Annotated in this window: 53 protein-coding genes and 1 riboswitch (2 of these 54 cut by a window edge); of the genes, 31 read left to right on the plus strand and 22 right to left on the minus strand. The window is 71.9% G+C overall.

Annotation, left to right across the window (positions count from 1 at the left end; all coding sequences use genetic code 11):
* The 4 genes from ACFYWG_RS21515 to ACFYWG_RS21530 all read left to right on the plus strand — a co-directional run.
* Positions 1-221, plus strand: partial view of a M16 family metallopeptidase gene (locus ACFYWG_RS21515; protein ID WP_376327528.1) — the 3' end only. The gene continues 1150 nt to the left of window position 1, outside the view; 221 of the gene's 1371 nt are visible here — the last part of the coding sequence; its start codon lies off the left edge, out of view; the stop codon is at positions 219-221.
* Positions 218-1606 (plus strand): M16 family metallopeptidase, encoded by a 1389-nt coding sequence (locus ACFYWG_RS21520; protein WP_383506403.1) that lies wholly within the window; start codon positions 218-220, stop codon positions 1604-1606. Before ACFYWG_RS21515 ends, ACFYWG_RS21520 begins: the two co-directional genes overlap by 4 nt.
* A 191-nt stretch (positions 1607-1797) precedes the next feature.
* Positions 1798-1958: riboswitch (cyclic di-AMP (ydaO/yuaA leader) on the plus strand.
* Positions 1959-1971: 13 nt separating this feature from the next.
* On the plus strand, positions 1972-2760 hold the full coding sequence (locus tag ACFYWG_RS21525) for a M23 family metallopeptidase (protein ID WP_389202896.1): 789 nt from the start codon (positions 1972-1974) through the stop codon (positions 2758-2760).
* A 190-nt stretch (positions 2761-2950) separates the two neighbouring features.
* Positions 2951-3646 carry a GntR family transcriptional regulator gene (locus ACFYWG_RS21530; protein WP_376327522.1) on the plus strand — a complete coding sequence of 232 codons (696 nt, stop codon included), beginning with the start codon at positions 2951-2953 and terminating at the stop codon, positions 3644-3646.
* A gap of 198 nt (positions 3647-3844) precedes the next feature.
* Here the strand turns inward: ACFYWG_RS21530 and ACFYWG_RS21535 are convergent, their stop codons facing one another.
* The gene (locus ACFYWG_RS21535) at positions 3845-4126 is read right to left on the minus strand and encodes an HPr family phosphocarrier protein (protein ID WP_019755624.1); all 282 of its coding nucleotides are present in this window, start codon (positions 4124-4126) and stop codon (positions 3845-3847) included.
* A gap of 180 nt (positions 4127-4306) precedes the next feature.
* On the opposite strand from ACFYWG_RS21535, the gene ACFYWG_RS21540 reads away from it, so the two are divergent.
* From ACFYWG_RS21540 to ACFYWG_RS21555, 4 genes are read left to right on the plus strand one after another with little or no spacing between them, the layout of a single operon-like run.
* A complete protein-coding gene (locus ACFYWG_RS21540) occupies positions 4307-7282 on the plus strand; it encodes a GNAT family N-acetyltransferase (protein ID WP_389202899.1) in 2976 nt (991 codons plus the stop codon).
* 51 nt (positions 7283-7333) lie between these two features.
* Positions 7334-7921, plus strand: coding sequence for a DUF5998 family protein (locus ACFYWG_RS21545; protein WP_283972847.1), 588 nt, complete (start codon positions 7334-7336; stop codon positions 7919-7921).
* Positions 7921-9117: an alkaline phosphatase family protein gene (locus tag ACFYWG_RS21550; RefSeq protein WP_383506395.1), complete on the plus strand. Its 1197-nt coding sequence runs from the start codon at positions 7921-7923 to the stop codon at positions 9115-9117. The genes ACFYWG_RS21545 and ACFYWG_RS21550 overlap by 1 nt, the downstream gene beginning before the upstream one ends.
* Before the next feature lie 58 nt (positions 9118-9175).
* Positions 9176-9826 (plus strand): thymidine kinase, encoded by a 651-nt coding sequence (locus ACFYWG_RS21555; RefSeq protein WP_333935644.1) that lies wholly within the window; start codon positions 9176-9178, stop codon positions 9824-9826.
* 171 nt (positions 9827-9997) lie between these two features.
* On the opposite strand, the gene ACFYWG_RS21560 is transcribed toward ACFYWG_RS21555, so the two are convergent.
* Positions 9998-10801, minus strand: a complete 804-nt coding sequence (locus ACFYWG_RS21560) for a VOC family protein (RefSeq protein ID WP_389202902.1) — start codon at positions 10799-10801, stop codon at positions 9998-10000.
* Positions 10802-11052: 251 nt separating this feature from the next.
* Here ACFYWG_RS21560 and ACFYWG_RS21565 point away from each other — a divergent pair, with 251 nt between their 5' ends.
* Positions 11053-11904, plus strand: coding sequence for a sulfurtransferase (locus tag ACFYWG_RS21565; protein WP_389202904.1), 852 nt, complete (start codon positions 11053-11055; stop codon positions 11902-11904).
* Between the two features lie 77 nt (positions 11905-11981).
* Here the strand turns inward: ACFYWG_RS21565 and sepH are convergent, their stop codons facing one another.
* A complete protein-coding gene (gene sepH / locus ACFYWG_RS21570) occupies positions 11982-13031 on the minus strand; it encodes a septation protein SepH (protein ID WP_385417798.1) in 1050 nt (349 codons plus the stop codon).
* Positions 13032-13503: 472 nt separating this feature from the next.
* On the opposite strand from sepH, the gene ACFYWG_RS21575 reads away from it, so the two are divergent.
* The gene (locus ACFYWG_RS21575; RefSeq protein ID WP_389202907.1) at positions 13504-14346 is read left to right on the plus strand and encodes a hypothetical protein; all 843 of its coding nucleotides are present in this window, start codon (positions 13504-13506) and stop codon (positions 14344-14346) included.
* Here ACFYWG_RS21575 and ACFYWG_RS21580 read toward each other — a convergent pair.
* Both ACFYWG_RS21580 and ACFYWG_RS21585 read right to left on the minus strand, forming a co-directional pair.
* Complete coding sequence (locus tag ACFYWG_RS21580; RefSeq protein WP_383506380.1) at positions 14270-15589, minus strand: D-arabinono-1,4-lactone oxidase; 1320 nt, start codon at positions 15587-15589, stop codon at positions 14270-14272. The two genes, ACFYWG_RS21575 and ACFYWG_RS21580, sit on opposite strands and share 77 nt — an antisense overlap.
* Positions 15549-16787, minus strand: a complete 1239-nt coding sequence (locus ACFYWG_RS21585) for an MFS transporter (protein ID WP_385417793.1) — start codon at positions 16785-16787, stop codon at positions 15549-15551. The genes ACFYWG_RS21580 and ACFYWG_RS21585 overlap by 41 nt, the downstream gene beginning before the upstream one ends.
* Positions 16788-17055: 268 nt before the next feature.
* Between ACFYWG_RS21585 and ACFYWG_RS21590 the strand changes: the two genes are divergently transcribed.
* Together ACFYWG_RS21590 and ACFYWG_RS21595 are read left to right on the plus strand one after the other, a co-directional pair.
* Positions 17056-18183 carry a ferrochelatase gene (locus tag ACFYWG_RS21590; RefSeq protein ID WP_389202910.1) on the plus strand — a complete coding sequence of 376 codons (1128 nt, stop codon included), beginning with the start codon at positions 17056-17058 and terminating at the stop codon, positions 18181-18183.
* An 8-nt stretch (positions 18184-18191) separates the two neighbouring features.
* Complete coding sequence (locus ACFYWG_RS21595) at positions 18192-19007, plus strand: inositol monophosphatase family protein (RefSeq protein ID WP_385417787.1); 816 nt, start codon at positions 18192-18194, stop codon at positions 19005-19007.
* A 146-nt stretch (positions 19008-19153) separates the two neighbouring features.
* Here the strand turns inward: ACFYWG_RS21595 and ACFYWG_RS21600 are convergent, their stop codons facing one another.
* Complete coding sequence (locus ACFYWG_RS21600) at positions 19154-19357, minus strand: hypothetical protein (RefSeq protein WP_389202912.1); 204 nt, start codon at positions 19355-19357, stop codon at positions 19154-19156.
* 404 nt (positions 19358-19761) lie between these two features.
* Between ACFYWG_RS21600 and ACFYWG_RS21605 the strand changes: the two genes are divergently transcribed.
* The 4 genes from ACFYWG_RS21605 (at position 19762) to ACFYWG_RS21620 (ending at position 23363) form a co-directional block, all read left to right on the plus strand.
* The gene (locus tag ACFYWG_RS21605; RefSeq protein WP_010353034.1) at positions 19762-20415 is read left to right on the plus strand and encodes a response regulator transcription factor; all 654 of its coding nucleotides are present in this window, start codon (positions 19762-19764) and stop codon (positions 20413-20415) included.
* A 6-nt stretch (positions 20416-20421) separates the two neighbouring features.
* Positions 20422-21669: a sensor histidine kinase gene (locus tag ACFYWG_RS21610; protein WP_383510734.1), complete on the plus strand. Its 1248-nt coding sequence runs from the start codon at positions 20422-20424 to the stop codon at positions 21667-21669.
* Between the two features lie 406 nt (positions 21670-22075).
* A complete protein-coding gene (locus ACFYWG_RS21615) occupies positions 22076-22372 on the plus strand; it encodes a DUF4193 domain-containing protein (RefSeq protein WP_003993510.1) in 297 nt (98 codons plus the stop codon).
* A 13-nt stretch (positions 22373-22385) separates the two neighbouring features.
* A complete protein-coding gene (locus tag ACFYWG_RS21620) occupies positions 22386-23363 on the plus strand; it encodes a hypothetical protein (RefSeq protein ID WP_383510736.1) in 978 nt (325 codons plus the stop codon).
* A 99-nt stretch (positions 23364-23462) separates the two neighbouring features.
* Here the strand turns inward: ACFYWG_RS21620 and ACFYWG_RS21625 are convergent, their stop codons facing one another.
* Positions 23463-23921 carry a DUF3093 domain-containing protein gene (locus ACFYWG_RS21625; RefSeq protein WP_383510738.1) on the minus strand — a complete coding sequence of 153 codons (459 nt, stop codon included), beginning with the start codon at positions 23919-23921 and terminating at the stop codon, positions 23463-23465.
* Positions 23922-23979: 58 nt separating this feature from the next.
* On the opposite strand from ACFYWG_RS21625, the gene ACFYWG_RS21630 reads away from it, so the two are divergent.
* The 8 genes from ACFYWG_RS21630 (at position 23980) to ACFYWG_RS21665 (ending at position 31888) form a co-directional block, all read left to right on the plus strand.
* Entirely contained in the window at positions 23980-24564 is a 585-nt protein-coding gene (locus tag ACFYWG_RS21630) for a PaaI family thioesterase (RefSeq protein WP_383510740.1), read from the plus strand.
* Positions 24565-24650: 86 nt separating this feature from the next.
* A complete protein-coding gene (gene dut, locus ACFYWG_RS21635; protein WP_376327671.1) occupies positions 24651-25202 on the plus strand; it encodes a dUTP diphosphatase in 552 nt (183 codons plus the stop codon).
* A 1-nt stretch (position 25203) separates the two neighbouring features.
* Entirely contained in the window at positions 25204-25956 is a 753-nt protein-coding gene (locus ACFYWG_RS21640; protein WP_383510742.1) for a DUF3710 domain-containing protein, read from the plus strand.
* A gap of 158 nt (positions 25957-26114) precedes the next feature.
* Positions 26115-27290 carry an alginate lyase family protein gene (locus ACFYWG_RS21645; RefSeq protein ID WP_389202917.1) on the plus strand — a complete coding sequence of 392 codons (1176 nt, stop codon included), beginning with the start codon at positions 26115-26117 and terminating at the stop codon, positions 27288-27290.
* A gap of 131 nt (positions 27291-27421) precedes the next feature.
* Positions 27422-29989: an ATP-binding protein gene (locus tag ACFYWG_RS21650; RefSeq protein WP_389202919.1), complete on the plus strand. Its 2568-nt coding sequence runs from the start codon at positions 27422-27424 to the stop codon at positions 29987-29989.
* The gene (locus ACFYWG_RS21655) at positions 29986-30669 is read left to right on the plus strand and encodes a response regulator (RefSeq protein ID WP_389202921.1); all 684 of its coding nucleotides are present in this window, start codon (positions 29986-29988) and stop codon (positions 30667-30669) included. Before ACFYWG_RS21650 ends, ACFYWG_RS21655 begins: the two co-directional genes overlap by 4 nt.
* Positions 30670-30754: 85 nt before the next feature.
* Positions 30755-31153, plus strand: coding sequence for an OB-fold nucleic acid binding domain-containing protein (locus ACFYWG_RS21660; protein ID WP_376327485.1), 399 nt, complete (start codon positions 30755-30757; stop codon positions 31151-31153).
* A gap of 3 nt (positions 31154-31156) precedes the next feature.
* Complete coding sequence (locus ACFYWG_RS21665) at positions 31157-31888, plus strand: DUF3159 domain-containing protein (protein ID WP_385417777.1); 732 nt, start codon at positions 31157-31159, stop codon at positions 31886-31888.
* A 71-nt stretch (positions 31889-31959) separates the two neighbouring features.
* Here ACFYWG_RS21665 and ACFYWG_RS21670 read toward each other — a convergent pair whose 3' ends face one another.
* Entirely contained in the window at positions 31960-32637 is a 678-nt protein-coding gene (locus ACFYWG_RS21670) for a potassium channel family protein (RefSeq protein WP_376327482.1), read from the minus strand.
* Positions 32637-33308, minus strand: coding sequence for a potassium channel family protein (locus ACFYWG_RS21675; RefSeq protein ID WP_376327481.1), 672 nt, complete (start codon positions 33306-33308; stop codon positions 32637-32639). Before ACFYWG_RS21675 ends, ACFYWG_RS21670 begins: the two co-directional genes overlap by 1 nt.
* A gap of 259 nt (positions 33309-33567) precedes the next feature.
* Here ACFYWG_RS21675 and ACFYWG_RS21680 point away from each other — a divergent pair, with 259 nt between their 5' ends.
* Positions 33568-34488, plus strand: coding sequence for an adenosine kinase (locus tag ACFYWG_RS21680; protein WP_389202924.1), 921 nt, complete (start codon positions 33568-33570; stop codon positions 34486-34488).
* A gap of 253 nt (positions 34489-34741) precedes the next feature.
* Here ACFYWG_RS21680 and ACFYWG_RS21685 read toward each other — a convergent pair whose 3' ends face one another.
* A complete protein-coding gene (locus tag ACFYWG_RS21685) occupies positions 34742-34876 on the minus strand; it encodes a hypothetical protein (RefSeq protein WP_389203537.1) in 135 nt (44 codons plus the stop codon).
* A gap of 182 nt (positions 34877-35058) precedes the next feature.
* Here ACFYWG_RS21685 and ACFYWG_RS21690 point away from each other — a divergent pair, with 182 nt between their 5' ends.
* Positions 35059-37110, plus strand: a complete 2052-nt coding sequence (locus ACFYWG_RS21690; RefSeq protein WP_383508211.1) for an APC family permease — start codon at positions 35059-35061, stop codon at positions 37108-37110.
* 110 nt (positions 37111-37220) lie between these two features.
* Positions 37221-38549: a class I SAM-dependent RNA methyltransferase gene (locus ACFYWG_RS21695; protein WP_385417771.1), complete on the plus strand. Its 1329-nt coding sequence runs from the start codon at positions 37221-37223 to the stop codon at positions 38547-38549.
* A 367-nt stretch (positions 38550-38916) separates the two neighbouring features.
* Here ACFYWG_RS21695 and ACFYWG_RS21700 read toward each other — a convergent pair whose 3' ends face one another.
* From ACFYWG_RS21700 to ACFYWG_RS21750, 11 genes are all read right to left on the minus strand, one after another.
* Complete coding sequence (locus ACFYWG_RS21700; protein ID WP_389202926.1) at positions 38917-40020, minus strand: ABC transporter permease; 1104 nt, start codon at positions 40018-40020, stop codon at positions 38917-38919.
* A 134-nt stretch (positions 40021-40154) separates the two neighbouring features.
* Positions 40155-40859: an ABC transporter ATP-binding protein gene (locus ACFYWG_RS21705; protein WP_385417765.1), complete on the minus strand. Its 705-nt coding sequence runs from the start codon at positions 40857-40859 to the stop codon at positions 40155-40157.
* Positions 40856-42058, minus strand: a complete 1203-nt coding sequence (locus tag ACFYWG_RS21710; RefSeq protein WP_385417763.1) for a peptidoglycan-binding protein — start codon at positions 42056-42058, stop codon at positions 40856-40858. Before ACFYWG_RS21710 ends, ACFYWG_RS21705 begins: the two co-directional genes overlap by 4 nt.
* Positions 42055-42627: a hypothetical protein gene (locus ACFYWG_RS21715; RefSeq protein WP_385417760.1), complete on the minus strand. Its 573-nt coding sequence runs from the start codon at positions 42625-42627 to the stop codon at positions 42055-42057. The genes ACFYWG_RS21710 and ACFYWG_RS21715 overlap by 4 nt, the downstream gene beginning before the upstream one ends.
* 396 nt (positions 42628-43023) lie before the next feature.
* Positions 43024-44037, minus strand: a complete 1014-nt coding sequence (locus ACFYWG_RS21720; RefSeq protein ID WP_385417757.1) for a sensor histidine kinase — start codon at positions 44035-44037, stop codon at positions 43024-43026.
* Positions 44038-44081: 44 nt separating this feature from the next.
* On the minus strand, positions 44082-44738 hold the full coding sequence (locus ACFYWG_RS21725) for a response regulator transcription factor (RefSeq protein WP_385417754.1): 657 nt from the start codon (positions 44736-44738) through the stop codon (positions 44082-44084).
* Between the two features lie 31 nt (positions 44739-44769).
* Positions 44770-45249: an ATP-binding protein gene (locus ACFYWG_RS21730; RefSeq protein ID WP_385417752.1), complete on the minus strand. Its 480-nt coding sequence runs from the start codon at positions 45247-45249 to the stop codon at positions 44770-44772.
* A gap of 185 nt (positions 45250-45434) precedes the next feature.
* On the minus strand, positions 45435-45815 hold the full coding sequence (locus tag ACFYWG_RS21735; protein ID WP_385417749.1) for a RidA family protein: 381 nt from the start codon (positions 45813-45815) through the stop codon (positions 45435-45437).
* A gap of 60 nt (positions 45816-45875) precedes the next feature.
* Positions 45876-47312, minus strand: coding sequence for a gamma-aminobutyraldehyde dehydrogenase (locus tag ACFYWG_RS21740; RefSeq protein ID WP_385417747.1), 1437 nt, complete (start codon positions 47310-47312; stop codon positions 45876-45878).
* Positions 47309-48958, minus strand: coding sequence for a thiamine pyrophosphate-binding protein (locus ACFYWG_RS21745; protein WP_385417744.1), 1650 nt, complete (start codon positions 48956-48958; stop codon positions 47309-47311). Before ACFYWG_RS21745 ends, ACFYWG_RS21740 begins: the two co-directional genes overlap by 4 nt.
* Positions 48955-50094: an aminotransferase class I/II-fold pyridoxal phosphate-dependent enzyme gene (locus ACFYWG_RS21750; RefSeq protein WP_385417742.1), complete on the minus strand. Its 1140-nt coding sequence runs from the start codon at positions 50092-50094 to the stop codon at positions 48955-48957. Before ACFYWG_RS21750 ends, ACFYWG_RS21745 begins: the two co-directional genes overlap by 4 nt.
* A gap of 480 nt (positions 50095-50574) precedes the next feature.
* On the opposite strand from ACFYWG_RS21750, the gene ACFYWG_RS21755 reads away from it, so the two are divergent.
* The 4 genes from ACFYWG_RS21755 to ACFYWG_RS21770 are packed head-to-tail and all read left to right on the plus strand — an operon-like array spanning position 50575 to position 54546.
* Positions 50575-51543 (plus strand): ABC transporter substrate-binding protein, encoded by a 969-nt coding sequence (locus ACFYWG_RS21755; protein WP_389202932.1) that lies wholly within the window; start codon positions 50575-50577, stop codon positions 51541-51543.
* Positions 51544-51548: 5 nt separating this feature from the next.
* Positions 51549-52460, plus strand: coding sequence for an amino acid ABC transporter permease (locus ACFYWG_RS21760; protein ID WP_385417736.1), 912 nt, complete (start codon positions 51549-51551; stop codon positions 52458-52460).
* Positions 52457-53221, plus strand: a complete 765-nt coding sequence (locus ACFYWG_RS21765; protein WP_385417733.1) for an amino acid ABC transporter ATP-binding protein — start codon at positions 52457-52459, stop codon at positions 53219-53221. Before ACFYWG_RS21760 ends, ACFYWG_RS21765 begins: the two co-directional genes overlap by 4 nt.
* Positions 53218-54546, plus strand: a complete 1329-nt coding sequence (locus tag ACFYWG_RS21770; RefSeq protein WP_385417730.1) for a M20/M25/M40 family metallo-hydrolase — start codon at positions 53218-53220, stop codon at positions 54544-54546. The genes ACFYWG_RS21765 and ACFYWG_RS21770 overlap by 4 nt, the downstream gene beginning before the upstream one ends.
* Before the next feature lie 87 nt (positions 54547-54633).
* On the opposite strand, the gene ACFYWG_RS21775 is transcribed toward ACFYWG_RS21770, so the two are convergent.
* Positions 54634-55453, minus strand: the 3' portion of a protein-coding gene (locus ACFYWG_RS21775) for an ornithine cyclodeaminase family protein (protein WP_385417728.1). The gene runs 92 nt beyond the window's last position; 820 of the gene's 912 nt are visible here — the last part of the coding sequence; the start codon falls outside the window, past its right edge; the stop codon is at positions 54634-54636.

The raw sequence follows: 55453 nt of genomic DNA on the forward strand, positions 1-55453 counted from the left end.
TGTGCCGCTACGCCGTGCTGTTCGGCGACCCGCAGCTCGCCCTGACCGCCGTCCAGCGGGTGCTGGAGGTGACGGCCGAGGAGGTCCAGGAGGTCGCCAAGGCCCGCCTGCGCCCCGACAACCGCGCGGTGCTCGTCTACGAGCCCGTCGCCGACGAGACCGACGATGCCGCCGGCGCCGCTGCCGCGGCCGGCGACGACAACGAGGAGGCGGCCAAGTGACCGAGCTCGCCACGATGGACTTCCACCCCCGGCCGCAGGCGGGCGAGGCCAAGCCGTGGGCCTTCCCGGCCCCGGAGCGCGGCACGCTCGGCAACGGCCTGACGGTCCTGCGCTGCCACCGCCCCGGTCAGCAGGTCGTCGCCGTGGAGGTGCTGCTGGACGCACCCCTGGAGGCCGAGCCCGCCGGCCTCGACGGCGTCGCCACGCTCATGGCGCGGGCCTTCTCCGAGGGCACCGACAAGCACTCCGCCGAGGAGTTCGCCGCCGAGCTGGAGCGCGCCGGCGCCACGCTCGACGCGCACGCCGACCACCCCGGGGTCCGCATCAGCCTGGAGGTCCCGGCCTCCCGGCTCGAGAAGGGCCTCGGCCTGCTGGCCGACGCGCTGAGGGCGCCCGCCTTCGCGGACAGCGAGATCGAGCGGCTGGTCCGCAACCGCCTCGACGAGATCCCGCACGAGCTGGCCAACCCCTCGCGCCGGGCCGCCAAGGAGCTGTCCCGGCAGCTGTTCCCGGCGGACTCGCGTATGTCGCGGCCCCGGCAGGGCACCGAGGAGACGGTCGCCGCGATCGACTCCGCCGCCGTGCGCGGCTTCTACGAGAAGCACGTCCGCCCCGCCACGGCCACCGCCGTCGTCGTCGGCGACCTCACCGGCGTCGACCTCGACGCCCTGCTGGGCGACACGCTGGGCGCCTGGACGGGCTCCCGGGCCGAGCCGCGGCCGGTGCCGCCGGTCACCGCCGACGACACCGGCCGGGTCGTCATCGTCGACCGCCCGGGCGCCGTCCAGACGCAGCTGCTCATCGGCCGCACCGGCCCGGACCGGCACGACCGCCTGTGGCCCGCGCAGGTGCTCGGCACGTACTGCCTCGGCGGCACCCTGACGTCCCGTCTGGACCGGGTGCTGCGCGAGGAGAAGGGCTACACCTACGGGGTGCGGGCGTTCGCCCAGGTGCTGCGGTCCGCCCCGGACGGCACCGGTGCCTCGATGCTCGCCATCAGCGGCTCGGTGGACACACCCAACACCGGCCCGGCCCTTGAGGACCTGTGGACGGTGCTGCGCACGCTGGCCGCCGAAGGCCTGACCGACGCCGAGCGGGACGTCGCCGTGCAGAACCTGGTCGGCGTCGCGCCGCTGAAGTACGAGACGGCGGCAGCCGTGGCCTCCACGCTGGCCGACCAGGTCGAGCAGCACCTGCCCGACGACTACCAGGCCACGCTGTACCGGCAGCTCGCCGCGACCGGCACCGTGGAGGCCACCGCGGCGGTCGTCAGCGCCTTCCCGGTGGACCGGCTGGTGACGGTCCTCGTCGGTGACGCGGCGCAGATCAAGGCACCCGTCGAGGCCCTCGGCATCGGCGAAGTCTCGGTCGTCACGGCCGAGTAGGAGCGCACGCGCGAGGAGCCCTGGTTGTCTTCCAAGGCACCAGGGCTCCCTTATGCCCGAATTGATACGGAGGTGGCCTGTCTGCCCTGTGGGATGCGCTACAAAAGCCGGGATCCGTTTGGGAATTGAAAGTGGCGCCGCTTAGCGTCGTCCGGGCTGTTCGTCAGGCAGTGCGCCGCACCCGCGGCACCGGACAGTCATCGCCGAGTCCCCGTACGGCGCGAGCCAGGGGAGCCGGGGACCCACAGTCCCTGGGGTGAATCGGACGCCCGCGCGCACCGCGAGGGGGCCCGTAGGAGACCTTCCTGCTCCGAACCCGTCAGCTAACCCGGTAGGCGAGAAGGAAGGAAAGGACCAGCCACTTCATGGCGTTCACCCGCGCCACCGGCAAGCACCGTCGTCCCAGCCGCCTCCAGCGCGGCACGGCCCGTGCGGCGGGCGTCGCGGCCCTCGCCACGACGGGCGTCATCGGCACCGTGGCCGCCCCGGCCGCCTTCGCCGCCGAGCCCGCTCCCGAGCAGACCGGTCTGACCCCCGTCGTCACCCTGGGCGACACCGTCGCGGAGCAGATCGACGCCCAGGCCGTCGCGCAGAAGCAGGCGGCCGAGGAGGCCGCCGCGAAGAAGAAGGCCGAGGAGGCCGCCCGCGAGCGGGCCGCCGAGGCGGCCGAGCAGGCCAAGGAAGCGGCCGAGAAGGCCCGCGAGGCCAAGGAGCGCGCCGCCCGTGAGGCCGAGCGCAAGCGCCTGAACACCTTCGTGTCCCCGATCTCCGGCTCGTACGTGTCCACCGGGTACCAGGCCAGCAGTGGCCTGTGGTCCTCCGGCAGCCACACCGGCGTCGACTTCCACGCCGCGACCGGCACCTCCGTCCACTCCGTCGGCATAGGCACGGTCGTCGAGGCCGGCTGGGGCGGCGCGTACGGCAACCAGGTCGTGATCAAGATGAACGACGGCACGTACACCCAGTACGGCCACCTGTCGTCCGTCGGCGTCTCCGTGGGCCAGAAGGTCACCCCCGGCCAGCAGATCGGCCTGTCCGGCGCGACCGGCAACGTCACCGGACCGCACCTGCACTTCGAGGCCCGTACGAGCCCCGAGTACGGCTCCGACATGGACCCCGTCGCTTACCTCCGCTCGCACGGCGTCAACCTCTGACGGCACCCGGCGATCGTGAAAGCCCCGGCTCCCGCCGGGGCTTTTTCGCGTCCTGGACGGCCCGGCGTCCAAAAAGTTTCCCCGGATTTACGCCCGCCGCCGGAAACTGCGGCACATTGCAATAGAGTCACATGCAATGAAGTCGCCGGCACACGTCGGCGTTTTCCGGGGAATCAGACGGAGGTCGGTCATGCGCATTCCCGCGCACTCGGTGTGCACGGCCATCCGCGACGACATCGTCGCCGGCGTCCACGCGCGGGGCACCCGGCTCACCGAGGAGCTGCTGGCGCGCCGCTACGGCGTCTCCCGCGTCCCCGTGCGCGAGGCCCTGCGCACCCTGGAGGCGGAGGGTTTCGTGGTGACGCGGCGGCACGCGGGCGCGTGCGTCGCCGAACCCACCGAGCAGGAGGCCGCCGACCTGCTGCAGATGCGCGCGCTGCTGGAGCCGCTCGGCGCCGCCCGGGCCGCCCAGCGCCGCACCGAGGCGCACCTCAAGGTCCTGCGCGGCCTGGTGCGGCTGGGCCAGGAGCGGGCCCGCCAGGGCGGCGGCGAGGACCTGCGCTCGCTGGACGGCTGGTTCCACGAGACGCTGGCCCAGGCGTGCGGCAGCCCCGCACTGACCTCGGTGCTGACCCAGCTGAGGCACAAGATCGCCTGGATGTACACGGTCGAGGCACCGGCCGGCCCGGTGGACAGCTGGAACGAGCACGGCGCGATCGTGGACGCCGTGGCGCGCGGTGACGGCGAGCGCGCGCGGGCGGCCGCGGCACTGCACATCGAGCGGGCGACCGGCGCCCACCGCCTGCGGACCGGCCCGGCGGGGGAGCGCGGCGGGCAGGTGAGGAACTCGCAACATCCCGTCAACACGCCGAGCCCGCGGAATTAACACGAGGGCCGTATACAAAGAGCGGGGAATGCCGGAGGTGCGGAAGTTTCCTTTTCCGCCGCCCGTTCCCCGGAATTCGCTGCGTCTCCGTGCGCGGATGAATTCGTCCGCGATCCCGGGAACGTGTTCCGGTAATGCCGAGGGCCCGCCCGGTCGAATCCGGACGGGCCCTTGTGCGCGCCGCTGGGGCGCTCCCGCTCAGACGGTCTCGGGCAGTTCCTCGAGACCCTCGGAGACCAGCTTGGCCAGCCGGTCCAGGGCGGCGTCCGCGCCCTCGGCGTCGGAGGCGAGGACGATCTCCTCGCCGCCCTGGGCGCCCAGGCCCAGGACGGCCAGCATCGAGGCCGCGTTGACGGGGTTGCCGTCAGCCTTGGCGATCGTCACCGGGACGCCTGTGGCCGTGGCGGCTCGGACGAAGATGGAGGCGGGGCGGGCGTGGAGGCCCTCGGCCCAGCCGACGTTGACGCGGCGCTCAGCCATGTGTTGCTGCCCTTCGGTGTTCAGGGTTGTCTAGACCAGTTTCCCACACGTGAAGACCACCGGGGAGCGGCTGTCTCGCCACCGCCCCGGGGCGGAAGTCGGATCGCGGCCTCGACCCGACTGACGCCCTCCACAGACTGCCTCGCGCCGCTGCCGGACGCGAGCCGTACTCTGGGGCCCATGCAGACCTCGCCGGACCGGCACGAGTACCCCGCCCACTGGGAGGCCGACGTGGTGCTGCGCGACGGGGGCACCGCGCGCGTCCGGCCCATCACCGTCGATGACGCCGATCGCCTCGTCAGCTTCTACGAGCAGGTCTCCGACGAGTCGAAGTACTACCGCTTCTTCGCGCCGTACCCTCGCCTGTCCGCCAAGGACGTCCACCGCTTCACGCACCACGACTTCGTGGACCGGGTGGGACTCGCGGCCACGGTCGGCGGCGAGTTCATCGCCACCGTACGCTACGACCGGATCGGCGCCGACGGAACGCCCGCGTCCGCGCCCGCCGACGAGGCCGAGGTCGCCTTCCTCGTCCAGGACGCCCACCAGGGCCGCGGGGTCGCCTCCGCCCTGCTGGAGCACATCGCGGCCGTCGCGCGCGAGCGCGGTATCCGCCGGTTCGCCGCCGAGGTGCTGCCCGCCAACACCAAGATGATCAAGGTGTTCACGGACGCCGGGTACACCCAGAAGCGCAGCTTCGAGGACGGCGTGGTCCGCCTGGAGTTCGACCTCGAACCCACCGACCGCTCCCTGGCCGTGCAGTACGCGCGCGAGCACCGCGCCGAGGCCCGCTCCGTGCAGCGGCTGCTCACGCCCGGCTCGGTCGCCGTCATCGGTGCGGGACGCACCCCCGGCGGCGTGGGCCGCAGCGTCCTCGGCAACATCCGCGACGCCGGCTTCACCGGCCGCCTGTTCGCCGTGAACAAGGCCCTGCCCGAGGAGCAGAAGGAGCTCGACGGGGTGCCGGCGCACCGTTCGGTGCGCGACATCGACGGCCCGGTCGACCTCGCGGTCGTCGCCGTGCCCGCCGAGCACGTGCCCGAGGTCGTCGCCGAGTGCGGCGAACACGGCGTGCAGGGACTCGTCGTGGTGTCCGCCGGCTACGCCGAGAGCGGCCTCGACGGGCGTGAGCGCCAGCGCGCGCTCGTCCGGCAGGCCCGCTCGTACGGCATGCGCATCATCGGGCCCAACGCCTTCGGCATCATCAACACCTCGCCCCGGGTACGGCTCAACGCCTCCCTCGCCCCCGAGGTGCCGCGCCCGGGCCGCATCGGTCTGTTCGCCCAGTCCGGCGCCATCGGCGTGGCCCTGCTCTCCCGGCTGCACCGGCGCGGAGGCGGCGTCACCGGCGTCACCGGCGTGTCCACGTTCGTCTCCTCGGGCAACCGCGCCGACGTCTCCGGCAACGACGTCCTGCAGTACTGGTACGAGGACCCCGACACCGACGTCGTCCTCATGTACCTGGAGTCCATCGGCAACCCCCGCAAGTTCACCCGCCTCGCCCGGCGCACCGCCGCCGCGAAGCCGCTGGTCGTCGTCCAGGGCGCCCGGCACGGCGCCGCCCCCCAGGGGCACGCCGTGCGGGCGACGCGCCTGCCGCACGCGACCGTCTCGGCCCTGCTGCGGCAGGCCGGGGTGATACGGGTCGACACCATCACCGACCTCGTGGACGCCGGCCTGCTGCTGGCGCGCCAGCCCCTGCCCGCCGGACCCCGGGTGGCGATCCTCGGCAACTCGGAGTCGCTCGGCCTGCTCACCTACGACGCGTGCCTCGCCGAGGGCCTGCGGCCCCACCCGCCGCAGGACCTGACCACGGCGGCGTCGGCGGCGGACTTCCACGCCGCCCTGTCCCGGGCGCTGGCCGACGACCGCTGCGACGCGGTCGTCGTCACCGCGATCCCGGCGGTGGGGGAGGGCTCCGTCGCCGACGCGGCCCTCGCGCAGGCGCTGCGCTCGGCCACGGCCGCGGCCCCGTCCAAGCCGGTCCTGGTGGTGCACGTGGAGCTCGGCGGGCTCGCCGAGGCCCTGTCGGCGGCGGCCGGCACGGCCCCGCGGCTCAAGCCGGACAGCGCGCCGCAGAACGCCCCGCAGCTCAGGCCGGACAGCGCGCCGCAGAACGCCCCGCAGCTCAGGCCGGACAGCGCGCCGCAGAACGCCCCGCAGCCGGCCGCTGACCGGCGACCGGGCCCCGCCGACCAGCCCCGCACCGCCGCGGGGGAGCACCCGGAAGCCCTCCACCCGCACCCGGCCGGCCCCGACCGGGCGCCGGCCGCCCCCGAGACGCCGGAGGGAGCGCACCTCATCCCCGCCTACCCGGCCGCGGAGCGGGCCGTCCGCGCCCTCGCCCAGGCCGTCGCCTACGCCCAGTGGCGGCGGGACGCGGCCGACCCCGGCAGGGTGCCCGAGTACGACGACATCGACGTCAAGGGCGCCGCCGCGCTGATCGACGGGCTGCTCGCGCGGGGGCAGGGCCCCGCCCTCGGCCCGGACGAGACCTGCGACCTCCTCGGCCACTACGGCATCGAGGTCCACCGCTCCCTGCCCGCCCCGACCCCCGACGCCGCCGCCGAGGCCGCCCGCGCCCTCGGGTACCCGGTGGCGCTGAAGGCCACCGCCCCGCACCTGCGGCACCGGGCCGACCTGGGCGGCGTACGCCTCGACCTCGCGGACGAGGAGCAACTGCGCCGCTCATACGCGGAGATGACCGAGATGTTCGGCACGGCCGAGGAGCTGCGCCCGGTCGTGCAGCGCATGGCACCGCGCGGCGTGGACGTCGTCGTACGGGCCGTGATCGACCCCGCCGCCGGAGCGGTGCTCTCCTTCGGGCTCGCCGGGGCCGCGTCCCAGCTGCTCGGGGACACCGCCCACCGGCTGATCCCGGTCACCGACCGCGAGGCGAACTCGCTGGTGCGGTCGATCCGCACCGCGCCCCTGCTGTTCGGCTGGCGCGGCTCCGCCCCGGCCGACACCCGCGCCCTGGAGGAGCTGCTGCTGCGCGTGTCCCGGCTGGTGGACGACCACCCCGAGGTCGTCGCGGTCACGCTGGAGCCGGTGGTCGTCGCCTCCCACGGCCTGAGCGTGCTGGGCGCCTCCCTGCGTCTCGCGCCGCCGCCCGCCCGCGACGACCTGGGCCCCAGGACGCTCCCCGCGTACTGACGGGGGGCGAGCGGTGCCTCGCAGTCAGTGGTCCCCCGTAGGATGGGCGTCATGGCCAAGACCAGTACGACGACCCAGGGGCTGCGGGCGGCGATCGAGCGCAGCGGCTACTACCCGGCCCTCGTGGCCGAGGCGGTGGAGGCCGCCGTGGGCGGCGAGCCCATCCGGTCGTACCTGGTCCACCAGGAGACCACGTTCGACCAGAACGAGGTGCGCCGGCACGTCACGGTGCTCGTCCTCACCGACAACCGCTTCATCGTCAGCCACACCGACGAGCAGGCCGCCGACAGCACCTCCCCGACGCCGTACGCGACGACGTCGACGGAGTCCGTGAAGATCGGCCGCATCTCGTCCATCGTGGTCAGCCGCGTGGTCGCCAACCCGGAGTCGTACAAGCCGGGGACCCTGCCGCGCGAGGTCGTCCTCACCATCGGCTGGGGCGCCGTCTCCCGGATCGACCTGGAGCCGGCCGCCTGCGGCGATCCCAACTGCGAGGCGGACCACGGCTACACCGGCAACTCGACGGCGGACGACCTCAGCCTGCGCGTGAGCGAGGCCGGGGACGGACCGGAGACCGTGCGCGAGGCCCTCGCCTTCGCGCAGGCCCTCTCCGAGGCGACCGCGGACACCACCCGCTGATGACCCATTCCAAGACGGCCTGGGACCCCCATCCCGAACCGCTCACCGTCGCCTCCGCCCCCGTCCCGGAGTACGGCAGCGGATCGCTCGCCGACCTCCTGCCCACCCTGGCCGCCGGCCTGGACGTGCCGGGCATGGCCGCCGCGATCCCCGAGCTGGCCCCGGCCGACCGGAACTGCGTGTTCCTGATCGACGGACTCGGCTGGGAGCAGCTGAAGGCGCACCCCGAGGACGCGCCGTTCATGACCTCGCTGCTCGCCACCTCGCGCGGAGGCACCGGACGTCCCCTGACCGCCGGCTACCCGGCGACGACGGCGACCTCCCTGGCCTCGGTCGGCACCGGCCTGCCGCCCGGCGCGCACGGCCTGCCCGGTTACACCGTGCGCAACCCGGACACCGGCGAGCTGATGAACCAGCTGCGCTGGCAGCCGTGGACCCCGCCCGCCCCCTGGCAGCCGTACCCGACGGTCTTCCAGCTGGCCCACCAGGCGGGTGTGCACGCGGCCCAGGTGTCGTCGCCGACCTTCGAGAACACCCCGCTGACCAAGGTCGCGCTCAGCGGCGGCAGGTTCCTCGGGCGGCTCTCCGGCGAGGACCGCGTCGACCTCGCGGCCGAGCAACTGGCCGCGGGCGACCGCTCCCTGGTCTACACGTACTTCGCCGAGGTCGACGGCGCCGGCCACCGCTTCGGCGTGGACTCCGACGCCTGGCGTGGCCAGCTCATGTACGCCGACCGCCTGGTCCAGCGCCTGGCCGAGCAACTGCCCCCGCGCAGCGCGCTCTACGTCACCGCCGACCACGGCATGATCGACGTGCCGTTCGACGAGCACCACCGCATCGACTTCGACGAAGACTGGGAGCTGAGCGCGGGCGTCGCCCTGCTCGGCGGCGAAGGCCGCGCCCGGCACGTCTACGCGGTCCCCGGCGCCGCGAACGACGTCCTGACCTGCTGGCGCGAGGTGCTCGGCGAGCAGTTCTGGGTCGCCTCGCGCGAGGAGGCGGTGGCGGCGGGCTGGTTCGGCCCGCGGATCGACGAACGGGTGTACGGCCGGCTCGGTGACGTGATCGCCGCCGCCCGTGACGACGTGCTGCTCATCGCCTCCGAGCGGGAGCCCAAGGAGTCGGCGATGGTCGGCAACCACGGTTCGATGACCCCCGCCGAGCAGCTGGTCCCCCTGCTCGAAGTACGCTCCTGACGTCCCGCCGCCGGATCCGTCCGGCCGGCCCCACCCGCCGAAAGGTGCTCGACCCGACATGCCCGAGCTGGTGTTCTTCTCCGGAACGATGGATTGCGGGAAGTCGACACTGGCTCTCCAGATCGAGCACAACCGCTCCGCCCGCGGCCTGCAGGGCATGATCTTCTCCCGGGACGACCGGGCCGGCGAGGGCAAGCTCTCCTCCCGCCTCGGCCTGGTCACCGACGCGGTGGAGGTCGAGGACGGCCAGGACCTGTACGCCTACCTCGTCGACCACCTCTCCCAGGGCGGCCGCGCCGACTACGTCATCGCCGACGAGGCGCAGTTCCTGTCGCCCGAGCAGATCGACCAACTCGCCCGCGTGGTGGACGACCTGAGCCTGGACGTCTACGCCTTCGGCATCACGACCGACTTCCGCTCCAAGCTGTTCCCCGGCTCGCAGCGGCTGGTGGAACTGGCCGACCGGGTCGAGGTGCTCCAGGTCGAGGCCCTGTGCTGGTGCGGGGCCCGGGCCACGCACAACGCCCGCACGATAGGCGGCGTCATGGTCGTGGAAGGCGCTCAGGTGGTCGTCGGTGACGTCACGCACTCCGCCGACGAGGTCGGCTACGAGGTCCTGTGCCGCCGCCACCACCGCCGCCGCATGACCGCGGCGTCGGCCCGAGCGGCGGCCCTGTCCCCGGACGTGCTGCCGGTCTCCTCCGCCTGACCGGGTACCGGCGAACGGGGCACCGGGCGAACGGGTGCCCGGACGGGACGGTGACCGGTCGGGGCCGGACCACGACAGGTCGGCGCACCGGGCTCACTGCCGGCCGCCGCGGCCGGCGCGGTCCGCGGCTCACCACGGCCCGACCGCGCCGCCGGCCGCACCCCCGCGCCGTCAGCCCCGAGGCTGCAGCAACGCGAAGCGCGCCCCTTCCGGATCCGCCACCGCCGCCACCCGCCCCTGCGCCGTGCCGTGCACCGGCTTGAGCACCTGCCCGCCCAGATGCACGACGTGGTCCGCGGCATCGTCCACGTCGTCCACCTGGAAGTACGTCACCCAGTGCGGTCCCCGGTCGCGGGGCACGGCCTGACCCAGGCCGTGGATGCCGGCGACCGGCCTGCCGCCCAGCTGCAGCGTCACGTAGTCGAAGTCGGCGGAGACCACCGGCTCCTCCTCGTGGCCGAACACCGTCCGGTAGAACTTGGCGACGGTCGCGGACTCGAAGGTCAGCAGCTCGTTCCAGGCGGGCGTGCCCGGAATACCGGAGACGGCCGTGCCCAGGTGCGCGGCGGCCTGCCAGACACCGAACACGGCGCCCGACGGGTCGGAGCCGATGGCCATGCGCCCGGCGTCGGCGGCGTCGAGGGGACCCACTCCGATCGTGCCGCCGCGGCTGCGCACGGTCTCGGCCGTCAGATCGACGTCGTCCGAGGCGAAGTAGGGCGTCCACGCGACCGGGAGGTGACGGTCCGGGGGCAGCCGCCCGATGCCGGCCACCTCGCGCCCGTCGAGCAGGGCCCTTACGTAGGGGCCGAGTTGCTGGGGTCCGGGCCGGAACTCCCAGCCGAACAACGCCCCGTAGAACTGCTCCGTCGCGTCAAGGCCGTGCACCATCAGGCTCACCCAGCAGGGTGCGCCGGGCGTGTGCCGATCGGGCGCTGCGCCGTTCCGGCGGGCGGACCCCCTTGCGTCGGTCATCGTCACTCTCTTCTCGGCCTCGCGGTGGCCGTGCTCTCCGCAGCCTGCGTGGGGCATGCCCTGTGGGGCGGCCCTGCCCGGGAGAATGCCCGAAGTGCGGGTCCCTGTCCCTCGCGGCGCGCTCGTCGGCACATGCGTTCAGCTGTACAGCATGTGCTTGTTCCCGTACGCGGTGTGATCGTCCGGGTCCGGCCGAGCAGAGTAGCCGGACACGGGCGGCTCGGCCACCCCCGTGCGCGAGGATGGGGCCCATGAACGCCATCATCTCCGCATCCGACCTCGCGACCGGGCTGGCGGGTCCGCGTCCTGTCGTCCTGCTCGACGTCCGCTGGCAGCTCACCGCGGCCAGAGCGGCCGGCGAACCGCCCTTCGACGGCCGGGCGGCCTACGAGGCCGGGCACCTGCCGGGCGCCGTCTACGTCGACCTGGACCGGGAGCTGGCCTCCGCGCCGGGCGAGGGCGGCCGTCACCCGCTGCCCGATCTCGCGGTCTACGGCGCCGCCATGCGCCGGGCGGGCGTGTCGGCCACGACGCCGGTGGTCGTCTACGACGGCGGCCAGGGCTGGGCCGCGGCCCGGGCCTGGTGGCTGCTGCGCTGGACGGGTCACCCGGACGTGCGAGTGCTCGACGGCGGGTTGCCGGCCTGGCCGGGTCCGCTGGAGACGTCCGTACCGGACCCGGTGGAGGGCGACTTCGAGCCCGTGCCGGGGGACAGCGGGCTGCTCGACGCCGACGCCGCGGCTTCCTTGGCACGGTCCGGGGTGCTCCTGGACGCGCGGGCGGGGGAGCGGTACCGGGGCGAGGTGGAACCGATCGACCCGGTGGCCGGGCACATCCCGGGCGCGGTGTCCGCCCCCACCACGGACAACGTGGGCGCGGACGGCCGGTTCCTGCCCGCCGAGGAACTGCGCGAACGCTTCAAGGGCCTGGGCGTGACCGGGAGTTCGCGGGTCGGCGTCTACTGCGGCTCCGGTGTCTCCGCCGCGCACGAGATCCTCGCCCTGGCCGTCGCGGGCATCCCGGCCGACCTGTACGCCGGGTCGTGGTCGCAGTGGTCCTCGGACCCGGGCCGGCCGGTCGCGACCGGGCCGGACCCCCAGTAGGACGGCATGAGCGGGGGCCGCGCCCGTACGGCGCGGCCCTCGTGTGCTCCTGCTGGCGGCCTCGTGGGGCCGGGCGGTCACTCCTGCTTCTTGCGCCGGGTCCCGAACACGATCTCGTCCCAGCTGGGGACGGCCGCGCGGCGGCCCGGGCGGACGCCGTCGGCCTCCGCCTGGCGGTCGGTGGCGCCGATGAGCCGGTCGCGGTGGCTGCCGACGGACCGCGGCATGAGGACGTCCGCGTAGGCGGAACCGGCCGAGGCGGCGGGGGCCGGGGGCTCCTCCACCTCGGCTTCGACGACAGGCTCGTCCTCGGGATCGGGCACCGGGCGCTCGGGCACCACGAGGTCGCCGCGGAAGCTCGGCACCGCCTCCAGCAGACTGGTCAGCGAGTCCCGTTCGGCCGAGGCGGTGAGGGCCGTGGCCTCCTCGTCCGGCTCGGTCACCGGCGCGGGCAGGCTCAGCCGCTCGCGGTCGCCGGAACGGTCCAGCGGCCTGTCGCGCGGCAGCCGGGCGATGCGCGGCACGAACGGGAAGCTCGGCTCGGGCGCGGCGAGGTCGTCGGACTCCCCGATCAGCGAGCGGGCCTCGTCGTCGACGGCCTGGACGAGCCGCCGGGGCGGGTCGTACGTCCAGCACGCCGAGTGCGGTTCGCCCGCGACGCGGTAGACCAGCAGGACCTCCCAGGTGCCGTCGTCGCGGCGCCACGAGTCCCACTGCACGGTGTCCTTGTCGGCGCCGCGCAGCAGCAGCCGCTCCTGCACGGCCTCGCCCAGCGGGGGGCCGGAGGTCTCACCGGGGCGGCGGACGGGGGTCTTGCGGGCCCGCTCGGCCATGAAGGCACGCTCGGCGAGCACGGGGCCCTCGAAGCGGCGCACCCGGTCGACGGGGATGCCTGCCATCTGCGCGACCTCTTCCGCGGTCGCGCCGGCACGTATACGCGCCTGGATGTCGCGGGGGCGGAGGTGGCTCTCCACCTCGATCTCGATCTGGCCGAGGCGGGGACGGTCGCCGCGCACGGCGGCGCGGAGCCGTTCGTCGATAGGAAGCGTGTACTCCGTGCTGTCCGCAGCCTTCAGCACCAGCCGTGTGCCGTCATTCGAGACGGCCACGACACGCAGTTCGGGCATGGGGACCTCCCGGGTGGTGCCTGCCGACGTCACGTGCGTCGCTGCTTCCGCTAGTCGAGTGTGGCCTGCCCGGGTGCAGCCTGCCACAACCTTGCCGAGTTGCCCGGCGTGTCGGGCACGGGCCCGGGATCGCCGTTATGGCACGGTTACCTATTCGCAACGCTAAGTGACGAACTCCGTCACCCTGTGCAACTAGCCCCCTCCCGGCGGTCCTTGACGGCTCCGGGCACCCTGACGGGAGACCGGACCCAGGGCTCGCCACAGTACTCCATTCGGGCCACGTGCGTGGATCGGCACGCCGCCCAACTTCTGGCAAGGACTGAGACTTGGCCTACTGGTGCCCGCGCTCCACGATCTTGAACGTGGGGAAGTTCACGTATCGGCCGGAACCGGAACTGGGCGTTTCGGTCGCTCGTCCCCCTTCTTGTGCAGTTGAACGGCCGTGTACGGGAAAGGGAGGCAAGGTCCGGGGATGCGTGAAAGGCCCGATGGTGACGGCGTGGTGGGCGAAACCGCGGTGAAGAAGGCGAAACGGATCGACCTGAACGTGCCCCAGGTCGCGGGCGCCGCCGTGGCGGCGGTCCTGGCCGCCAAGCTGGCCTCGTACTTCGGCGTGTACGGCACGATCCTCGGGGCCGGCGTGGTGAGCGTCGTCGCCACCTGCGGTGGCTCGCTCTTCCAGCACTTCTTCACGCGCACGGGTGAGCAGCTCCGCGGCGCGACGGCCGCGGCACCCCGGGTGGCGGCCGCCCCCGGGGCGCAGGACCCGCCGCTCCCGGGCCGGTTCACCGAGGGCACGGTGTACCGGGCCCGCGTCAGGGGCTGGAAACGGCCGGTGCTCGCGGCGGCCGTCGTCTTCGGCGTCACGATGGCCGGAATCACCTCCTACGAGCTGCTGTCCGGCCACAACCTCAGCGGCGGGCGCAGCACCACCGTCGGCGACGCCGTCACCGGCGGCCACAACTCCTCCCGGGCTCCCGGGGATTCCGTCGAGCCGGGCGAATCAGGCGAATCAGGTGAATCGGAAAAGTCGAACGTGCCGGAAACCGCCGGGAGTTCCGACGCGCATTCGGAGGGTGACACAGGAGCGACGGCCGACCCGTCCGCCGGTGCTTCCCGGGGCGGGGACGCCTCACCCGCACCCGGCGGGGACGACGGACCCGCGACCCCGAGTCCGACGCCCACGCCGACCGGCAGCGAGGACTCGGGGTCCGGGAGCAACGCCCCCGACGCGTCGCCTACGCCCCCAGGACCCGCCGCAAGTAGTCGTTCTGGAACCGGCGGTCAGGATCAAGGCGGTCCCGCAACGCGGTGAACTCGCCGAAGCGCGGATACACCGCGGAGAGGTACTCGGCGTCCCGCGTGTGGATCTTGCCCCAGTGCGGACGGCCCTCGTGAGCGGTGAAGATGCGCTCGGCGGCGGTGAAGTACCGCTGGTAGGGGGTCCCGCGGAACATGTGGACGGCGATGTACGCGCTGTCGCGGCCGGAGGCGGTGGACAGGGTGATGTCGTCGGCGGGGGCGGTCCGCACCTCGACGGGGAAGCTGACCCTGAGTCCCGAGCGGTCGACCAGCCGCCTCAACTCGCGCAGTGCGTCCGTCACGGCCGCGCGCGGGACGGCGTACTCCATCTCCACGAAGCGCACCCGGCGCGGGGAGGTGAAGACCTTGTACGGGATGTCGGTGTAGGTGCGGGCGGACAGGGCCTTGCTGGAGACCTGCGCGATGGCGGGGATCGCGGCGGGCACCGCCCGGCCGACCCAGTTGGCCACCTGGAAGACGCCGTTGGAGAGGAGCTCGTCCTCGATCCAGCCCTTGACCTGCGGCACGGGCCGTTCCGGACCGGCGCTGCGGTTATTGCGCTTGGTGGTGGTGCTGCCGGTGTGCGGGAACCAGTAGAACTCGAAGTGCTCGTTCTCCGCCCACAGCTCCTCGAAGTCCGCGAGCACCCGGTCGAACGGCATGGGCTCCTCGCGGGCCGTGAGGAGGAAGACCGGTTCGACGGCGAGGGTGATGGCCGTGACGATGCCCAGGGCCCCGAGGCCGATCCGCGCGGCGGCGAAGACCTCCGGGTTCTCCTTCTCGGAACAGGTGAGGACCGAGCCGTCGGCCGTGACCAGTTCCAGGCCCTTGATCTGGGCGGCGATCGAGGCGGAGTCGCGGCCGGTCCCGTGGGTGCCCGTGCTGGTGGCGCCGGAGACCGTCTGCTCCATGATGTCGCCCATGTTCGTCAGCGACAGGCCCTCACGGGCAAGCGCCACGTTGAGCCTCTTGAGCGGGGTGCCGGCCTCCACGGTGACCGTCATGGTCTCGCGGTCGATCCTGCGTATCCCGGTCAACAGTTGAGGGCGGATCAACACGCCGTCCGTCGCGGCTATGGACGTGAAGGAGTGCCCCGTACCGACGGCCTTCACCCGCAGACCGTCCTCGGCGGCCCGCCGCACGGCGGCGGCCAGCTCGTCGACGGAGGCCGGGGTGACCTCCCGGGCGGGGCGCGCCGAGACGTTGCCGCCCCAGTTACGCCACGTGCCGTTCTTTCCGTTCGCTGCGCTGCTCAACGGAGCCTCCCCGACCCGGTGCCGGTCGCTTGAGCCGGCGGAACCCGAGGAAACCCACCGCGACCGCGACGGCCCCGGACACCGCCGGAACCCCGTACCCGGCACGCGCCCCGGCCGCGTCGATCACCCAGCCGGCCGCGGAGGAGCCGAGCGCGACTCCCACCGCGAGCCCGGTGCTCACCCAGGTCATGCCCTCGGTGAGCTGCGCGCGTGGTACGTGCTCTTCGATGAGGGACATCGTCGTGATCATCGTCGGAGCGATGGACAGACCCGCAACGAACAGCGCCACGGCCAGAGACGGCAGGTTTCCGACCAGTAGGAGGGGGATCATACTCACGGCCATGGCGCACACGCCCAGCAGCCACCGGCGTTCCGGCGCCCCGGCGAAGTGCAGCAGCCCGAAGACCATGCCCGCCACGCAGGAACCCGCCGCGTACACCGCGAGGACGATGCTGGCCGCCGCCTTGTGCCCCTCCTCGTCGGCGAAGGCCACGGTCACCACGTCGACCGCTCCGAAGATCGCGCCGGTGGCGACGAACGTCACCACCAGCACCTGCAGCCCCGGCGCGCGCATGGCGCTGCCCCCGCCCTTGCGCTCACGCGGGTGCGGGGCGGGCTCGGTGGCGCGCTGCGCGGTCAGCCAGAAGACGCCGACGGCCAGGAAGCAGGCGGCCAGCAGCGGCCCGGCCTCCGGGAACCAGGCCGTGGACAGGCCGATGGAGATGATCGGCCCGAAGATGAAGCACACCTCGTCCACCACGGACTCGAAGGAGTACGCGGTGTGCAGCTGCGGCGTCCCGCGGTACAGCGCCGCCCAGCGGGCCCGGATCATCGCGCCGACGCTGGGCACGCAGCCGATGCCGACGCACGCCGCGTACAGCACCCAGTCCGCCCAGCCGTAGTGCGCGGCGAAGAGCAGGACGGCCGCCGCCGCGAGCGAGATCAGCGTCGCCGGGCGCAGCACCCGCCGCTGCCCGTACTGGTCCACCAGCCGGGACACCTGCGGCCCGGCCACCGCGGCGGACAGCGCGATGGTCGCCGACAGGGCGCCCGCCAGGCCGTAGCGCCCGGTGATCTGGGAGACCATCGTGACCACGCCGATGCCCATCATCGACAGCGGCATCCGGCCGAGGAAGCCCGCGGCGGAGAAACCCTTGGTGCCGGGCGCGGCGAACAGGGCGCGATAAGGGCTGGGCAACGGGGTCTCCGGAAGGCTCGGTAAGCTGCCAACGCAGTCGACACAGCTTACGTCCCGCGACCGGCGGACGCACCGGCCCGGACGAGCCGGCCCGGCCCCTGGATCCGGCCAGGACGAGCCGGCCCGGATCGAGCGGCCGGAACGACGGGCAGCCCACACCGGCCCGCCGCGCCGAAGCGCACCGGCACGGACCGCTCCGCATCGAGCGGGCCGCGCGGACCCGCCCGTCGTTTTCCGGCTGTCGGTGCCGGGTGGCAGGATCGGACCCATGCCAGACGCGCGCGATGTCAGCCCTTATGACGCCTTGCTCCTGCTGTCCTTCGGTGGCCCGGAGGGTCCGGACGACGTGGTTCCGTTCCTGGAGAACGTGACCCGTGGCCGGGGCATCCCCAAGGAGCGCCTGAAGGAGGTCGGGCAGCACTACTTCCTGTTCGGCGGCGTCAGCCCGATCAACGACCAGAACCGCGCCCTGCTGGACGCCCTGCGCAAGGACTTCGCCGAGCACGGCCTGGACCTGCCCGTCTACTGGGGCAACCGCAACTGGGCGCCGTACCTGACGGACACCCTGCGCGAGATGGCCCGCGACGGCCGCCGCCGCGTCCTGGTCCTGGCCACCAGCGCCTACGCCTCCTACTCGGGCTGCCGCCAGTACCGCGAGAACCTCGCCGACGCCCTCGCCACCCTGCAGGCCGAGGGCATCGAGCCGCCGCGCGTCGACAAGCTGCGCCACTACTTCAACCACCCCGGCTTCCTCCAGCCGATGATCGACGGGGTGCTGCGCTCCCTGGAGGAGCTGCCCGAGGACGTGCGCGACCGCGCCCACCTGGCCTTCTCCACGCACTCCATCCCCACCGCCTCGGCCGACACCTCCGGCCCGGTCGAGGGCCACGGCGACGGCGGCGCCTACGTACGCCAGCACCTGGAAGTGGCGAGGCTGATCGCGCAGGCGGTGCGCGAGCGCACCGGTGTGGAGCACCCCTGGCAGCTGGTCTACCAGTCCCGCTCGGGCGCACCCCACATCCCGTGGCTGGAGCCGGACATCTGCGACCACCTCGACGAACGGCACGCGGCCGGCGTCCCGGCGGTGGTGATCGCCCCCATCGGCTTCGTCTCCGACCACATGGAGGTCCTCTACGACCTCGACACCGAGGCCAAGGCCAGGGCCGAGGAACTGGGCCTGCCGATGCGCCGCTCCGCGACCGTCGGCGCCGACCCCCGCTTCGCCGCCGCCGTGCGCGACCTGGTCCTGGAACGCGCCGCACTGGAGCGCGGGCAGCAGGTCACCCCCTGTGCGCTGGGCTCGCTGGGGGCCAGTCACCAGCTCTGCCCGGTCGGCTGCTGCCCGGCCCGCGCCCCCAAGCCCGCCGCTGCCGGCGCCGACAGCCCCTACGCGTGAGGAACCCCGTGACCGACCCCCTGCACTCGGATCTGCTGGCACTCGCCCAGGAGGCGGCCGCCCGCGCCGGCGCCCTGCTGCGGGACGGCCGGCCCGCCGATCTCGCCGTCGCCGCGACCAAGTCCAGCCCCATCGACGTGGTGACGGAGATGGACATCGCGGCGGAGAAGCTGATCACCGGCCTGATCGCCGAGCGGCGCCCGGACGACGGCGTCCTCGGCGAGGAGGGCGCCTCCAGCGAGGGCACGAGCGGCATCCGCTGGGTGATCGACCCGCTCGACGGCACGGTCAACTACCTGTACGGGCTGCCCACCTGGGCCGTCTCCGTGGCCGCCGAGCAGGACGGGGAGACGGTCGTCGGGGTCGTCGCGGCCCCGATGCGCGGTGAGACGTTCCACGCCGTGCGCGGCGGCGGAGCCTGGGCCACCGGTGCCTGGGACGGCGAGCGCCGGCTGGCCTGCCGCCCCGCACCGCCCCTGGACCAGGCACTGGTCTCCACGGGCTTCAACTACGTCGCCGCGGTCCGCGCCCACCAGGCCGAGATCGCCCGGCGGCTGATCCCGATGCTGCGCGACATCCGCCGGGGCGGCTCGGCCGCCGTGGACCTGTGCGACGTGGCGGCCGGACGCCTGGACGGCTACTACGAACGCGGGCTGCACCCCTGGGACCTCGCGGCGGGGGACCTGATCGCGCGGGAGGCGGGCGCGCTGACCGGTGGCCGCCCCGGAGAGCGCCCGTCGGGGGACCTCACGGTCGCCGGGACCCCCGGTGTCTTCGAGCCGCTCCAGCGCCTCCTGGAGGACTTCGGCGCCTGGCACGACTGAGCCGAGCCCCTGCCCGCCCGCCGCAGGCCGTGTCCGGCGCCCGTACGCCGCCGCGGCGGCAGGGCGGACCGCAGGGGGACACCGCCGTGAACGGCGAAGCGGGCCCCGGCGCTGGATTCGCCGGGGCCCGCTCTCGTTCGCTCGGATCAGACGCTCGTCGCGCTGACGCTCGTCGCGCTGACGCTCGTCGCGCTGACCTCCACACCGTGCTCGGCGGCGAGGCGGCGCAGGTCGTCGAGCTCGCCCTGTTCCACGTCGACGAGGAACTCGTCGCCCTCGTCCCGAGCCCGGGACAGATCGGTCTCGGTCGCCCTTATGCGCTGCAGAAGTCCCGTGGTGAATGCGTCCATGCTGCGCCCCCTCGTCCTGGGTCGTGGGTCGTTGGCACGGGGGTGTGCCGGTCGGAAGGGACGATCACGCCGCATGTGGATGCCCGGTGCCCCGCGGCCGGACGGCGACGGTACCGGACACCCACGCCCCGCCCTGCGGAAGCGGATTGCACCGCACCGCATGGTGGTGCGGTGCCAGCAGAGCGTGATCGTGGGATGTAAAGCCGTCCTCCCCAAGCTCCCTTCCGAGGAAACCTAACCGCCGGTGAAAACTTCCTGTTCCCCTCCGGCCCTTGCAGCCCCACCCGCCTTACCGCCGACTTATGACCGAAAAGGGCAGGATGGAGGGCAACACCGAGACCTCGAACACCCCTGCCCGCCCGCGCCCAGCGCCGGGCGTGCGGACATCAGGAAGGACAAGGGACGTGCGCGTACTCGTCGTCGAGGACGAGCAGCTGCTCGCCGATGCGGTGGCCACCGGACTGCGCCGGGAGGCCATGGCCGTCGACGTCGTCTACGACGGTGCGGCCGCCCTGGAGCGCATCGGCGTGAACGACTACGACGTGGTCGTCCTCGACCGGGACCTGCCGCTCGTGCACGGAGACGACGTCTGCCGGAAGATCGTGGAGCTGGGCATGCCCACCCGCGTGCTGATGCTGACCGCCTCCGGCGACGTCAGCGACCGGGTGGAGGGCCTGGAGATCGGGGCGGACGACTACCTGCCCAAGCCCTTCGCCTTCAGCGAGCTCATCGCGCGCGTGCGGGCGCTGGGCCGGCGCACCAGCGTGCCCCTGCCGCCCGTCCTGGAGCGCGCCGGGATCAAGCTCGACCCCAACCGCCGCGAGGTCTTCCGCGACGGCAGGGAGGTGCAGCTCGCGCCGAAGGAGTTCGCCGTGCTGGAGGTGCTGATGCGCAGCGAGGGCGCCGTCGTCTCCGCGGAGCAGCTCCTGGAGAAGGCCTGGGACGAGAACACCGACCCGTTCACCAACGTCGTGCGCGTGACGGTCATGACCCTGCGCCGCAAGCTGGGCGAGCCTCCCGTGATCGTCACCGTCCCCGGCTCCGGCTACCGGATCTGATCACCCGTGGCGACGACCCCAGCACCCCCGCAGGCGCCCCCGAAGCCCACCTGGGACCCCAGGAGGCCGGTGCCCCCCTTCCCGTGGCTGCGCCCGACCATCCGCATACGGCTCACGCTGCTGTACGGCGGCATGTTCCTGATCGCCGGCATCCTGCTGCTGTCGATCATCTACCTGCTGGCCGCGCAGGCGCTCAACACCGGCAACGAGCCGCTGTTCAAGATCGTCGGTGGTACGGAGATCAAGGTGGCCAGTGAGAACTGCCCCGCCGTGAACTCCGCCAGCCCGACGCTGTCCGAGTTCAACGCCGCCATCAGCAGGTGCATCGACGACCAGCGCCAGGCCGCCCTCGACAACCTGCTCAGCCGCTCCCTCCTGGCCCTGCTCGGCCTGGCGGTCATCGCCTTCGCCTTCGGCTACGCCATGGCCGGGCGGGTGCTGTCGCCGCTCGGGCGCATCACCCGCACCGCCCGCGCGGTCGCCGGCTCGGACCTGTCCCGCCGGATCGAGCTGGACGGCCCGGACGACGAGCTGAAGGAGCTGGCGGACACCTTCGACGACATGCTGGAGCGGCTCCAGCGCGCCTTCACCGCCCAGCAGCGCTTCGTCGGCAACGCCTCGCACGAGCTGAGAACGCCCCTGGCGATCAACCGCACCCTCCTGGAGGTGCACCTGTCCGATCCCGGTGCGCCCGCGGAGCTGCAGCAGCTCGGCAAGACGCTGCTGGCCACGAACGAGCGCAGCGAGCAGCTCGTGGAGGGGCTGCTGCTGCTCGCCCGCAGCGACAACCAGATCGTCGAGCGCGGTCCGGTGGACCTCGCCGAGGTCGCGGGACAGGCCATCGACCAGGTGCACGCGGAGGCCGAGAGCAAGGGCGTGCGGATCCGCGGGGAGCAGAAGCCCGCGGTCGTGCAGGGCAACGGCGTGCTGCTGGAGCGCATCGCGCTGAACCTCGTGCAGAACGCCGTGCGCTACAACGTGCCCGAGGACGGCTGGGTGGAGGTCACCACGGACGTCCAGCACGGCCAGGCGGTCCTGGTCGTCTCCAACACCGGGCCGGTCGTGCCGGCCTACGAGATCGACAACCTCTTCGAGCCGTTCCGGCGGCTGCGCACCGAGCGCACCGGCAGCGACAAGGGCGTGGGACTGGGTCTGTCGATCGTCCGGTCGGTGGCCCGGGCGCACGGCGGGCACATCTACGCACAGCCGCGCGAGGGAGGGGGACTCGTCATGCGGGTCACGCTGCCCGTCTGAGATCATGGCGCCGATCCACTCGGCGACACACGGAGTTGTTCGCTTTAAGCGGAATTTCCACACCATCGCCGTGCGTGTCGGGTGTGTGATCGATCACAGCGGCGACTTTCCGGCCATCTACTCTCCGTGATCATGGGTCCTGCCGGAAAGCCGGGAAAATCCCGGTTTTCGCAGGTCGTGATCACGGGAAGTACAGGGTGAGACGCCTTTGTAGTGCGGCATTCGGACCGTGTACGGTCCCCATCGCCATCCAAGCCGATCACTCGTGAGGAGTCCGGTTGGGTGTCGATTGAGTAACAGACCTTGATGTGAGGCAAAATCTCCGCCTCAGGTCGGGCACAAGTCCGGCCTCTCACGCGTTACGTGCGCTGGAGACACCGCAGACACCCAGAGGGGGAGAGCGACCATGGCAACCGATTACGACACTCCACGCAAGACCGACGACGACGTCGACTCGGACAGCCTCGAAGAGCTGAAGGCTCGGAGGAACGACAAGTCGGCCTCCGCCGTGGACGTCGACGAGTTCGAGGCCGCGGAAGGCCTTGAACTCCCCGGCGCCGATCTTTCGAACGAGGAGCTGGCCGTCCGGGTCCTCCCGAAGCAGCAGGACGAGTTCACCTGCATGAGCTGCTTCCTGGTGCACCACCGCAGCCAGCTGGCCCGGGAGAAGAACGGTCAGCCGATCTGCCGCGACTGCGACTGAGGGCGGGTCGGCCGTGACTGGCTCGACCCCTCCCTGGAAGCGCCGTCTCTCCAAGCGGAGGGCGGACGAAGGGCCGACCGAGAGCGGCCCGCGGTACGACGCGCGTGACGACGAGCGAGGCGCCACCGGCACGGGGGCAGCCTCGCTCGAACCTGCAGCGGACCGGGACGACCTCCCGGCGTCCGTGGACGTCCCCGAGCCCGTCGCCCGGCGGCGCGCGGGGACGATCCGGCAGCGGGCCAGGGAAGGCGCCCGCAAGGGCGGCGACCGGGCCCGGGCGGGGCTGTCCTACCTCGCCGACCGGATCATCGAGATGGCCCCCCGGGTCCCCGTGCGGGACCTGGAGACCCTGCGCAGGCAGTTCCCCGGTCTGGGACCGGAGGAACTGGCCGACAAGCTCGTGGCAGGGGCCTGCAAGGCGACGGCGACGGTCGGCGCCGGCATCGGCGCGGCCGCCATGCTGCCCGTGCCGCCGGCGATGCCGACGGAACTGGCGGCGGAGGTCACCGGCGTCGCGGCGATCGAGCTGAAGCTGATCGCGGAACTCCACGAGGTGTACGGCGTCCGGCCGGCCGGCAACCTCAAGCAGCGCAGCACCGCCTACCTCAACTCGTGGTCGGGCGAGCGCGGGATCGACGCCACGAGGCCGTCGACCGTCAGCACGGCGCTGAACAGCCGCATGAAGCGTGAGCTGCGGCAGCGGATCATGAAGCGGATGGTCCGCAACATGCCGAACCTGATGCCCTTCCTGGTGGGCGCGGCCGTGGGCGCCGCGATGAACCGCAGCGAGACCAGGAAACTCGCCGGCCGGATCCGTGCCGACCTGCGCAGGATGCAGGTGCCCTGGGAGGCCCTGGAGGCCCTTCCCGCCCTCGAGCGGCCGGCCGACGCCCTGGAGATGGGCCGGATCGAGCACGACCCGCTGAACCGCCGTTCCCCGTGGCACGGCGAGGGCCGCGGGGAGGACGGCAGAGGCGGCGACGGCCACTGACCCGGCGTCCGGGCGGCCCGTCCGGGCGGCCGGAGCCCGACCGCCGTCACCCCCGGCACCCGGCCGGCCCTCGGGCCGGTGACCGCTCGCGCGGGTGTGCTACTGCGCCTTCGCCGCCGTGAGGGCCGCGGCCAGGCGTTCCGGCTCGCGCGTGGACAGGTACAGGTACGGCGTGGGGTCCTCCGGGTCCGTGACCCGCACGCGCAGCGCCGTCGGGATGTAGGCGCGCAGCAGCATGAAGGCGCGCGGGTCGGCCTTGTGCGTGCGCCAGGCGCGGGCCTCCTCGGCGTCCAGCACCTCCGCCTCGCCCAGAGCCGTCACCGGGATCCTCGCCTCGCCCGCGACCAGGAAGTCCCCGACGACGCGGATGCGCACCGAGCCGTACGAACTGGCGGCGACGGCCGCGACCGCGGTGCCCCCGGCGAGCCCGCCGAGCATCGGCAGGGTGCCGAACGGGAGCAGGACCAGGGCCAGGGAGACCCCCACGAGGAACGAGATCAGCCACCAGGTCCGCGGGGCGGTCAGGCGTTCTTCGTACGGGGCGGCGGAGAGCTGCATGGAGCCAAGCTTGGCACGGTGTCGGGAACCGGCCGACGCGCGGGTAAGGTCTGCGGCTGTGAGTGGTACTTCCGCAGCTCTTCAGCCTCCGGCCGACGCCGTGCCACCGGTGCGCCACCCGGACGCCCCGGCGCCCGGTGAGCTCCTCGGCGCGCACTACGACCAGTGTTTCGGCTGCGGGGGCGACCAGCCCCACGGACTGCACCTGGAGGCCCGGGCCGGCGAAGGCGTCTCCCTCACCGCCGAGTTCACCGTGAAGCCCGCCCACCAGGGCGCTCCCGGCCTGGCGCACGGCGGCGTGCTCACCAGCGCCCTGGACGAGACCCTCGGCTCGCTGAACTGGCTGCTGCGCACGATCGCCGTGACCGGCCGGCTGGAGACCGACTTCGTGCGGCCGGTGCCGGTCGGGACCACGCTGCACCTGCAGGCCGAGGTCACGGCGGTGGCCGGGCGGAAGATCTACTCGACCGCGACCGGGCGCGTGGGCGGTCCCGACGGGCCCGTGGCCGTGCGGGCCGACGCGCTCTTCATCGAGGTCAAGGTCGACCACTTCGTCGAACACGGCCGTCCCGAGGAGATCCGGGCCGCCATGGAGGACCCGGACCAGGTCCGGCGCGCCCGCGCCTTCGAGGTGAACCCGTGAGCAGTGAGCCCGTGAGCCGCGACTCCGCCGGCTCGGAGTTCGTGAGCCCTGAGTCCGTGAGCCCCGAGTCCGTGAGCCCCACGTTCATGAGCCGGGAGCCGGTGGAGCTGCTCGTCCGGCGCGTCGACCCGGACGTACCGCTCCCGTCGTACGCGCACCCCGGGGACGCGGGGGCCGATCTGCGGACGACCGAGGCGTGCGAGCTGGCACCGGGGGAGCGGGCCGTGCTGCCCACGGGAGTGTCTGTGGCACTCCCGGAGGGGTACGCGGCCTTCGTGCACCCGCGATCCGGTCTGGCCGCTCGCTGCGGCGTCGCCCTGGTGAATGCCCCGGGGACGGTGGATGCCGGGTACCGTGGGGAGATCAAGGTGATCGTGGTGAATCTCGACCCGCGCGAGGCCGTGCGGTTCGAGCGCTTCGACCGGATCGCCCAACTGGTCGTCCAGCAGGTCGAGAGGGTCCGCTTCCGCGAGGTGGCGGAGCTTCCCGGCTCCGTGCGCGCCGAGGGGGGCTTCGGGTCCACCGGAGGCCATGCCGCGGTGGACGGGACGAGCGGCACAAGCGGTCAGGCCGCCGTGGGCGGTCGGACGGGTGGGAATCGATACGCTTCGGTCGTATCCGACCGGGAAGGACAGTGACGTGTTCGGACGTCGCAAGAAGAGGGATGCCGCCGAGGACGCGGCCGGCGAGGCCGAGCAGGTCGTCGACGGTGTCGACACCGAGGCGGACGGCGAGGGCGAGCGCCTGAGGCTCGAGCCGGCGCCCCGCCCCGACGGGCCGTGGGACAGCTCCGAGGTCCGCGACCCGGCAGAGGGCCGCGTCGACCTGGGCGGTCTGTTCGTGCCGGGCGTCGACGGCATGGAGCTCAGGGTCGAGGTCGCCGGGGACGCGATCGTCGCCGCGACGGTCGTCCTGCGTGACAGCGCCATCCAGCTGCAGGCCTTCGCCGCGCCCAAGCGCGAGGGCATCTGGGGCGAGGTGCGCGAGGAGATCGGCACCGGCATCACCCAGCAGGGCGGCATCGTCGACGAGGTCGAGGGACCGCTGGGCTGGGAGCTGCGCGCCCAGGTCCCGGTGCAGCTGCCGGACGGCACCGGCGGCTTCCAGGTCGTGCGGTTCGTCGGTGTGGACGGCCCCCGCTGGTTCCTGCGCGGGGTGATCTCGGGGCAGGGCGCGGTGCAGCCGCAGGCCGCCGGGCTCCTGGAGCAGATCTTCCGGGACACCGTCGTCGTCCGCGGCGAGGGTCCGATGGCGCCCCGCGACCCCATCGTCCTCAAACTGCCGAACGACGCCCAGATGGTGCCCGAGGGCGTGCAGCAGGAGGAGGGCTCCCGTTTCGCCGGCGGAATGGGACAGCTCCAGCGCGGACCGGAGATCACCGAGGTCCGCTGAGACCACGTGACAGCAGGGCCGCATCCCGCAGGGGGTGCGGCCCTTTCCCGTGCGCGGAACCTTGACGGCGCAATGGTCTGTACCTACGGTCTCCGACCAACGCGCCCGTTCATAAAGGCGCTTCACGTTCACATACGAGAACGGAAGGCCTCCCACACATGCGCAGAACCGCTCTCCTCGCCGCCTCGGCCGCCCTCGTCGCCGGAGCCCTCGCCCAGCCCGCCGGTGCCGCTCCCGCCGCCCCCGCGGCCTTCGTCCACCCCGGAGTCACCGTCTCCGCAGGGCAGTTGGACTTCGCCCGGTCCCAGGTCCATGCCGGCGCCCAGCCCTGGAAGGGCGCCTTCGACCGGATGACGGCGAGCAGGTACGCCGACCTGAACCGCACCCCCAAGCCCCGGGCGGTCGTGGAGTGCGGCTCGTACTCCAACCCGAACAACGGCTGCACGGACGAGCGCGAGGACGCGATCGCCGCCTACACCCAGGCCCTCGCCTGGTACATCACCCGCGACGAACGGCACGCCCGCAAGGCCATCGAGCTGATGGACGCCTGGTCGGCCGTCATCCGCGACCACACCGGCAGCAACGCGCCCCTGCAGACCGGCTGGGCCGGCTCCTCCTGGCCCAGGGCCGCCGAGATCATCAAGCACACGTACCCCGGGACCTGGGCGAACTCCGGCCGCTTCGCCACCATGCTCCGCACCGCTTACCTGCCGGAGATCATCAACGGCTCCCACTCCAACGGCAACTGGGAGCTGTCGATGATGGAGGCGGCCGTCGGCATCTCCGTCTTCCTGGAGGACAAGGCGTCCTACGACAAGGCCATGGCGAAGTTCCGCACCCGCACGGCCGCCTACGTCTACCTGGAGTCCGACGGGGCGCTGCCCAGGACCGTGCCGAGCCAGAACCTCGACACCCGCGAGAAGATCGTCAAGTACTGGCAGGGCCAGTCGACCTTCGTCGACGGGCTCAGCCAGGAGACCTGCCGCGACTTCACCCACACCGGCTACGGCCTCGCGGCGATCTCGCACGTCGCCGAGACCAGCCGCATCCAGGGCCAGGACCTCTACGGCACGGACGTGGGGGAGCGGCTACGGCACGGCCTGGGCTTCCACGCCAGGTACGAACTCGGCACCGCCGCCACGGGCTGGCTGTGCGGCGGCTCCCTCAAGCCGGGGCTCGGACCGGTCACGGAGGTCGGGTACAACGCCCTCGCCCACCGCCTCGGCAACGCCATGACCCACACCCGGACGCTGACCTTGCGCAACCGCCCCGCCGGCTCCGACAACCTGTTCGTCGCCTGGGAGACCCTCACCCACGGCGACAACCCCGCGTGAGCCGCTGAAGGGCCGGGCGCGTCAGGGTTCCGTCAAGGACCGCCCCGGCGACGCGCCCGGCACCGCCGAGCCGCCCCCGGCGGTCGTAGGGTCGACGCTGCGAAAGCAGCAGACCGGAAGACAATGAGGCCATGGCACGCGGCAAGCTCCGTATCTACCTCGGTGCGGCACCGGGCGTCGGCAAGACGTACGCGATGCTCTCCGAGGCGCACCGCCGGGTGGAGCGGGGCACCGACTGCGTGGTCGCCTTCGTCGAGCACCACGACCGCCCCCGCACCGAGGTCATGCTCCACGGGCTGGAGGAGGTGCCGCGCCGGGAGCTGGAGTACCGGGGCGGGGTCTTCACCGAGATGGACCTCGACGCGGTCCTCGCCCGCCGCCCCCGCGTCGCCCTGGTGGACGAACTCGCCCACACCAACGTCCCCGGCTCCCGCCACGCCAAGCGCTGGCAGGACGTCGAGGACCTCCTTGCGGCCGGCATCGACGTCGTCTCGACCGTCAACATCCAGCACCTGGAGTCCCTCGGCGACGTGGTCGAGTCGATCACCGGGGTGCGGCAGCAGGAGACCGTCCCGGACGAGGTCGTCCGCCGGGCCGACCAGATCGAGCTGGTCGACATGTCGCCCGAGGCCCTGCGGCGCCGGATGGCCCACGGCAACATCTACCGGCCCGACAAGGTCGACGCCGCCCTGTCGAACTACTTCCGCCCCGGCAACCTCACCGCGCTGCGCGAACTGGCGCTGCTGTGGGTGGCCGACCGGGTCGACGCCTATCTGACGCGGTACCGCAGCGAGCAGGGCGTGTCGCGGATCTGGGGTTCGCGCGAGCGGATCGTGGTCGGCCTGACCGGCGGCCCCGAGGGCCGGACCCTGATCCGCCGGGCAGCGCGGCTGGCCGAGAAGGGCGCCGGCGGCGAGGTGCTCGCCGTCTACATAGCCCGCAGCGACGGCCTGACCTCGGCCTCGCCCAAGGAACTGGCGCAGCAGCGCACCCTCGTCGAGGACCTGGGCGGAACGTTCCACCACGTTGTCGGCGACGACATACCGGCCGCGCTGCTCGCCTTCGCCCGCGGGGTGAACGCCACCCAGATCGTGCTGGGCTCCTCGCGCCGCAAGACCTGGCAGTACGTCTTCGGGCCGGGCGTCGGCGCGACCGTCGCCCGCGAGTCCGGGCCGGACCTGGACGTGCACATCGTCACCCACGGCGAGATCGCCAAGGGCCGCGGGCTGCCCGTCGCCCGGGGCGCCCGCCTCGGGCGGTCCCGGCGCCTGTGGGGCTGGCTCGTCGGCGTGGCCGGGCCGCCGGTCCTCACGGCCCTGCTCAGCACCGTCGACCTCGGCCTCGCCAACGACATGCTGCTGTTCCTCGCGCTGACCGTGGCGGCCGCCCTGCTCGGCGGTCTGCTCCCGGCGCTCGCCTCGGCCGCCGTGGGCTCCCTGCTGCTCAACTACTTCTACACACCGCCCCTGCACCGGTGGACCATCGCCGACCCGAAGAACATCGTCGCCATCGTGATCTTCGTGGCGGTCGGGGCGGCGGTCGCCTCCGTGGTCGACCTCGCCGCCCGCCGCACCCACCAGGCGGCCCGGCTGCGGGCGGAGTCGGAGATCCTGTCGTTCCTCGCGGGCAACGTGCTGCGCGGCGAGACCGGCCTGGAGGAGCTGCTGGAACGGGTCCGGGAGACCTTCGGGATGGAGTCCGCGGCCCTGCTGGAGCGGGCCGGCGACGTCGCGCCGTGGACCTGCGCCGGACGGGTCGGCCGCGGGCGCCCCGTCGAGCGGCCCGACCAGGCCGATGTGGACATGCCGGTCGGGGACCACATGGCCCTGGCCCTCACCGGGCGCGTCCTGCCCGCCGAGGACCGCCGGGTACTGGCCGCCTTCGCCGCCCAGGCCGCCGTCGTCCTGGACCGCAGCCGGCTCCAGGAGGAGGCCGGCCGGGCCCGCACGCTCGCCGAGGGCAACCGCATCCGCACCGCCCTGCTCGCCGCCGTCAGCCACGATCTGCGCACCCCGCTGGCCGCGATCAAGGCCGCGGTGACCTCGCTGCGCTCCGAGGACGTCGACTGGTCCGAGGAGGACCGCGCGGAACTGCTGGAGGCCATCGAGGAGGGCGCCGACCGCCTCGACCACCTCGTCGGCAACCTGCTCGACATGTCCCGCCTGCAGACCGGCACCGTCACCCCGCTCATCCGCGAGGCCGACCTGGACGAGGTCGTGCCGATGGCACTCGGCGGCGTGCCCGAGGGCAGCACCGAGCTGGACGTCCCGGAGACGCTGCCCATGGTCGCCGTCGACCCCGGGCTGCTGGAACGGGCCGTGGCCAACCTCGTCGAGAACGCGGTCAAGTACGCCCCGCCCGGGACGCCCGTGCTGGTCGCCGCCAGCGCGCTCGCCGACCGTGTGGAGGTGCGGGTGGTCGACCGGGGGCCGGGCGTGCCCGACACGGCCAAGGACCGGATCTTCGAGCCGTTCCAGCGCTACGGCGACGCCCCGCGCGGGGCCGGGGTGGGACTCGGCCTGGCGGTGGCGCGCGGCTTCGCCGAGGCCATGGGCGGCACGCTGAACGCCGAGGACACCCCCGGCGGCGGACTGACCATGGTCCTCACCCTCCGCGCGGCGCACTCCCGCCCCTCGCTCCTTCCCGCAGCAGGCCCCGCGGCCTCCCCCGCGGCAGACTCCGAAAGGCAGGCCTCATGACCCGCGTCCTGGTGGTCGACGACGAGCCGCAGATCGTGCGCGCCCTCGTGATCAACCTCAAGGCACGCACCTACGAGGTCGACGCGGCCCACGACGGTGCCACCGCCCTCCGGCTCGCCGCCGCACGCCACCCCGACGTGGTCGTCCTCGACCTCGGACTGCCGGACATGGACGGCGTCGACGTCATCCGGGGGCTGCGCGGCTGGACCCGGGTGCCGATCCTGGTGCTGTCCGCCCGGCACTCCTCCGACGAGAAGGTGCAGGCCCTCGACGCGGGCGCCGACGACTACGTCACCAAGCCGTTCGGGATGGACGAGCTGCTGGCCCGGCTGCGGGCCGCCGTGCGCCGGGCCGAGCCGGCCCCCGGCGGGGAGGACGACGTGCTCGTGGACACCGGCGAGTTCACCGTCGACCTGGCCGCGAAGAAGGTCAACCGGGCGGGCAGGGACGTACGGTTGACGCCCACGGAGTGGCACCTGCTGGAGGTGCTCGTGCGCCACAGCGGCCGCCTGGTCGGGCAGAAGCAGCTGCTGCGGGAGGTGTGGGGGCCGTCGTACGGGACGGAGACCAACTACCTGCGCGTGTACATGGCGCAACTGCGGCGCAAGCTGGAGGCCGACCCCTCCCACCCGAAGCACTTCATCACGGAGCCGGGGATGGGGTACCGGTTCGAGAAGTGAGCCCGCGGGCCCTGCCGGGAGTCCGCGCATGGGGCCCTCACCACACGGATGCGGAGTTGGCGGCGGGCCCCGGTACGCTTCAGATATGAGTGCTGTTTCTCGTTCCGAGAAGCCGGCGGGGCGGTTCCGGCGCATGCTCGACCGGCTCTCCTCGTCGCAGGAGGACCTGGAGTCGGAGGAGCTGCGGGAGGACACCGAGACCACCGGCTGCATCCGGATCGGAGACTGCCAGGACCGCGAGATAGTGACGGTTACTGGTACCTTGCGCACGGTCACCCTGCGGCCGCGGGCCGGAGTCCCGGCGCTGGAGGCCGAGCTGTTCGACGGCACGGCCGCCTTGGACGTGGTGTGGCTCGGCAGGCGTTCCATCGTGGGGATAGAGCCGGGGCGCAAGCTGATCGCGTCGGGCCGGGTCTCGATGAGCCGGGGCCGCCGGGTGCTGTTCAACCCCAAGTACGAACTGAGACCCCTCGGACGGGAGTAGCCGGTGACGTCGCTCGACAAGCCGACCGAAGAGAATTCTGCGGACGACGCCCGGGCGGTGACCGAGGCCGCCCTGTTCGAGGCGTTCGGCGGCGTGCGGGGCATGGTCGAGACGGTGCTGCCCGGCCTGCTGTTCGTCACCATCTACACCATCAACAAGGACCTGCACCTGTCGGCGATCGCGGCGCTCGCGGTGTCGCTGGTGCTGGTCGCCGTCCGGCTGGTGATGAAGGACACGGTCAAGCACGCCTTCAGCGGCGTCTTCGGCGTGGCCTTCGGTGTCGTCTTCGCGATGATGACCGGCAATGCCAAGGACTTCTACCTGCCCGGCATGCTCTACACGCTGGGGCTGGGCCTCGCCTACATCATCACGACCCTGTGCGGGGTGCCGCTGATCGGGCTGATCCTGGGACCGGTCTTCAAGGAGAACCTGTCCTGGCGGACCCGCAACCCCGGCCGCAAGAAGGCTTACGCGAAGGCCAGTTACGCCTGGGGCGCGATCCTGCTCGCCAAGTGCGCGATCCTCTTCCCGCTGTACTGGTGGGCCGACACCACGCAGCTGGGCTGGGTCCTGGTCGCCCTGAAGATCCCGCCGTTCCTGCTCGCCGTGTGGCTGACCTGGGTCTTCCTGGCCAAGGCGCCTGCGCCGATCGACGTGTTCGCCGAGATGGAGGCCGAGGAGAAGGCCGCCGAGGAGCGTGAGCGGCAGGCCGCCGCCCGCTCCACCGAGCAGTGACTCCCCGGTGACGACGAAGGAGGGGCGCCCCCGGCCGGGGGCGCCCCTCCTTCGTCGTCGCGGCCGGGCGGTCAGCCCGCCGCGGCGTCCCGGCGCACCGACAGCAGGTCCTCCAGCTGCTCCTCGCGGGCCTGGGCCGCCACGAAGAGAAGCTCGTCGCCCGCCTCCAGGGAGTCCTCCCGGGTGGGGGTGAGGACGCGCGTGCCGCGGATGATCGTCACCAGGGACGTGTCCTCGGGCCACTGGACGTCGCCGACCTGCGTGCCGGCCAGGGCCGACTCCTCCGGCAGGGTCAGTTCGACCAGGTTGGCGTCGCCGTGGCTGAAGCGCAGCAGACGGACCAGGTCGCCGACGCTCACCGCCTCCTCGACCAGGGCCGACATCAGACGCGGGGTGGACACGGCGACGTCCACGCCCCACGACTCGTTGAACAGCCACTCGTTCTTCGGGTTGTTCACCCGGGCGACGACGCGCGGCACGCCGTACTCGGTCTTGGCCAGCAGGGACACGACCAGGTTGACCTTGTCGTCGCCGGTCGCGGCGATGACGACGTTGCAGCGCTGCAGCGCCGCCTCGTCCAACGACGTGATCTCGCAGGCGTCGGCGAGCAGCCACTCGGCCTGCGGGACGCGCTCGACCGAGATGGCGGTCGGCGCCTTGTCGATGAGCAGGATCTCGTGGCCGTTCTCCAGCAGTTCGCCCGCGATCGAGCGGCCGACCGCGCCGGCTCCGGCAATGGCGACCCTCATCAGTGACCGCCCTCCTCTTCGGGACCCTTGGCGAAGACCGCCTCGACCTTGTCGACCTCGTCGGTGCGCATCATCACGTGCACCAGGTCGCCCTCCTGCAGCACCGTCTGCGAGGTGGGCAGGACCGCCTCGCCGAGCCGGGTCAGGAACGCCACGCGCACGCCCGTCTCCTCCTGGATCCGGCTGATCTTGTGGCCGACCCAGGCGGTGGAGGTGTGCACCTCGGCGAGCTGGACACCGCCGGTGGGGTCGCGCCACAGCGGCTCGGCGCCGGAGGGCAGCAGCCGGCGCAGCATCTGGTCGGCCGTCCAGCGGACGGTCGCGACGGTGGGGATGCCCAGCCGCTGGTAGACCTCGGCGCGTCGGGGGTCGTAGATGCGGGCGGCGACGTTCTCGATGCCGAACATCTCACGGGCCACGCGGGCGGCGATGATGTTGGAGTTGTCACCGCTGGAGACGGCGGCGAAGGCGCCGGCCTCCTCGATGCCGGCCTCGCGCAGGGTGTCCTGGTCGAAGCCGACGCCTGTGACGCGGCGGCCGCCGAACCCCGAGCCCAGCCGGCGGAAGGCGGTGGGGTCCTGGTCGACCACGGCGACCGTGTGCCCCTGTTGCTCGAGGTTCTGGGCCAGAGCGGAACCCACCCTTCCGCAACCCATGATGACAATATGCATCGCGTCACACCGTGCTTCCTGCAGGCCCTCTGACCTTCATGAATGTCGTGCTCATGTCTCTCTTTCGGCTCGCCAGGCATCACGTCGCGGCCTGCGTGCGGGCCGCCAGGCAACATCATGCCGGTGCAATCACGCCATGATGCCCTCCGGGGCCGGTGCCGTGTCCGGCTGTCCGACTCCAACGTATCGGCAAAGCACAGGGTGTTGCCGACGGGGCCGCGAGGGCTCCGGCGGACCCGGGGACAGGGGGAAGGCCGTCGTGGACCACGAGATCGACGTACTGGTGCTGGGCGGGGCGGGGGTGGACACCATCGTGCACGTACCCGAACTGCCCGTGCCGTTCGCGGACAGCCACATGATCCGCCCCGGCATCGTGACGCGGGCGGGACAGAGCGGGGACTTCGTCGCCCTCGCGGCGAGCGCGCTGGGCCTGCGCACGCACCACCTCGACCTGCTCGGCGACGACCCCGAGGGCGACCTGGTGCGCGCCCTGCACCGCGACCGGGCCGTCCCGCTCACGGCCGTCCCCCAGCCGCTCGGCACCAAGCGCGCCGTCAACCTCGTCGGCCCCGACGGCCGGCGGATGTCCCTGTACGACGCCACGCGCGCCGCCGACACCGACCGGCTGCCCGAGGCGCTGGTGCGCGAGCTGGCCGCGGTCAGCCGGCACGCCCACGTCGTCATCACCCAGCCGTGCGCCCACGCGCTGCCCGTCCTGCGGGACGCGGGTGTCACGATCTCCACCGACCTGCACGACTGGGACGGCGCCAACCCCTACCACGAGGCCTTCGCCCTGGAGGCCGACCTGGTCTTCCTGTCCGCCGCGGCCCTGGACGACCCGGAGCGCACGATGCGCGGGATCGCCGGACGGGGACGGGCCCGGGCCGTCGTCGCCACGGCCGGGGCCGACGGGGCGTACCTCCTGGCCGACGGAGAGCTGACCCACGTACCCGCCGCGCGGCCCCCGGCCCCGGTCGTCGACTCCAACGGCGCGGGCGACGCCTTCGCCGCCGCGTTCCTCCACGCCTGGCTGCACGGCGAACCACTCCACCGCTGCGCCCTGCACGGTACCGTGGCCGGTGCCTACGCCTGCACGGTCCCGTCGACCCGCGCGGACAGCACCGGCCTGCCGGAGCTGCGGGCCGGGGTGGCGGAGGAGGAACGGCGCCGGGCCGGCTAGCCGACGGGGACGGCGGCGGGGCGCGCCCGCGGAAGGAGCTCCCGGGCGTACCGGGCAGGCGGGCAGCGGGGACGGCGGGTGGGCGGGCTCGCGGAGGGCGTGGTCGGAGGCGTGCCGGCTGGGCGAGAGGGACCCTGGCCGGCGGGCTCGTGGACGGGGTGGTCGGAGGGTGTACCCGGGCAGGCGGGGCGGGGACCGCGGCGGAGGGGTGGTGCCGGCGGCGACCGGCCGTCCCGGGCCGTGCGGCCGTGGGCTACGGCATGCCCCCGCCGCGCGCTTCCCGCGACGCGTCCTTGCGCCGGCTGATGCTCCGCACGCTCGCCACCGTGAGGATTCCGAGGACGAACAGTGTGGCCGCTGCGCCGATCAGTTCTGCGGTCGGGTGCATGGGACCTCCGGGAGGCGGGGCGGCCGATCGTGGACAAGGTCTGGCCATCTAGGCACGGCATGCACGTGACCTGCGCAGTCCCCAGCCGCACCAGCCTCTGAATTCACTCGGAGAGCAGACGGAACGCCTGTGGGGGGTGGCGGGTGGGCACCCTCGCAATCGAACGCTTACGATCCTCTGTTGTGTCCAAACTGACCGACGTGCCCAAACGGCTCCTGATCGGGCGCGCACTGCGCAGTGACCGGCTCGGGGAAACGCTCCTGCCCAAGCGCATCGCACTGCCTGTCTTCGCCTCCGACCCGCTGTCCTCCGTGGCCTACGCGCCCGGCGAGGTCCTGCTGGTCCTGTCGATCGCGGGCGTGACGGCGTACCACTTCAGCCCCTGGATCGCGGTCGCGGTCGTCGTGCTGATGTTCACCGTCGTGGCCTCCTACCGGCAGAACGTGCACGCCTACCCCAGCGGCGGCGGCGACTACGAGGTGGCCACCACCAACCTCGGGCCCAAGGCGGGCCTGACGGTGGCCAGCGCCCTGCTCGTCGACTACGTCCTCACCGTCGCCGTGTCGATCTCCTCCGGCATCGAGAACCTCGGCTCGGCGATCCCGTTCGTGGTCGAGCACAAGGTCGCCTGCGCGATCGGCGTCATCGTCCTGCTGACGCTGATGAACCTGCGCGGGGTGAAGGAATCCGGCTCGCTCTTCGCGATCCCCACGTACGTCTTCGTCTTCGGCGTCTTCACCATGCTCGCGTGGGGCGCCTTCCGCGCGCTCGTCCTGGACGACACCATGCGGGCACCGACCGCGGACTACGTCATCAAGCCCGAGCACCAGGGACTGGCCGGCTTCGCCCTGGTCTTCCTGCTGCTGCGCGCCTTCTCCTCCGGCTGCGCCGCCCTCACCGGCGTCGAGGCGATCTCCAACGGCGTCCCCGCCTTCCGCAAGCCCAAGTCGAAGAACGCCGCCACCACCCTCGCCATGATGGGCCTGCTGGCCGTCACGATGTTCTGCGGCATCATCGCGCTGGCCGCCGCGACGGACGTGCGCATGGCCGAGAACCCGGCGGAGGACCTCGTCCTCAACGGCGTCCCGCTCGGCCCCGACTACGTGCAGCACCCGGTGATCGCGCAGGTCGCCGAGGCGGTGTTCGGCGCGGACAGCATCCTGTTCGTCATCCTGGCCGCCGCCACCGCGCTGGTGCTGTTCCTGGCGGCCAACACCGCCTACAACGGCTTCCCGCTGCTCGGCTCGATCCTCGCCCAGGACCGCTACCTGCCGCGCCAGCTGCACACGCGCGGCGACCGTCTGGCCTTCTCCAACGGCATCGTCCTCCTCGCCGGCGCAGCCGCCCTGCTGGTCGGGGTCTACGGGGCCGACTCCACGCGCCTGATCCAGCTGTACATCGTCGGCGTGTTCGTGTCCTTCACGCTCAGCCAGACCGGCATGGTGCGGCACTGGAACCGGCACCTGGCCACCGAGAAGGACCCGGCCAAGCGCCGCCACATGATCCGCTCGCGCGCGATCAACACCTTCGGCGCCTTCTTCACCGGCCTCGTGCTGGTCGTCGTCCTGCTCACCAAGTTCACCCACGGCGCCTGGGTCGCGCTGCTCGGCATGGTGATCTTCTACGCGACGATGACGGCCATCCGTAAGCACTACGACCGGGTCGCCGCCGAGATCGCCGCCCCCGAGGGCCCGAGCGACGACAGCGTCCGGCCCTCCCGCGTCCACTCGGTCGTGCTGATCTCCAAGATCCACCGCCCGACGCTGCGGGCCCTGGCCTACGCCAAACTGATGCGCTCGGACACCCTGGAGGCCCTCAGCGTCAACGTCGACCCGGCCGAGACCAAGGCCCTGCAGGAGGAGTGGAACCGGCGCGGCATCGACGTACCCCTGAAGGTCCTCGACTCGCCCTACCGGGAGATCACGCGGCCGGTCATCGAGTACGTCAAGAGCCTGCGCAAGGAGTCCCCGCGCGACGCGGTGTCCGTGATCATCCCCGAGTACGTGGTGGGCCACTGGTACGAGCACCTGCTGCACAACCAGAGCGCCCTGCGGCTGAAGGGCCGGCTGCTCTTCACCCCGGGCATCATGGTCACCTCCGTGCCGTACCAGCTGCAGTCCTCCGAGGCGGCCAAGCGGCGCGCCCGCAGGCAGCAGAACTGGAACGCGCCCGGCTCGGTGCGCCGCGGCCCCGCGCAGGTGCGGTCGAAGGAGAACACCGACTCCACGTCGTGAGACCACGGCTCGTGTGAATCGGCCGGGCGGCAGCCACGTAGACTGGTGGGCTGTTGTCCGGCCGTCTCCGTGCGGCCCGTCCCCCTCACGCGTTATGGAGTCACCCCGCCATGCAGGCAGAACCGAGGAAGTCGCTGGTGGGGGAGGAGTACGAGGTCGAGGTCGGCCCCGTCGCCCACGGCGGGCACTGCATCGCCCGCACCTCCGAGGGGCAGGTGCTGTTCGTCCGGCACGCACTGCCCGGCGAGCGGGTCGTTGCCCGGGTGACGGAGGGCGAGGAGGGCGCCCGCTTCCTGCGCGCCGACGCCGTACGGGTGCTCGACGCCTCCAAGGACCGCATCGACGAACCCTGCCCCTTCGCGGGCCCCGGCCGCTGCGGCGGCTGCGACTGGCAGCACGCCAAGCCCGGGGCGCAGCGCCGCCTGAAGGCCGACGTCATCGCCGAGCAGCTCCAGCACCTGGCCGGGCTCACCCCGGAGGAGGCCGGCTGGGACGGCACGGTGCTGCCCGCCGAGGGCGACAAGGTGCCGGCCGGCCAGGTCCCCGCGTGGCGCACCCGCGTCCAGTACGCCGTCACCGCCGACGGCCGGGCGGGGCTGCGCCGGCACCGCTCCCACGAGGTCGAGCCCATCGACCACTGCATGATTGCGGCGGAGGGCGTCAGCGAGCTGGGCATCGAGAAGCGGGTCTGGACGGGCATGGACTCCGTCGAGGCGATCGCGGCGACCGGCTCCCAGGACCGCCAGGTGATCCTCACGCCGAAGCCGGGCGCGCGGCTGCCCCTGGTCGAACTCGACCGGCCGGTCTCGGTCCTGCGCGTCGACGAGCGCTCCGGCGGAGTCCACCGGGTGCACGGCCGGCCCTTCGTCCGCGAGCGGGCCGACGGCCGGACCCACCGCGTGGGCAACGGCGGCTTCTGGCAGGTCCACCCGAAGGCGGCCGACACCCTCGTGACGGCGGTCATGCAGGGTCTGCTGCCGCGCAAGGGCGACATGGCCCTCGACCTCTACTGCGGCGTCGGCCTCTTCGCCGGCGCGCTCGCCGACCGGGTCGGCGACCAGGGCGCGGTGCTGGGCATCGAGTCCGGCAAGCGGGCGGTGGAGGACGCGCGGCACAACCTGGCCGACTTCGAGCGGGTGCGCATCGAGCAGGGCAAGGTCGAGTCGGTCCTGCCGCGCACGGGCATCTCGGAGGTCGACCTGATCGTCCTCGACCCGCCCCGGGCGGGCGCCGGCCGCAAGACGGTCCAGCACCTGTCGGCCCTCGGCGCCCGCCGCATCGCGTACGTGGCGTGCGACCCGGCGGCGCTGGCGCGGGACCTGGCGTACTTCCGCGACGGCGGCTACCGGGTGCGCACCCTGCGGGCCTTCGACCTGTTCCCGATGACGTCGCACGTGGAGTGTGTGGCGATTCTTGAACCTGCACGAAAGGCTGCCTGAGCTGCGGTTTCTGGTCAGGCGGAGGCTGGTTCGACCTGCTTCCGGTTCACCACCGTGTGGAGGCCGTGATAGCCGAGCCCCAAGTCGGTGACGGGGTGATGACCTGCGGCTTCGCGGTTTTCGCCGCTGACCGAGGCATGAGCTGAGCCGCAGCACAGAGGGACTGCGTGGCGTTGTCTCGACGCTCACCTGACGCTGAATCTGGCGGTGCGTCGGCCGCTCTTGGCGACAGGGGCCGAAGGCCGCCACTACGGCCCTGTCAGCGAACTCTTCGGTGGCCGCCTTCAGGAACCCCTTGATCTCCTGCACTGGTGATCGGATCTCCGGACGCTGCCCGGGCGGCCGGAGAACCGTTGCTCTCACGCGGCTACAGAGAGCGGAGTGCCTCTGTAGGAGCGAGTCGTGAAGCTCGTAGTGCCGGGTAGAGGCCGGCCACGACACCGACCGCCATGGCGACGACGGGGCCGGTGACCAGGATGGCCGGCGGGATCACCAGAGGCCACCTCTCCCAGGTGGCATAGGCGAAGACGCCCAGAGCACCGAGCATCGCTCCGACGATGCCGCCCACCGCGCCCAGGACGGCGGCCTCGATGAGGAACTGGGTGGCGATCTGTCCCGTGCGTGCGCCGAGCGAGCGCCGTAGACCGATCTCGCCACGGCGCTCCATGACACCGACGACCATGGTGTTGGCGATGCCGACACCGCCCACGAGCAGGGCGACCGAGGCCAGGGCGATGACGAGACTGTTGAGGCCGGAGACGGTTTCGTAGCGGGCCTTGAGCAGGTCGGAGGGGCGGGAGACGGCGGCGTTCTGCGGTGCGGCCGGGTTCGCGGTGGCGCCCGCGACGTTCTGCACGGCGGACACCTTTTCCGGGTCTGCGCGCAGGTAGACGGTGTTTGCCGTGCCGTTGGACTTGAGGTCCTTGACGGCGTTGTTCCAGCTCATCAGTACCGAGCGGTCGATTTCGGGAGCGAGTTCGTTTGGCCGCAGGATGCCGATGACGGCGTACCAGCGCTCGGCGATCCACACCCGGGTGCCCGGCGTGCTCAGGCCCAGGGCTGCTGCGGCGTCGTGGCCGAGGACCGCGGTCGGCAGCTTCCGCGAGGGGGCGTCCAGCCAGCGTCCGGCTTGCAGTTCGCCGCGCAGCGCCGACAGCAGGTTGGGTCGGGCGCCCACCACCTGCAGCCCGCCGTCGCGGTCCTTGGGCATGTAGGGGGTCCGGTACACCTTGGCGTCGGTCATGGTGATCGCGGTGACCTGCTGGACGGGCCCGATGCGGGAGAGCATCTTCTCCGCTTCGGGTGGCAGCGTGGTCTCCGTGCCGTCGAGTCCCTTGCCGGGGGAGACGGTGAGCAGGTTGCTGCCGAGTGTGTCGAGCCGGGTCAGCAAGTGGGCCTTGCTGGAGGCGGACACGCCGGTGACGGCGACCAGGGCGGCGATCCCCAAGGCGATGCCGAGGGCTGAGAGCATGGCGCGCAGGCGGCGGATGCGTGGTCCGAGCGTTCCTTGCCCCAGGACGTCGCCGGGCCGGAGCCGGGCGGGTCGTGGCAGGGGTTCGACGCGCCCGGTCCGCGCGGCGTCGCGAGGAGGAGTGAGGGGAGAGTTCACAGCCAGGGTCCTCGCTTGTCGAAGGCGATGCGTCCGTCGCGGATGCCGATGCGACGGGGGAAGGACTCGGCGAGTTCGGCGTCATGGGTGATGACCACGACGGTCGTTCCCCGGGAGTTGAGGGTGCGCAGCAGCTCGACGATCTCACGGCCGGAGTGCGTGTCGAGGGCACCAGTGGGTTCGTCCGCGAGCAGCAGCCGTGGTGCGCCGACGACGGCCCGGGCGATGGCCACACGCTGCTGCTCACCGCCGGAGAGCTGGTTCGGCTTGTGCCGGAGCCGGTGGCCGAGGCCGACGGTCTTGAGCACGCCGGTGGCGCGGCGCAGTCTCTCCGAGGGCTCGACGCCCGAGTACAGCAGCCCGGTGGCGACGTTCTCCACCGCGCTGAGTCCGGGCATGAGGAAGAACTGCTGGAAGACGAAGCCGATGTCGCGGGCGCGCAGGACCGCCAGTTGTGCCTCGTCGAGCCGGTCCACCGGGTGGCCGGTCACGGCCAGGGTGCCGGAGCTGGGCCGGTCCAGGGTGCCGAGGAGGGCGAGCAGGGTGGACTTGCCGGAGCCGGACGGGCCGACGACGGCGACGAGTTCGCCCTGTTCGATGGTGAGGTTGATGCCGTGCAGGACGCGCGTCGGCGGGTCGCTGGGGAATTCGCGTACGACGTCGACCAGGTCGAGGACGGGGACGGCGGTGCCGGCGCTCACTCGGGGATCACCACCTTGGTGCCTTCTTTGAGGTCGCCCTTGGTGATCTCGGCTCGGGCGTCGGCGACGAGGCCGATCGTCACGGGCACGAGTTTGTGCTGCCCGTCGGGCTGGACGACTTCGACGCCGTAGCCGCCCTCCGCGAGGGCGAGGAGCGCGGTGACCGGGACGGCGAGCACCCGGTCGGCCTTGTGGTCGCTCACGGTCAGAGTGGCCGGCCCCGGGCCGCCCGCCTTCACGGTCTTCTGGTCCGGCAGCAAAACGGTCACCTCGGCCTGCTGTTTGGTGTCCCCGCCCTGCCCCTGCCCGCCGCCGTCCTGCTGCTGGGGGGTGATGTTCACCGCGGTGACCTTGCCGCTCACCGTGGTGCCGTCGGGAAGCGTGACCTTGAGGCGGGTGCCCGGTGAAAGGCGCGACAGCTGGTCGTAGGAAAGCTTGGCGGTGGCCACCAGATCGGTGCCGGTGATCTTGAGCAGGGCCGCGCCTGTCAGCGACGACCCCACGACGCCCACCGTCTGTGACACCCGCAGGCGCGGCATGTCGAGCATGACGACCGAGCCGGGATCGACCTGACCCGTCTGGGGGGCGCCCAGGTGCTTCTGCCACCGTTTGACTGCGGTCTCGGTGGCGGCCGTGAACGTGTCGTCGGCGGTCAGGCCCAGTCCGTCCGCGTAGCCGAGGTCGATCAGGTTCCGCTTCAGTACGCGGACGTCAGCGCCGCGTATCGCCTTACCGGTGGCGTTCTTCTTCAGCACGCGCCACAGCGGGCGGTCGCCCCGGAAGTACGGGACGCGAACCCCGTCCCGCTCCCACAGCCACTGTCCGGGGCGCACGATGTCCCCCACCTGCCGGATGGCGGTCAATGTGCCACCGGCACGGCCTACCGCGTCGGTTTCGTGCCCAAAGCCGATGGTGCCCTTCACGTCCATGCCGGTCGACAAGGACATGCGCTCGATGACGGCGGTCGCCTGCGGCTTGGCTGGGCCGTCACCCTTGCTGTCCCGGCCGCCCAGCCAGCCCTGCTGCTGCGCGGCGACCGCCACCGCGGCCACGGCCACAACGGTGACCACGGCAGCGGCGACCCGGCGGGAGCGGCCCTTGCGGCGCCGGCCGTCCCGACGAGGGCCGGTGGGCGAGGAGTCCTCGAACTCGCTGTCGCCCGACCGGTCCAGGTGCCCGGCCTCGGGAGTCGTGCTCACTGGTCATCCCCGCCGTTGACGAGGCCCACGCCACCCGACATGTATTGCTTGCACTTCTCCAGGACTCTGGTCCAGGTCTCCGGGGGCACGTCGGGCATCTTCATCTGCGGAGCGCCGTTGCTCACGCCCGGGTCGGCCATGTCAGGGATCCCGTTCTTGCGGGCGCAGGTGGCGAACTTCCGGGCGTCCTGCACGGCCTTCTCGTCGTGCTGGGCGCGCAGCTGCTGCATGCCGGGAACCTTCTTGTTGCACACCTCCATGGCCTTGTCGATGGCGTGCGCGTCACTCTGGCCGTCCGAGCCGTCACCGTTCTTGTTCGCGCCGGAGGCGCTGAGCCCCACACCGTTGTCGTCGACCTTGACACCGGAGATGCCCTGGTCCCGCAGGCAGCTCTCGTACTTGCGGTAGGTGGTCTCCTTGTCGACCGGAGGCGCCGAGGTGCCCTTGTTGTCGACGGATGCCACGTCGTCCTTGCCGCCGCCTCCGTCGGAACCGCTGCCGCAGCCCGCGACCAGCAGGACACCGGACATCACGAGGACCATGGGTGACACCCGCGTTCGCACACGCATCGAAACCTCCTACGGGAAGGGGGCGGGAGCTCCGCCCCGGACACGACAAGAGGTACGGCAGGCGCGGTGTCGGACCGGTAAGGCCACGACTCACCCATGGCTCACCTACCGGAGCAGAGACCGGACGGTAGCGGGGGCGTCGGCCCAGCAAGGGGGCCTCGGTGGCAATCTCCCTGCGCCCCCGACCGGGGTGCTGCTTCCCTGACTCAACCCATGGCTCACCGACAGGTTCCTAGGCTGGGATCCAGGGTGGCAGTCAGGCCAGGGCCACCCGACCGTCACCCGTCGCCCGCCCGGCCACCCGCGTCCCCCCGCGGGCGGGCGGCGGGCCGAAGCACAGATGCGGCATGGGTGGACCCCTGCGTTCCACTGCGGTACGAGGGGCTTGCGCCGTGCTCAGGCGGAAACGGGCCGGTCGGGCAGGTGCACGCGGACTTCCAGGCCGCCGCCCGTCCGGCACCGTGCCTCGACCGTTCCTCGGTGGGCCTCCGCCACGGCCTTGACCACGGACAGGCCGAGCCCGCTGCCTCGTGGGCCGCTCGTGCGGGGTGCGCCACGGCGGAATGGCACGAACAGGTCAGCTGCCGTTGCATCGTCGAGCACAGGACCGGTGTTGGAGACGATGAGTTGACTGCGCCCATCGGCACTATCGTGGCGGCTCGCGATGTGCACCTCTCCGTGCTGCACGTTGTGGCGGACGGCGTTCGTGACGAGGTTGCTCACCAGCTGGGCGAGCAGCGGGACGTCGCCCTCCACGGGGGCGGGATCGAGTTCCGTGCGGATGGTGAGGGAGAGCGCTTCGGCTTCCTGGCCGACGTCGGTCAGTGCCGAGGCGACGAGACGGCCCAAGTCGGTGCGGGTCGGGTGCAGGGTGCCGCTCTCTCCCTTGGCCAGGGCCAGGAGGGAGGCGATCAGTTCCTCGCTGCGGGTCGTCGCCGCGAGTGCCTGGTGCAGAGCTGGTTCCAGCTCTACGGGTACCCGGCCCTGCGCGAGAGGTACTTCCAGGGCGGTTCGTTGCAGGGTGAGGGGGGTGCGTAGCTCGTGGGACGCCTGTGCGGTGAACACCCGCTGCGCGGCGTACGCCATTTCCAGCCGGTCGATCGACCGGCCCGCGAGTCTGCGGCCGACGAGCGCCGCGCAGGCGGTCAGCAGGACCAGCGCGATGCCCGAACGCAGCAGAAGGTCGCCGAGCACAGCGGTTTCGAACGAGTCGAAGGCGTGCGAGGGCGTACTCGCCGTCGCGGGTACTGCGGCGGTGACGGTGGTGGTGGTGTCCTGCAAGGGGACCAGGATGTCGGCACGGGATCCGATGACTTGGCGGACCGAGAACCAGTTGAGGGTGAGCAGCACGCCACCGGTCAGGAGCATGGCTCCGCTGTAGAGAGCGGTGAGCCGGTTGCGCAGAGACAAGCGCCGTACGGCTGAGGTCCACGCCTGCCTGGTAGGGGCGGCCTTCACAGCCGGTATCCGAAGCGGGGCGCGGTCTCGATCAATGGGGGATCGCCCAGTTTCTTGCGCAGTTGGTAGACCGCGACCTTCACCGCTGTGGTCTCGGGCGTCAGGTACGGATCCCACACCTGCTCCAGCAGTTCCCGAGTGGTGACGATGCCGCCGTCCGCCGCGAGCAGAACCTCAAGCACGCTGAGTTCCTTGCGGGTGAGCGCCAGCGGGCGGCCGTCGCGTTCGGCGAGCCGCCGAGCGGTGTCCAGCCGGACCCCACGCCGTTCCAGCACCGTGGGCGGTCCCGGTGCGCCCCGACGGCGCGCAAGCGCGTGCACCCGGGCCACCAGTTCCACATAGGCGAAAGGTTTGGCGAGGTAGTCGTCGGCCCCCAGGCTCAGGCCCTCGACGCGGTCGGAGATGGTGCCGGCCGCGGTGAGCATGAGGAGACGGGCGGGATGACCAGAGACGACAAGGGTGCGGCACACGGCGTCGCCGCTGATGCCGGGCAGGTCCCGGTCGAGGATCACCACATCGAAGTCGGTGGCGGCGGTCAGCTCGAGAGCGCGGGCGCCGTCATGGGCGACACGCACGTTCATGCCTTCGCCGCGCAGCCCGTCGGCGAGCGTCTGAGCGAGTTCGACCTCGTCCTCGACAAGCAGTACGTCCATGGCCGCCAGTATCCGTTCGCATGGGTGAGCCTCAGGTGAGTCGTGGCCCTACTGAGCCGGAGTGGGAGATCGCGATCCACGCGACCTTCGTGCCGTCTCCCGGAACGCGGAAACCCCACGCTCCACCGGTCAGTTCGTCCACGATGAGCAGGCCGCGTCCACGCTCTCTCAGCGTGGCTTCCACGGCTTCCGGCCGGCCTGCCGGCTCGGAGCGTTCGGTGGGGGCCTCGGGCCGGAACTTCGCGACTTCCGGAATGCGTGGATCGCGGTCCCGAACTTCGCACAGCAGGTGCCGCGTGGTTTGCCGCAGCTCCAGCTCGTAGGGCCCGGGCGCGTGTTCTGTTGCGTTCGCCACGAGTTCCGAAACTGCCAGGACCGCGTCGCTCACGACGATCTCGCGCAGGTTCAGGCTCGCCAGCGCGCGCCGCAGAACGACGCGAGCGCTTCCGGCGGGCGCCGACGTGGCTTCCGTCCAAGTCAGCAGCAACGTCGGGGCTGGGTGCAGTGCCATCGAACCCACCGTCCTGCATCAGGGCTGGTGTGCGGGATCCACACTGCGAACCAACCCGTACGGGAAATATAATGCTCATATTGAGCTAGAGGGAAGCGCTTGGCTCGATTGGTTCTCATTGTGCGCAATGGACGTGGGACGGCTCCGCTGTGTCCCGACACAGCGGAGCCGCAGGGGAAGGCGGTTCAGGTGCGTACGGCCAGTACGTCGACCTCGATGAGCGCACCGGGCGCCAGCCCCGCGGTGACCGTCGTACGCGGGGGGAACGGTTCGGCGAGGACGCTGCGGTAGGCGGCGTCCATCGCGTCGAAGTCGTCGTCGCTGGCCAGGTAGACGCGGACCATCAGGACGTCGTCCCAGCCGGCGCCGTCCGCGCCGAGGATCGCCTCGAGTTGTTCGAGTACGCGCCGGGTCTGCCCGGCCGCGTCGGCCTCGAGCGGCGCACCGGTCGCGGGGTCGGTGGCGATCTGACCGCAGATCTGGAGGAAGGGGCCGATGCGGCGGCCCTGGCTGTAGGCCCCGGCGGGGGACGGGGCCGACCGGGTGGTGATGGTGGTGAAGGACACGGCGTCTCCGAGGGTTGCTGTGCCGGGCCGCCGAACCCGGCGGCCCCGGCGTTGCTGGGATCAGGGGGCGTGCGTTGCGCTCATGACGTGCTTGACGCGGGTGTAGTCGGCAAGGGCGTATGCGGACAGGTCCTTGCCGTGGCCGGAGTGCTTGAAGCCGCCGTGCGGCATCTCCGGAGCCAGCTGGCCATGGCTGTTGATCCAGACCGCGCCGAAGTCGAGCGCGGCGCTGGTCCGCTGCACCCTGCTGTGATTGCTGGTCCACACGGACGCGGCCAGACCGTAGGGCTGGTCGTTGGCGAGCCTGACGGCGTCTTCCTCTCTGGTGAACCGCTGCACGGTCAGGACGGGAGCGAAGATCTCCTCCTGGACGATCTCGTCGCGCTGGTCGAGGCCGGAGATCACGGTCGGGGCGAGGTGGAAGCCACGCTCGCCGACCCGGTGGCCGCCGGTGTTGACGACGGCGTGTACGGGGAGCCGCTCGATCAGGCCGAGCACTCGGTCCAGTTGCGCCTGGCTGTTGAGGGGGCCGTAGTCGGGGTCGGCGAGCGGCGGCGGGCCGGTGACCGTGGCCTTCGCGCGTGCCACGAGCGCGTCGAGGAGAGCGTCATGGATGGTGTCGTGTGCGAGGATCCGGGTGCCGGCGGTGCAGTCCTGCCCAGCGTTGTAGAAGCCCGCCGCCACGATGCCGTAGGCCGCCGCCTCGACATCCGCGTCCTCGAAGACAAGCACGGCCGCGTTACCGCCGAGTTCGAGGTGGGTCTGCTTCACTTCGGCCGCCGCGGCACGGGCCACTTCGATCCCGGCCCGGGTCGATCCGGTGATCGACACCAACGCCGCGGCCGGATGCGCGATGAGGGCACGGCCCGTGTCGCGGTCACCGAGCACCACGTTGACCACGCCAGGGGGAAGGAAGGCGGCCGCCACCTCGGCGAGCAGCACCGTGCTGGTCGGAGTGGTCTCGGCGGGTTTGAGGACGGTGGTGTTCCCGGCTGCGACGGCCGGACCGATCTTCCAGACCGCCATCATCAGGGGGTAGTTCCACGGCGTGATCTGCGCGCAGACACCGAGTGGTTCCCGGCGTATCTGTGAGGTGTGCCCTTCGAGGTATTCGCCGGCGGCGACGCCCTCCAGCAGCCGCGCCGCGCCTGCGAAGAATCGCAGCTGGTCGGCGCACTGAGGGATTTCCTCCGTCAGCACCAGGCGTCGGGGCTTGCCGGTGTCACGGCATTCGGCGTCCGCGAACTCCTCGGCACGCTCTTCCAGGGCGTCGGCCAGACGCAGCAACGCGGTCTGACGGTCCCTGGGCGTACTACGACGCCAGGTGACGAAGGCGTCGACGGCCGTGCGCAGCGCCAGGTCGACGTCGCCGGCGTCCGACACCACGGCGCGGCCCGTCGGCTCACCGGTGCGCGGGTCGATCAGCTCACTCGTTACAGAACCCGGGGCGAGCCTGAGGTTGCCGATGAAGTTGCCCAGCACGGCTTGTCCGGTCACGTGGTCTCCAGGTGGGTCGGGGCGAACATGTTCAGCCGCGCGGGCAGGACGACGACGCCGGGGCCGCCCGACCCCAGTGCCTCGACCAGGTCGGCCCTGAGGCTTTCCGGGGTTGTGGTGACGGCTGGGATGCCGAAGGACTCGGCAAGGGCCGCGAAGTCGGGGCGGGTCAGTTCGGTGGCGGTTGCCGCGCCGAAGGTGCCGGTCATGTACTCGCGCAGGATGCCGTAACCACCGTCGTCGACGATCAGCCAGGTCACCGGCAGGTCGTGCTGGCGAAGGGTGGCGAGTTCGGCGAGGGAGTACATGGCGCCCCCGTCTCCGCTCACCGCGAGCACGGGTGCGCCGTCGAGTGCGGCGGCCGCGCCGAGGGCGGCCGGCAGGCCGTAGCCGAGACCGCCCGCTCCCTGCGCCGAATGGAAGGCGCCCGCCCGTGGGTCGTAGGCCGACCAGGCCCAGTACCCCAGAATGGTCATGTCCCAGAAACTCGGGGTGTCGTCGGGCAGGGCCGCGCGGACGGACGCCAGTATCCCTTGCTCCAGGCCGAGTTCCTGGCCCGCGAGCCGCTTGCCCACCCGGGCCAGGACATCGGCGACGGCGGCGTGCGCCCAGCCGGCCCGGTCCCCCGTGGGCACCTCGGCGGCGAGGTGGTCCAGCGCGGTGCGGGCGTCGGCGTGGATGCCGAGGCCGTGATGGTTGGATTCCAGTTTGCCCAGGTCGGCCTCGATCTGGATGACCCGGCCCCGAGGTGTGAACGTGTGATAGTTGCTGGACAGTTCTCCCAGCCCGGAGCCCACGACCAGCAAGGCGTCGGCCCGCTCCAGGAACTCGGTGAGGTGGCGGTCCTCCAGCCAGGACTGCAGGGACAGGGGGTGCGCCCAGGGAAAGGCCCCTTTGCCGCCGAAGGTGGTCGCCACCGGCGCTTGGAGCCGTTCGGCCAGCTCCAGCAGAGCTGCTTGGGCCCCGGCGCGAACCGCACCGCCGCCTGCCAGGATGACCGGGCGCTCGGCAGCGGCGAGGATACCGGCTGCTTCGGTGACCAGTTCGGCGCGCGGCCGCAGGGGCAGCGGCGTCGCCGACAGATCGCGCACCGGCGGAACGGCCGCCTCGGCCAGCAGGATGTCCTGGGGAATCTCCACCCACACCGGCCCGCACGGTGCGGTGGCCGCCTCCCGCCACGCCTCGGCGATCGCCGACGGTATCTGCGAGGCCGCACGCGCGATCCGGGTCGACTTCACCACACCCCGGGCAACGGCCTGCTGGTCGGGCAGTTCATGCAGGAAGCCGCGCCGTGCGCCTCCCAGCCCCGGGGAGGGGATCTGGCTGCTGATCACCAGGAGGGGCGCGGAGGCGGCCCTCGCCTCCTGAAGGCCCGCCAGCGCGGTCAGCGCGCCGGGGCCGGTGGACAGCAGTAGGGGGGTCACCTGGCCGGTGACGCGGGCGTGACCGTCGGCGGCGAAGGCCGCGTTGTTCTCGACTCGGCTGGAGACGAAGCGGAGGTCGCTGCGCCGCAGGGCGTCGAACAGCCCCAGGGCGTGCTGCCCCGGGATGCCGAAGACCGTGGTGGCACCGAGTGCCTCCAGGGATTCGACGACCACGTCACCGCCGTTGCGGCGGTGACTCGTCTCGGCTGCGGATACGGTCATGCCGCCCACCCGCCCCGGCTGCGGAGAGAAAGCAGGGTCGCTTCGACGCGCTGCAAGGCCCCTTCCAGATAGGACGGCTCCAGGCCGTGCGTGATCCGGAGATGGTGCTCGACGCCGAAATCAGCTCCGGCGCCGACCAGGACTCCGCCCTCGGTGCGCAGGAGGTCGGCGACCTGTGTGGAGGGCAGGTCGAAGTGGTAGCGGATGAAGGCGAGCGCCGTGGCCTCGGGGGCGTGTGCGGACACCAGGCCGTCGGTGGAGGCCACCCAGGTGCTCAGTCGGTCCCAGCCGGAGCGGATCAGGCCGCGGGTGCGCTGCAGCAGGGCGGTGCGCGTGGGCTCGGCCAGGGCGATCTCGGCAAGCTGCATCGAGAGGATGCCGGTGGAGATCGTGAAGTACTCATGGCGGCGCCAGCTCGCCTGGACCAGCTCCTGCGGGCCGACCAGCCAGCCCAGGCGCAGGCCGGGCAGTCCGTACGCCTTGGACAGGGAACCGACGGCGATGACGCGGTCGTAGGTGCCCCAGGCCGTGCGCGTCTCGGTGTCGCTGAGGCGCTCGGTGCCCCGGTACACCTCGTCCACGATGAGCCACGCGCCGACCCTCGAGCAGGCGGCGGCGATCGCGTCGATCTCTGCGTCGGTGAGGACGGTGCCCACCGGGTTGTTGGGATTGACGACGTAGACGAGCTTGGTGTCGGGGCGCAGAACGGTGTCCAGTTCGGCGAGGTCCGGGCGCCAGTTCTGGTCGGCGCGCAGGTGGAAGGCGTCCACCTGCGCGCCGAGGTTGCGCAGAGTGCCCCACACCTGCCGGTAGCCGGGCTCCAGCACCACGGCGTGGTCGCCGGGCTGGATCAGGGTGTGCACGGCGAGCGTGTTGGCCTCGGCGGCACCCACGGTCACCAGCACATTGCCCGCGCCGGCGTCCGGATACTGCTCGGCGATCAACTCGCGCAGCCGGTCACCGCCGCCGACGGCGGGGTAGTGCAGCGGCGTCGCCAGCAGCTCCCGGACCTTTCCCTCGGTGTCGACCAGCTCGTCCAGCAGCACCGGGTCGATCCCGGAATCCGCCAGGTTGTAGGCGACGTCCGTCTCGTAGCGGGACTGCCATTCCTCCAGAGCGAAGGGCGTGAAGGGCATGGAAACTCCGTCCTCTTCCAAGGCTGGTGTGCCGGAACTCCTGCACGCCGACCAGCCTGGCTGCGCAACATAGTGCACGACATGAGCAAAAGTGAAGTGGCGGCGACCCGGTCTCCGGTAAGTGTTGTGATCGGCGGCGTCCATTCCGCCTGTCGGACAAGTTCGCTGCTCAAAGTACCTTTGGGGCGAGCGTCTCGCCCCGTCGTGAGGCACCAGAGGTGTGGTCCGGCACGGTTGCGGCCCCCCTGCCGTGAGACCTTTCTCTCCCTCTAGGTCTTCCGACGGCCCTGAAAGGGAAGTATGTTGCCCCTATTGCGCAACGGACATTCGTCGGCTGGATCCAGTGGCGTCTCGGTCCGGACGCGCCCGATGCCCAGTCCTGTACGGGTGATCACCGTCAGAGGGCTGACCGCTCCCCGCACATGCACGAGAGCGCGGCATGCCGCCCGTCATTTGTCTCAGTCCTCTCAGGAGACCGCGATGTCCTCGTTCACCCGCGCCGCCGTCCGCGGCAGCAGACGCAACCCGCGCGCCATCCCGGCGATGGCCACCGCAGCGCTGGTCCTCACCCTTGGTGCCTGCTCCAACCCGCCCGTGTCCGGCTCTGCGAGCCCGGCAACCGAATCCCCCATGCCCACAGCCGAGGCGGACCCGGCACTGCAGGCCCTGGTGCCGGAGAAGTACCGCACGGCCGGCCGGATTCACGTCGCGACCAACGCCCCCTACGCCCCGTACGAGATGTTCACCTCCGCCGGAAGCAAGGACCTCACCGGCCTGGAAATCGACCTCGGCAAGGCCATCGGCCAGAAGCTGGGCGTGCCCTTCGTCTTCTCCCAGCAGCCCTACGACGGTCTGTTCCCGGGCCTGCAGGCCGGTAAGTACGACTTGCTCATGGCAGCTCTCTTCGACACAAGGGAGCGGGAGCGGACTGTCGACTTCGTCAACTACAGCCGCTCGGGCTCGGCACTGCTCGTCCTCAAGGGCAAGGCCGACGGCATCGGGACGCTGCACGATCTGTGCGGCGTGCAGGTGGCCGCGCAGAAGGGCAGCGCTCAGGTCGTCCTGCTGCAGCAGCAGAGTGCCGCGTGCGCGAAGGCCGGCAAGCCTGCCGTCCAGGTCAAGACGTTCCCGCAGTTCTCCGACGCCCAGCTCGCCCTGAAAACGGGAACCGTCAAGGTGGTGGCCGGCGACCTGCCCGCGCTCGGCTACGCCGTCCGGCAGGACCCGGCGTCCCCGTACGAGGTCGTCAAGGACCCGAAAGCCCCCAACGGATACCAGAGTTCGCTGACCGGCATCGGCGTCCCCAAAGGACAGCCGAAGCTGCGCGAGGCCATCCGGCTGGCCCTCCAGGCACTCATCGACGACGGCACCTATGACCGCATCCTCGCCCGGTACGGCGCTTCGGGCATCGCCATCGGCAAGGCCGTCGTCAACCAGGCCCAGGGGTGAGTGCCATGTCCACCACCAACAATGACTCCCCCCTCGAACTCGTCGTCCCGGCAAGGGAACAGCTCACTGTGCGGCGGCTGCGGCGCCGCGGCCGCACCTTCGCCGCCGTCCTCGTGGGTGGTGTGACCGCGGGCATCACCTGGTCGTTCGTGGCCAACCCCAACCTTGACTGGCCGACCGTGGGCGCCTACCTGTTCGCCCAGCTGACCCTGAAGGGCGTGTGGGTCACCTTCTACCTGACCGTGATCAGCATGCTGATCGGGCTCGTGGGAGGAACGGCGCTCGCCGTGATGGCCCTGTCGGACAACTATGTGCTGCGGGCGGTCGCGGCCGGTTACACGACGCTCTTCCGCGGCACCCCGCTGCTCGTGCAGATCATCTTCTGGGGGTTCATCGGCGCCTTCTTCCCGAAGGTGACCATCGGCATCCCGTTCACCGACGTGGTGTTCTACTCAGCGCCGACGTCCGCTCTCATCTCCGCGACCACGGCCGCGATCCTCGCCCTGGGCCTCAACGAGGCCGCCTACGCCTCGGAAATCGTCCGCTCCGGCATCCAGTCGGTCGACCCCGGTCAGAGCGAAGCGGCCTGCGCCCTCGGGCTGAGCCCCGCGGCCACCATGCACCGCATCGTCCTGCCCCAGGCCATGCGTGTGATCGTGCCCCCCATGGGCAACGAGGTGGTCAACATGCTCAAGACCACCTCCCTGGTCTCGGTCATCGCCGGCAATGACCTCATGACCAACCTCCAGCAGGTGTACTCACAGAACTACAAGGTGATCCCGCTGCTGGTGGTCGCCTCCCTGTGGTACCTGCTGCTGACCGCCGTCCTGTCCCTCGCCCAGAGCCGCCTGGAGAAGCGCTACGGCCGCGGCCACGCGCCGGCCTCCACCCACCCGCGTTCCCGGAGCACCGTATGAACACCCCCATGGTCGTCGCCGACAAGGTCGGCAAACGGTTCGGCCGCACCGAGATCCTCAAGGAAGTCGACCTCACTGTGCACAGGGGCGAGGTGACCTGTCTTCTGGGGCCCAGCGGATCCGGAAAGAGCACCTTCCTCCGCTGCGTGAACCACCTGGAGCGCATCGACTCCGGGAGGCTCCAGGTCGGCGGCGAACTGGTCGGCTACCGGCAGGAAGGGAACGTCCTGCACGAACTGAACGAGAAGGACATCGCCCGGCACCGCAGCCGCATCGGCATGGTCTTCCAGCGATTCAACCTCTTCCCCCACCTCACGGCCCTTCAGAACATCACAGAGGCCCCGCGCCGCGTGCTGCGCGAGTCCAAGGAAGAGGCCGAGAGCCGGGCCCGGGAACTGCTCGCCCGGGTCGGGCTGTCCGGTCGTGAACACCACTACCCCGCCCAGCTCTCCGGTGGACAGCAGCAGCGCGTCGCCATCGCCCGTGCGCTGGCCATGCGGCCCGAACTCTTGCTCTTCGACGAACCCACCTCCGCACTCGATCCCGAACTGGTCGGGGAAGTCCTCAGCGTCATGCGGGACTTGGCCGACACCGGGATGACGATGATCGTGGTGACCCACGAGATGGGCTTCGCGGGCGAAGTCGCCGACCAGGTCGCCTTCCTGGACGGTGGCCGGGTCATTGAGCACGGCGACCCCGACGCCGTCCTCGGCGACCCCGCGCACGAGCGCACCCGCGCCTTCCTGTCGAAGGTCCTGTGAACCGGCCTGTGCACCCCGAGAAGAACACGGGCGACGCGGATGAGGTGGTGGAGTTGTGCCGCGACCTCATTCGCATCGACACCAGCAATGCCGGTGACGGACTCGGCCCGGGCGAGCGCCGGGCCGCCGAGTACGTGGCCGCCCGCCTCGCTGAAGCGGGCATCGAGAGCCAGGTGCTGGAGAGCTCGCCCCGGCGAGCCAACCTGGTGGCTCGCATTGCCGGTACGGACCCCGCACGGCCCGCCCTCCTGGTGCACGGCCACCTCGACACGGTGCCGGCCCGACGCCATGAGTGGTCGCTGGACCCCTTCGCCGGCGAGATCCGCAAGGGATGCCTCTGGGGCAGAGGGGCAGTCGACATGAAGAACATGATCGCCATGACTCTCACGGCCGTACGGAAGATGGCCCGTGAGAACACCCCTCCGTCCCGGGACCTCGTTCTCGCCTTCCTCGCGGACGAAGAAGCCGGCTGCCACCTCGGGTCACGATGGCTGGCCCAGGAGCACCGCGACCTGATAACCGACTGCAACCAGGCGGTCAGCGAGGTGGGCGGCTTCTCCGTCTCGGTGGACCCCGCGACGCGTCTGTACATGATCGAAACAGGCCGCAAGGGCGTCGCCTGGCTGCGACTCAGAGCACGGGGCGCGGCCGGGCACGCTTCCCTGACGCATCCGCGGTCCGCGGTCGCACAGCTGTCGGCCGCCGTGCACCGGCTGGCCGAGGAGGACTGGCCGCTCAGGCTCACGCCCACCTCCGCTCGAACGGTCGAGCAGATCTCCGCCCTCACGCGCCTGGACATCAGCACCGATCAGCCTGCCCTGGCCGACACCGTCCTGGCCCCGGTGGCCGCACTGCTCACGTCCTCGCTGCGCCACGTCGCCAACCCCACCGTGCTGCGGGCCGGCTCGTCGATCAACGTGGTGCCGGGCGAGGCAGAGGCCCTGGTCGACGGGCGCTTCGTTCCCGGATTCGCCGAGGAGTTCCTCGGCCGGGTCACCGAACTGGTCGGCCCGGCCGTCCAGGCGGACGTCATCGACCTCACGCCCGCCGACGAATCCGACCCCGACGACGTCCTCTTGAGCGCCATGAACGCCGCACTGCGAGCCGAGGACCCCACGGCCACGATCGTGCCGTACTGCTCCTCCGCCTCCACCGACAACGCCTCCTTCGCACCCCTGGGAATCGCCGGCTACGGTTTCGCACCCCTGCGGCTCCCCGCCGGCTTCGACTTCGGCGCCATGTTCCATGGCGTGGACGAGCGGGTACCCCTCGACGCGCTGCGCTTCGGCGCCGACGTGCTGCACCGATTCCTCCGCCACTGCTGACCACAACCGGACCCGGCTCCGGACAACCGCCACGCCTCGCCCTCGCCCGGCCGCCACACCGGCAAACCGGCCTGGCGGCCGGGTCTTTCAGCCCTCGATCAGCAAGCGTGCCACCGCCACGTCCTCGATCCCCAGGCCGACCGAGCGGAAGAACACCGGCCGCCGGCCGCTCGGCGGCGGACACCCGCCTGTGAGCAATTCCGAAAGATCACCTCGCAGCATCGACGGATCCCACACCCCGGCCTCGGCGGCAAGGACCATCTCCCCCGCAGCACCGGCCACGGTCGGGCGATGGTCGCCGTAGACATCGAGCTTGTTCAGCGCCTGCGGATCGATCTCGTGAGCACGAGGGGCGTTGGTGCTGATCGAGGTCACCAATGTCTCCGCGGGCAGAACCGCGGCATCCAGCAGCGGGCGCGCAGCGCTCGTGCACAGCAGTACGACATGGGCGCCCGACACCGCCTCGTCAACGCTGGAGGCAAGCCGCACTCCGTCGTCGAAGCCGGCGGCCCGACGGCCCTCGGCCACAGCCGGCGAATACACCCGCACGTCCGCGAACGACCGTACGGCGCGCGCGTACCGCAAATGCGCACGCGCGAGGGGACCGGCACCGACGACCGCCAGCGTGTCGGCCTCCCGTCGGGCCAGTAGGTCCACCGCGAGGGCGGTCGTCGCCGCTGTCCGCACCGCGGTCAGCTCCGCGGAGTCGACGAGCAGCAACGGCTGCCCCGTGCCGGTGCTGAGCAACAGAGTCCACGCGCTCACGACGGGACCGCCATGCGCCTGAGGGAGGTACGGCGACACCTTCACCCCGTACACGCCCTCAAGGACGCCCTGATAGGCGATGACGTCTCCGCCGCCCACCAGCGGGGTGAGCGTCTGCGCAGGCTGCACCGCTCTGCGCTGG

Origin of the sequence: Streptomyces sp. NPDC003456, from assembly GCF_042878735.1 — a bacterium.
Classification (GTDB): Bacteria; Actinomycetota; Actinomycetes; order Streptomycetales; family Streptomycetaceae; genus Streptomyces.

Excerpts from the sequence above, each read along its gene's own strand:
- ACFYWG_RS21700 (WP_389202926.1), bottom strand. The coding sequence starts at position 40,020 with ATGCTCTCAGCCCTCGGCATCGCCTTGGGGATCGCCGCCCTGGTCGCC.
- ACFYWG_RS21525 (WP_389202896.1), top strand. The coding sequence starts at position 1,972 with ATGGCGTTCACCCGCGCCACCGGCAAGCACCGTCGTCCCAGCCGCCTC.
- ACFYWG_RS21670 (WP_376327482.1), bottom strand. The coding sequence starts at position 32,637 with ATGAGGGTCGCCATTGCCGGAGCCGGCGCGGTCGGCCGCTCGATCGCG.
- ACFYWG_RS21655 (WP_389202921.1), top strand. The coding sequence starts at position 29,986 with ATGACCCGCGTCCTGGTGGTCGACGACGAGCCGCAGATCGTGCGCGCC.
- ACFYWG_RS21750 (WP_385417742.1), bottom strand. The coding sequence starts at position 50,094 with ATGCCCTTCACGCCCTTCGCTCTGGAGGAATGGCAGTCCCGCTACGAG.
- ACFYWG_RS21755 (WP_389202932.1), top strand. The coding sequence starts at position 50,575 with ATGTCCTCGTTCACCCGCGCCGCCGTCCGCGGCAGCAGACGCAACCCG.
- ACFYWG_RS21575 (WP_389202907.1), top strand. The coding sequence starts at position 13,504 with ATGCGTGAAAGGCCCGATGGTGACGGCGTGGTGGGCGAAACCGCGGTG.
- ACFYWG_RS21695 (WP_385417771.1), top strand. The coding sequence starts at position 37,221 with ATGCAGGCAGAACCGAGGAAGTCGCTGGTGGGGGAGGAGTACGAGGTC.
- ACFYWG_RS21560 (WP_389202902.1), bottom strand. The coding sequence starts at position 10,801 with ATGACCGACGCAAGGGGGTCCGCCCGCCGGAACGGCGCAGCGCCCGAT.
- ACFYWG_RS21730 (WP_385417752.1), bottom strand. The coding sequence starts at position 45,249 with ATGGCACTGCACCCAGCCCCGACGTTGCTGCTGACTTGGACGGAAGCC.
- ACFYWG_RS21625 (WP_383510738.1), bottom strand. The coding sequence starts at position 23,921 with ATGCAGCTCTCCGCCGCCCCGTACGAAGAACGCCTGACCGCCCCGCGG.
- dut (WP_376327671.1), top strand. The coding sequence starts at position 24,651 with ATGAGCCGGGAGCCGGTGGAGCTGCTCGTCCGGCGCGTCGACCCGGAC.
- ACFYWG_RS21715 (WP_385417760.1), bottom strand. The coding sequence starts at position 42,627 with ATGCGTGTGCGAACGCGGGTGTCACCCATGGTCCTCGTGATGTCCGGT.
- ACFYWG_RS21760 (WP_385417736.1), top strand. The coding sequence starts at position 51,549 with ATGTCCACCACCAACAATGACTCCCCCCTCGAACTCGTCGTCCCGGCA.
- ACFYWG_RS21565 (WP_389202904.1), top strand. The coding sequence starts at position 11,053 with ATGAACGCCATCATCTCCGCATCCGACCTCGCGACCGGGCTGGCGGGT.
- ACFYWG_RS21550 (WP_383506395.1), top strand. The coding sequence starts at position 7,921 with ATGACCCATTCCAAGACGGCCTGGGACCCCCATCCCGAACCGCTCACC.
- ACFYWG_RS21685 (WP_389203537.1), bottom strand. The coding sequence starts at position 34,876 with ATGCACCCGACCGCAGAACTGATCGGCGCAGCGGCCACACTGTTCGTC.
- sepH (WP_385417798.1), bottom strand. The coding sequence starts at position 13,031 with ATGCCCGAACTGCGTGTCGTGGCCGTCTCGAATGACGGCACACGGCTG.
- ACFYWG_RS21530 (WP_376327522.1), top strand. The coding sequence starts at position 2,951 with ATGCGCATTCCCGCGCACTCGGTGTGCACGGCCATCCGCGACGACATC.
- ACFYWG_RS21600 (WP_389202912.1), bottom strand. The coding sequence starts at position 19,357 with ATGGACGCATTCACCACGGGACTTCTGCAGCGCATAAGGGCGACCGAG.
- ACFYWG_RS21540 (WP_389202899.1), top strand. The coding sequence starts at position 4,307 with ATGCAGACCTCGCCGGACCGGCACGAGTACCCCGCCCACTGGGAGGCC.
- ACFYWG_RS21675 (WP_376327481.1), bottom strand. The coding sequence starts at position 33,308 with ATGCATATTGTCATCATGGGTTGCGGAAGGGTGGGTTCCGCTCTGGCC.
- ACFYWG_RS21745 (WP_385417744.1), bottom strand. The coding sequence starts at position 48,958 with ATGACCGTATCCGCAGCCGAGACGAGTCACCGCCGCAACGGCGGTGAC.
- ACFYWG_RS21725 (WP_385417754.1), bottom strand. The coding sequence starts at position 44,738 with ATGGACGTACTGCTTGTCGAGGACGAGGTCGAACTCGCTCAGACGCTC.
- ACFYWG_RS21545 (WP_283972847.1), top strand. The coding sequence starts at position 7,334 with ATGGCCAAGACCAGTACGACGACCCAGGGGCTGCGGGCGGCGATCGAG.
- ACFYWG_RS21765 (WP_385417733.1), top strand. The coding sequence starts at position 52,457 with ATGAACACCCCCATGGTCGTCGCCGACAAGGTCGGCAAACGGTTCGGC.
- ACFYWG_RS21535 (WP_019755624.1), bottom strand. The coding sequence starts at position 4,126 with ATGGCTGAGCGCCGCGTCAACGTCGGCTGGGCCGAGGGCCTCCACGCC.
- ACFYWG_RS21555 (WP_333935644.1), top strand. The coding sequence starts at position 9,176 with ATGCCCGAGCTGGTGTTCTTCTCCGGAACGATGGATTGCGGGAAGTCG.
- ACFYWG_RS21590 (WP_389202910.1), top strand. The coding sequence starts at position 17,056 with ATGCCAGACGCGCGCGATGTCAGCCCTTATGACGCCTTGCTCCTGCTG.
- ACFYWG_RS21650 (WP_389202919.1), top strand. The coding sequence starts at position 27,422 with ATGGCACGCGGCAAGCTCCGTATCTACCTCGGTGCGGCACCGGGCGTC.
- ACFYWG_RS21615 (WP_003993510.1), top strand. The coding sequence starts at position 22,076 with ATGGCAACCGATTACGACACTCCACGCAAGACCGACGACGACGTCGAC.
- ACFYWG_RS21660 (WP_376327485.1), top strand. The coding sequence starts at position 30,755 with ATGAGTGCTGTTTCTCGTTCCGAGAAGCCGGCGGGGCGGTTCCGGCGC.
- ACFYWG_RS21645 (WP_389202917.1), top strand. The coding sequence starts at position 26,115 with ATGCGCAGAACCGCTCTCCTCGCCGCCTCGGCCGCCCTCGTCGCCGGA.